Consider the following 56416-nt stretch of genomic DNA (forward strand, 5'->3'; position numbering starts at 1 on the left):
GACGAGCTTGTAGTTGAGTGCGGCGCCGACGAGCAGCGCCGCGGGGAACAGCCAGTGCGGGAGGACGATGACGAGCAGGACCGTCATGGGCGCGTACGCGAAGTACGACACGAGCTTCACGGCCGGGGTGACGACGGGGATCGCTTCGACGTAACAGTAGAGGCCGTACACGCCGAGGAGGAGGCCGACGTCGAGGTAGACGCCGACCCAGAGGGCGTTCTCGTTCGCGAGGAGTTCGTGCGAGAACAGTGCGAGCGCGCCGGCGAGCGTCGTGAGGCGGTTGACGTACGTGCGTTCGAGGAGGATGCCGACGACGAGGAGCGATAGCTGGAGGAGTGGCGCTCCGATCCACTGGGGCAGGTTCTCGGCGATGAGTGCGGGTTGCATCGCGTCGTCGCTCGTCTGGGGACGTCTCCTGTCGCACGCTAAAACGTTCGCTCGAACTCACGGTTCGATACGGCGGTCGACTCGCCGAGAGCGACGCACGGACGGTCGCACAAGAGTTAATTTTATACATATAGGATATCGAATACAACGTACTGATGCATACTCGATCCATCGGGGGGAGGGAGCGATGAAGTCGACGACGGTCACCGTCGAGAAGATGGACCTCCTGTTCCTGAAGTGGAACTCGCACATCAACGCGTCCGGCCTCTACCGCGAAGCGATCCGCGACGTCATGGAGGAGCACGACGTCGCGCCCCACGAACTCCGCGAGCTCGTCGAGCGGGCGGAGGACGCCGGCTACGACCTCGACGACCTCGTCGAGCGCACGGACCGCGTCGACGACCTCGAGCGACTCGTCGAGGAGTCCAAGGAACTCGCCCAGTAATCGGTTCGTATCGCCTCGCCTGGACGTATGCGGTGCCTACGGGTCGGGCGGCCGGGAGGTGTGATATTGCATAACAGCATGCTTTATATTGGTCGGGAAGCTATCGAACTTCAACATGAGACGGCGGCGTCTCCTGAGCGCGCTCTCGGCGGGGGTCGCGGCGTCGAGCGGTTGCCTCAGCACCGTCGAGGCGCCGGCCCTGGACCGCGAGGACTCCCGACCGCCGCTGGCGAGAGAGGACTTCGTGTCGTCCGAGGGGAACGCCCAGCGAGAGGCCGTGATTCCGAACGTCTCGTTGCTCCCCATGTCGACGGCGTCGAGCACCGACGGTGACGAGTCCAGGGTCGTTCCGGCCCCGCAGGACGACTCGGGGAACGAGAGCGCACCGGCGTCGAACGAGTCGAGGAAGTCGACGCCGGTGTCGTCGGAGACGTCCACTTCGAGGGCGACGGAGACGTCGACGTCCGTGGCCGTCTCCGGTCGCGACTTCGAGGAACAGGGGCTGTACGTGACGGACGACTTCTGGCAGTACCGTACGCACGTCCACCGGTACGCCGTGGACGAGGTGACGACGACGGTGTTCCCGACGGAACCGTCGACGGACACGCCGGTGAAGGTCGTGGTCGCCGCGTCGGTGTACCCGCGAGGCGGCCTCGTCGATAGCGTCGCGAGCGAGCCGTTCCGGCCGGATTCGAGCGCGCGTCGCGTGACCGTCCCGATGGACCTGTCGGCGGCGCCGGACGGCGTCCCGCTCCAGTACGTCGCCGCAGTGGTGCCCGAGAGCGTGGAGCCGACGGAGATCCATCCCGAGGACCTCCACGCGCTGATGGAGACGGACCCGTTCGTGGTGGCCGACGATCTCCTCGAACGCGTGGACCGACCGGAGCGACTGGCGGCGGATTCGGGGAGGGCGTTCGACCGGCAGCCCGTCGAGGGCGGGTACGTGCAGACGCTCCGCGGGCGGACCAAGGGCCGGTCGTGGGAGGTGAGCTTCCTCGCGTTCGACAGCGCGTACGTCGCGGCGAAACGTCGGTCGCGCGGGCGAGCGCGAGCGGAGTACGTCTCGTACGAGCTGCTGGAGGGGGCAGCGAACGAGATCGCGGAGTTCGTCTACGAGGCCGCGGAGAACAACGGGTTCACGAGCGAGTTCGAGCGCATCCAGTTCGCGTTGAGTTTCGTGCAGCGACTCCCGTACGTCTCGGACGACGTGTCGACGGGGTACGACGACTACACGAAGTTCATCATGGAGACGTTGACGTCGTTCAAGGGGGACTGCGAGGACACGAGCATCCTGTTCGCGTCCATCCTCGAGTCCGAGCCGTTCAACTACAACGCGGTCCTGCTCGAGCCACCGGGACACATGGCCGTCGGACTGTTGATGGAGAAGGACTTCGAGGGGTTCTCGTACATCTACGACGGCAGCCAGTACTTCTACGTGGAGACGACGACGGAGGGGTGGGGGATCGGGCAGATCCCCGACCAGTACCGGGAGACGAAGGCCCGCATCTACGACGTCTGAGTGCGAACGCGGTTCGCGTTCGGGGGCCTGGCCGCCGAATCGCGGGTCGACGTCGCGAACGGCGACCTCGTGTAGGGAAAGATACAACCCAAGGGGGTGTCTGTCTCGTTGGTATGGAGTCGGGTGAACGGGTGATGGTCGATGGGTGAGACGCGGAACATCGAGGTGGGTGAGACGGTCGACGGCGACCCGGTCGAGCTCCCGGTCGTCGAACTCCTCACGGGGCGGGGGTTCGTCACTGGGAAGTCCGGGAGCGGGAAGTCGAACACGGCGAGCGTCGTCTGCGAGGAACTGCTCGATGCGGGGTTCCCGATGCTCATCATCGACTGCGAGGGCGAGTACTATGGCCTCAAGGAGGAGTACGAGCTCCTGCACGTCGGTGCGGACGAGGAGTGCGACATCCAGGTGTCGCCCGAGCACGCCGAGAAGGTCGCGGAGCTTGCGCTGGAGGAGAACATCCCGGTCATCCTCGACGTCTCGGGGTACCTCGACGACGACGTGTCGGACGAACTCATCCTGAAGACGGCGCGGCACCTGTTCGCGAAGGAGAAGAAGCTGAAGAAGCCGTTCCTGCTCGTCTGCGAGGAGGTCCACGAGTACATCCCGGAGGGTGGTGGGATGGACGAGACGGGGAAGATGCTCATCAAGATCGGGAAGCGCGGCCGCAAGCACGGCCTGGGCATCGTCGGCATCAGTCAGCGACCCGCGGACGTGAAGAAGGACTTCATCACGCAGGCGAACTGGCTCGTCTGGCATCGCCTCACGTGGGAGAACGACACGAACGTCGTCGGGCGCATCATCGGGAGCGAGTACGCCGAGAAGGTGACGGACCTCGACGACGGGCAGGCGTTCATGCAGACGGACTGGGCGGAGGCGGACCTGCGGACGGTGCAGTTCCGCCGGAAGCGGACGTTCGACGCCGGCGCGACGCCGGGGCTGGACGACTTCGAGCGCCCGGAGTTGAAGTCGGTGAGCGACAACTTGGTCGGGGACCTCCAGTCGATCACGGAGGACAAGGAGGAGCACGAGAACCGGATCGCGGAGCTGGAGGCGGAGATCGAGAAGAAGGAAACGCGCATCGAGACCCTGGAGGACGAGCTGGAGGACGCGCGCGACATCTCGCAGGCAGCGAACAAGATGGCGGACGCGATCGCGGGGAACACGGGCATCTCTGCGCCGACCGCCGAGGACCAGCAGACGCTGGACGAGGTCGACGGCGACAAATCTGACCGCGAGAAGTCGAACGCGGAGATCGAGCACGAGCGCAACGAGTTCCGGAAGCGCGCGCGAGAGCTCGAGGAGCGACTGGACGACCTGGCGTCGACGAAGACCGACCTCGAGGACCGCGTGGAGTCGCTCGTGGTCGAGAAGGAGACGCTCGCCGAGGAGAGGGACGAGCTCCGCGGGGAGCGCGACGAGCTCGCGACGCGCGTGGACGAACTGGAGGCGGAGGTCGAGTCGATGCGGGCGGAACTGGGCGACGAGCGCGACAAGGCCGAGCAGCTGGAGGCGGAGACGGACGACGGCGAGGTCATCTCGGATCAGGCCGACCGCATCGCGTTCCTCGAGATGGCGCTCGAACAACTCCAGCGGCGACTTTCGGAGGACGACGACGCTGCAGGCAGCCTGGAGTCGGTGTCGACGATCGACCTGCTCCACGAGCCGCCGGTCGAGGAGAAGGTCGAGGCGGCGATCCGCGAGTCGAACTGTCGCCGCGAGCACGCGTGGGACGTCATCGCGGTGCTCGCCGACCGCGGGCCGATGCGGACGCGGGACCTGGAGCCGCTCGTGGACGCGACCGGCCACCACATCTCGAGTGCCATCATCGAACTGCGGAAGGTGAACGTCCTGGAGCGCGACCAGCAGGGCCGCCACGAGATTAATCGACGGTACGTGGAGGGCCTCATCGAGACGAAGGCCGAACGCGAGGGGCTGGCGCCGCTCAAGAACCGGTCGCGACGGTAGCGTCGACGGCGTCGCGGCTCGTGGGCGTGATCTCAGGCGCCGCCGCTGACGCTGTGGAGGCCGACGATGCCGCAGACGATGACGGCGATGAAGCCGACGCGGGCGAGCGACGCCGGTTCGTCGAAGAGGACGACGCCGAGGGTCGCGGTGCCGACGGCGCCGATGCCCGTCCAGACGGCGTAGGCGGTGCCGATGGGGAGGTCCTGGACGGCTCTGGCGAGGAGGATCATGCTGACGACGAGCGCGACGGCCGTGGCTGCGGTCGGTACTGGTTTCGTGAGGCCGTCGGAGTACTGGAGGCCGATGGCCCAGCCGATCTCGAACAAGCCGGCGACGACGAGGAGCGTCCAGGACACGCTCGAGGGGTGGGCGCGGTCCGAGTTACGTGCTACGATGCGCGCGCGGTCTCGTGGAGGGAGGCGTCCGCGCCCGTCAGGATTAATCCCCTCCGCGCTGTAGTGTCGTTCGCATGAGACGACGCGCGGTACTGGGGATCCTGGGGACGGTCGGGACCGGCGGGTGTCTGCGATTGGCCGGGGAGACGACGACCACGCGGCAGAGCGCGACTACGGCGGCGTCGGCGAGGTCGGCCGCACCGGCGACCGCGACCGAGCCGTCGACGACGACCGAGGAGTGGTCGGACGAGCCGTCGTATCCGTACGGGCTCGCCGACGACGGCGTCAGTCCGTTGCTCTACGATACGTGCGTGCAGTCCCTCTCCGGTCGGGCGTTCCGCGCACGGTACACGAAGGTGGACGCCGAGCGAGCGACCCGGAAGTGGGACCGAACGTTCGCGGTCGCCGACAGGCAGGCGGTCGCACAGTGGACGCGGAACCAGGGCGGACTCGTCGACATGTTCCGGACCGGGAACGAGGGCCTGTGGCGCGAGGACCTCGGCGACGCGTACACGTACGGACGGGACGCTGGCGGGTTCTCGATGCGCGAGATCGTCTGGGACAAGGAGTTGGAACCGCTGATTTCGGCGCCCGCGTGGGGGTCACCGGAGCGGACGAACGACGCACGGCCGGCTATCTGGACGGTCGAGGCGGACGGGCTGGAGACGCCGAACGTCGCTCCGGGGTACGTCGAGGGCGAGTTGCGGGCGGTCGACTCGGCGTCGCTTCGCGTGGACGAGACGGGCGTGATCCGGTCGTTCGAGGCGTCCTATACAGTGTACGACGCGAACGCGGACGACACCCGGTCGTACACGTTCCGATACCTGACGAGGGACCTGGGGTCAGTCGCGGTGAGCGAGCCGGAGTGGACGGCGACCGCACGCCAGCAGCGACCGACCGCGTCGGCGTCGCTCACGGACGACCGGCGGTTCGTTCGGCTGCGCGTCGAGTCCGGCGGCCTCATCGCGACGGACTCGCGGATCTCCGTGTTCGAGGAGGGGACGGATCGGAAGTTCGTCACGCACACGCAGTCGTCGTTAGAGGAGGGCGACGTTGCCTACCTCTATCGGACGTCGGACGAAGACCGGGTCGAGCAGGGGACGGTCGTCGTCGGCGAACGACCGTCCGACGTCACGCCGCTGGCGTTGGACGGCGAGTACTCGCTGTCGGCGTTCCGGAAGGACACGAACTACTTCCCACGCATCCAGGTGTCAGCACCGGAGTGAGCGCGCGAGGTGTGCGTCCGCGACGTCGAGCGCGCGGTCCTCAGTACTCGTACTCGACGACGGTCGTGCCGTTCGGGGTCTCGACGAACACGGTGTCGCCGTCGTTGTTCCAGATGGGACTGGACGCACCCCAGTACAGCGAGTCGTCGGTGTCCTCACCGCTTCCCGTGAAGAGCGTGAGTTCCTCGCCGGGGCGGAGTTCGACGCCGTCGGGGACGGTGTAGGCGTGGTTAGCCTCGTCCCGGACGACGTACCCGGAGAGGTCCACGGTTCGGTTCCCGCGGTTCTCGAGGACGACGTACTCGTCGTTCAGGTTGTCGCCGTCGGGGCCGTCCGCGTCGGCGTGGACGCTGGCGACGGCGAGCCCGAAGTCGCCGATGGCGCCGCCGTCGTCGGTCGCGGCACCCGCGCCGTCGGTGTACCCCCAGAGGCCGGCGTCCTGGGACATCGCGGTCGCTTCGAGGCTCGCGAACGCGTCGCGCTTCGAGAAGTCGCTGTCGTACATCCGAGCGTACCCCTGCGCGAGGAGTTCCTCGTTGACGTTCTCGCCGTCGGCGTACACGTAGACGAGGAGGCGGCCGTAGGATCCGCGGCGGTCGGCTTCTGGGTCGGTCGCGATCCGTATCTCGGCGTCTGCGACGCGCTGTATCATCCACTCGCTGGCCTGGTGGCCCCAGTCCCGGAGCCACGTGCGGCCGTCCTCGGTGTCGGGGATGCCGTCGAACTCGTCGGGCGTGACGCCCGTGTGGACTTCGGGCGTGTCGACGCCGAGCAGGCGGACGTTCTCGACGCGGCCGTCCGGGAAGCGGACCTTGAGCGTGTCGCCGTCCACGACTTCGACGACTTCGACGGTCCACTCGGTCGCAGTTCCGGCAGGGCCGTCGTCGGCGGGGTCGCTCCCGATTGTGGACGTACAGCCCGAGAGCACGACGAGGAGTGCGACGACGACCGCGACGGTTGGCCGACCGTTCATGCGTGTGTCCTGGGGTCGACGTCGAAAGAGTGTACCGGCCTGCTGGCGATGGCGAGTGGCGAGTGCGCGTTCGCGATCGGTTCCTGTTCGCGAACGAATCCTGCCCGCAGACGAATCCTGTTCGCGCACCAACTACTGCGGACATGCCGGGGTCCGTTGGCGGCCGTTCGATGCGCTAGCGGCGGGGTCGCGCGCTCAGAACTCCGGACGTGGCGGGGTTCGTTTCGGCGCTCCCAGCGGGGACGTTCCGGGGTCTGGTATCGAATAGAGATGGCGTTCTCGACCGTCTCGATGCGTTCAGCGGGCCGTTTCAGCGGACATCGTGGAGGTCGGCGTCGGTGTGCGTGGTCGAGCGCTAACTGGGACGGTCCGGACCTCACGGATGTGGGTGCCGGTACTGTGTCGCTCCGCTGGCCGATCGGACGCCACGGCGATGCTACTGCGGACGTGACGGTGTCTACCGCGACGCCCAGAGGGCAGCCCAGCGGCGGACTTCGTGGTTCTGTGGGTGCGTGCGGGTCGAACGGCGGACGTAGTGGGGTCGCCCCGTCGACCGGTCCGGGTGCGGTGCGACGGGACGCTGCCGGTTCGAGTCAGCTGGCTGTGACAAACGGCGGACGCACCGGGGTCGGTCGACGACTGGAATCGGTGGCCGGGAGCGCGGCGTCGGGCTAGCGGGGGAAGGTTCGTTACCCCGGGGGTCGACGGCTAGAGTGTGCCAACGTGTAGCGAACCGGACTGCGAGCGGACGGCGGCGTTCGAGCTGCACGTCCCGTGGGCCGAGAACAGGGTGGTGTGTGCGGCGCACGCTCGCGTGCTCGCGCGTCGGGACGGCGTCGTGGCGGACGCGCTCCCGGACGCGACCGACGAGTTACCGTGAACGACGAATTACCGAGACCGTGCGACGGCGCTCACTCGAGGTGCTTCGCCATCATCACCTCGTCGACGTACCGGTCCTCGATCTTGTAGTGGTCCTCGCGGACGGCCTCCGTCTCCCAGCCGTGGGCCTCGAGGAACTCGATGGCGTTCTCGTTCGTCGACGGTACCGAGTTGTAGAGGCGCTCGTACCCGGTGCTCGCCGCCCATTCGACCCCGCGCTCCAGGAGGTGCGAGCCGATCCCGTTCCCACGGTACGCTTCGAGCACGCCGACGGTGAGTTCGGCGGTGTGACTCAGCTTCTCGACCTCCGGGTGCGCGATGTGTACCCACCCGACGACCTCGCTGTCGACGCACGCGACGAAGAACAGTCGCGTCTCCAGTTCGTTGTGCCGGAGGAGGACGCCCTCCTCCTCGAGGATGTGCGCGACGGACTCGGCCTCGACGTAGTCCCCGCCTTCGACGGTGCGACGCATCGCGCCGACGAGTCCGGTGAGGTCCGCCTCGCGGGCCTGCCGGATCGTGAACGCTACCTCGTCCGTCTCGAACTCCTCCTCCGCGCCGGATTCGAACGCGATACGGAGGTGATCGCGATCGGACTCCTCCAGGACGCCGTTTCGCTTCAGGATCGCGACGTGGTGGCCGAACGCGCGCTCGTCGAGGCCCAGGGCCTTCCGGAGCTTCTCGTACCGGACCGTCCCGTGCGATTCGACGTAGTCGTAGATCGCTTCGCGGTCCGCGTGATCGAACTCGAGTTTGCCAGTTAGTTCCATGCCGGCTGTTACCACGGGGCGTTACTTGACTGTTGTCCCGTTCGCAGCGCTTCGAGAACGACCACGGGCGTCCACCCTAGCTCTCGGGCAGGATGTCGCCGATGGACGCGCCGACCGCCATCACGATCGCGGTGATGGTGACCTGACCGAGTGCGACCGTCGGCGTCGACCAGTCGACGCGCCCCCACATCGTCATCAGTAACAGCGCCATCACGATGGCGATGATCGGGATGCTGACGATGCGGAGCGGGACCGTGTCCGCGATGAGGTCCTCCTCGATCTTCTCGAACTCGGCCGCGTGGAGGATGCCGTACACCGTCGCGAACCCGAGCGCGACGGTCGGGACGTACAGGAGGGGGCTGGCCGCGATGTGACTCCCGATCTCGAGCGTCCCCTCCTCGACGACCATCGGCATGCCGAAGACGAAGCTCCCGACGACCGCCTCGCCGACGTCGCGCCCGTCGAAGCCACTTCGGAGTCGCACGAACGGTCGATTCCGGCTCCGCCGGAGCGCCTGCATCGTCTCGCGGACCTGCTGCTGTTCGGCCTCGGAGTCCACGAGGTCCTCCAGGGCCTCCAGTTCGTCGAACACGTCGTCGATGTCGCCGTCGGGGTCGCTGCCGTCCGCTCGCTCCTCGCTCATGGACACTCCACCGTCGGGGGGCGAGAAAAAACCACGGCCCGGCGCGAACCCACTGGCGAGAACGCCTCGCCGCGAACCCACCGGGGATAACTACTTGACGCGGGCGGGCGACGCGGCAACCATGCCCGCGGTTCCACCGACGACCGCAGCCCGGTGGTGCGCGTGGTAGACGTCGTCTTCTGGGCGCTGGTCGCGCTCGCGACCGTCACCAGCCTCGTCACCGCGTGGGCGCTCGGCGCGAACTCGAACTCGCCGCCGTTCGCGCCCGCCATCGGCGCGAACGCCATCGGCACGATGCGCGCCGCGTTCCTCATCGGCATCCTCGCCGCGCTCGGCGCGCTCACGCAGGGGGGCGCGATCTCCGAGACCGTCGGTGCGGGCCTCATCGACGGCGTCGCCATCACGAGCCTCGCCGCGACCGCCGGCCTCCTCACCGCCACCGGGTTCATGGCGTTCGGGATCTACACCGGCTACCCCGTTCCGGCGGCGTTCGCGACGACGGGCGCGATGGTCGGCGTCGGACTCAGTCTCGGCGGCGACCCCGCGCTCGGCACGTACCAGCGCATCGCGACGTTCTGGGTGCTCGTCCCGCCGGTCTCGGGCGGGCTCGCGTACCTGACCGCGACGCTCCTGCGTCGCGACGACGTCCCCGACACGGTCGGCATCCCGCTGCTCGCCGCGCTGGTCGGCGGCATCGTTGCGAACGTTCGTCTGAGCATCATCCCCGCGTCCGGCGACGCCGACCAGGGGAGTCTCGCCGCGTACGGCGCGAGCTTCGTCGAGTCGACGACCGTCGCGGGCGTGGACGTCATCGCGGTCGCGATCACGCTCGCGTTCGCCGCCGCGAGCTTCCAGTTCATCCGCCGCCGTACGCAGGCCTCCGTCGACGAGGGCGTGAAGACGTTCCTGCTCGTGCTCGGGAGCATCGTCGCGTTCTCCAGCGGCGGCAGTCAGGTCGGGCTCGCGACGGGCCCGCTCGAGAACCTCTACGGCGTCGAACTCGGCCTCCCGAGCATCGTCCTGCTCGCGCTCGGGTCCGTCGGCATCCTCGGCGGCGCGTGGATGGGCGCACCCCGCCTCCTGCAGGCGACGAGTCGCGAGTACGCACAACTCGGCATTCGGCGCTCCATCGCCGCACTGGTCCCGGGATTCGTCATCGCGCAGGCCGCGATCGTCCTCGGCATCCCGATCTCGTTCAACAACATCATCATCAGCGGCGTCATCGGCGGCGGCCTCGCCGGCGGCTCCGCCGGCGTCTCCCGCCAGAAGCTCCTCACGACCGTCGCGTTCTGGATCCTCACGCTCTTCTCGAGCATCGCCGTCGGGTTCGGCCTCTACCGACTGTTCGCGGCGGTACTGGGGGCTTGATCGACGAACGCGAACGAATCCCGGAGCTGGTCACTCGCGGACGACGGTGACGGTCGTCGGAGCTTCCGCCACGACGGTCGTCGCGACGGTTCCCAGCAGTCTGCTCGCGAGCCCCGTTCGCCCGCCGTGGCCGCCCATTACCACGTGGTCGACGTCGTGGTCGCTGACGTACGCGACGATGGTCTCTGCGGGCTCGCCGGACTCGACGGTGGTCTCGACGCTCCGGCCGACCGCTGCCGCGGTCTCGGTCGCCCGACTCACGAGGTCGTTCGCGCGTTCCTCGGCGGCCGCCTCCCGATCCTCGTCGACCACGTCTCCCAGAAGGCCGCCCTCGCTCATCGACGCGTCCAGCGGCGTGACGACGTTCAATACGGTGGTCCGACACTCGAACGTCTCCAGTGCGTGCTGAAGGGCCGCGTCCGCGAGCGGCGACCCGTCCAGCGGGACGAGGACGTGCGACGGAGCCATACCGGTCATTCGTGGCGGTGGGTACAAGTAATCCCCCGGAAGCCGCCATCGAACGGCGGGCCGTCGTGGGGGAAGATTGCAGGTCAGTCCCTGACTTCGTCGACTCCAGTGAGGACGGCCGCGGTGTCGACGGCGTCGTGCGTGTCGAGCAGGGTCTCCGCTGCGGTGCGGACGGTGACGTCGGGATTGCAGTCGACGCCGTAGCACGCCGCGAACAGTTCGAGGTACGCGTTCAGGCCGGTCTCGAGGGCGTCGAACGCCTCCGGCTCGAAGTACACCCACGAGTCCTCCGTTCGGGCGTCGATGTACGTGGCGGCGGCTTCGCCGACGCCGTCGCGGGCGAATTCGACCGCTCGGTCGCGGTCGAGCGACCCCGTTGGCGGGTCGAACGCGTCGCGAGCCTGGACGGCGCGATCGCGGAGTGCGAACGCGCGCGCCTCGTAGTCCGTCGGCTCGCTCGCGGTCGCGTCAGCGCGGTCGTCCGTCGAGGCGTCGACCATCCCGCCTCACCCCTGCTTGAACTCGACGCCCTTCTCGCCCGCGGGGTGGTCCCAGTCGGTGTCGGCGACGATCGCGCACGTCCCGCACTCGACGCACGGCTGGGTGTCGAGGCTCACGACGCGCTCCTCGCTGCCGTTCTGCTTCACGGTCTCGGAGCGATAGCAGCCGCCGCCGAAGTCCTGCGCGCTCACCGGGCACGCGGAGACCGCCGCGCCGCTGGCCTCGTAGGACTCGTCGAGCAACTCGATGTGCGGGTCGCCGACGTCGTACGTGAGGTCGCCGATGCGGTCGTCGAGCTCGGGCGGCTCGACCTCGGACTCGACGGTGACGCGGTCGCCCAGGACCTCGCCGATGACCGTCGGGAGCGTGACGTACGGCGTCTTCGTGTCCGGCATCAGCATCGACATGAACGGCGACGAGTACGCGGACTCGATGACGCCGAGGTCGTCGGCGACCTTCACGCCGAAGCGACCGACCGCGGACGTGAGGACGGCGTCAGTGAGGTTCGTCACGGCGTCGTGCTCGCCGAGCGCCGACGCGACCTCGTAGCGCTTCGGGCGGAGTTTGCCCATCACGCCCTCCTCGTTCAGTTTGCGCTCGTAGAGCGCGCCCGCGGTCGGCTCGGACTTCCGGCTCTTCCGGGCGCGGGATTCGACGAACGCCTCCGCGGCGAGCGCGCCAGCCGTCACCGCGTGATTCATCCCCTTGATGATCGGGCCCTGGGCCTGCATCTGGCCGGCGGCGTCCCCGACGAGCACGAGCCGGCCGCGATGCGGGCTCGTGTGCGCGACCTTCTTCGAGTCCGGGACGAGCTTCGCCGAGTACTCGAGTTCGTCGTACTCGCCGTCGAAGTACTCCGCGAGCATCGGGTGCGTCAGGAGCGCGTCCAACAGTTCGTGTGGTTCGGCTTGCTCCGCGACGAGGCTGTCGAGGTGGAAGACGGTCCCGACCGAGAGCGTGTCCTCGTTCGTGTAGAGGAACCCGCCGCCGCGCACGCCCTCGAACAGGTCGCCCGAGAACAGGTGGGCCGCGCCCTCGTCCTCGCCGATCCCGAACCGCTCCTCGACCGCGCCGTCGGGGAGGTCGACGACGGCCTTCACGCCCTGGAACCACTCCTCGGGTTCGTCCCAGTCCATGAGGCCCGCGTCGCGCGCCAGTTCGCTGTTCACGCCGTCCGCGGCGACGACGAGGTCCGCCTCGATCGGGTCGAGTTCCTCGCACGTCACGCCGACGATCTCGCCGTCCTCCTCGAGGAGGCCGTCGACGTGCACGCCCGTCACCACGCCACCGCCGGTCTCGCGCGTTCGCTCGTGGACGCGCTGCTCGAGCCACGAGTCCATCTTCCGGCGGAGGACCGCGTCCGACCACTCCGTGTCGTGGTCGTGGAGGTCCGTGATGTCGTAGGACTTCACGTGCCGTCCGGCGACGTTGTGGATGTGGTACTCCGTGATCGGGCGCTCCGCGGCCGCCTCCCGGAATCCCGGGAAGAGGTCGTCGATCGTGTACGGCGCGGACTCCTCTGCGTAGATGAGGCCCCCCGAGACGTTCTTCGACCCGGCTTCGACGCCCCGTTCGAGGACGAGCGTCTCGACGCCGTTGTCGGCCAGTACCGCCGCCGCCGCGGCGCCGCCGGGACCGCACCCGACGACGACCGCTTCGTAGTGTTCTCTGGTCATGATTTGGCTGTCCGCATCGTCAGTCGTCTCCGGCCGCCAGTTCGTCGAGTCGCAGTTCGCCCGACTCCACGGCCTCCGTGAGTCGAGGGAGCACCTCGAAGAGGTCGCCCTGGACGTAGTAGTCCGAGAAGTCCTTGATGTCCGCGTCCGGGGCCGTGTTGATCGAGATGATCGTGTCGGATTCGTCCATGCCGACCTTGTGCTGGATCGCGCCACTGATGCCGGCGGCGACGTACACGTCGGGTTCGACGACCTGCCCGGACTCGCCGATCTGTCGGTCCTCGCCGACGTACTGCTCGACGTGCCCGTCGAAGCTGTACGAGGACGTGATGACCCCGCGCGAGAGGCCGAGTTCGGCGTCCTCGAACGCGTCCCGGAGTTCGAGGCCGAGTTCGATCCCCTTCGTCGGGTCGTCGCCGATGCCGCGACCGAGCGCGACGACGACGTCGTACCCGGTGAGGTCGACGCCCTCGTCGAGCGTGTCGTGGTCCTCGACGTCGACGCGGAACCACTCGTCGGGCGCGTCGAGGTCGCTGTGGACGACCTCGCCCTCGCGCTCGGGGTCCGGGTCGGGGACGTCGAAGCTCCCGGGGATGACGCTCCCGCCCTGCGGGTGGAACTCACGGTGGGGTTTGTCGAGGCAGAGGATCGTCGAGTACTCGAACCCGGAGAAGTCCGGCCGCTTCATGTGGAGGACGCGCTCGAACTCGCGCTTGCCCTCCCCGCCGGTCTTCGCCGGGTTCGAGATGACGGTGTCCTCGATGTACAATCCCGAGCAGTCACTCGCGAGCCCCGAGTCGAGCTCGCCCTGGACTTGCGCGGAGAGGTCGCGGCCGTTGTTCGTCGCGGGGAACAGCACGTACCGCGGTTCGTCGTAGTCGTGCCAGTCGCGGCTCGGGCGGTCTTCGCGACCGAACTCGTGGTCGTCGCCGCGCGCGACGTCACAGAACACCTCGCTGTAGGGCTTGTGGAGGAACCGATCCATCCGGTCGTCCTCGTGGACGACGACGAGGTCCGCGCCGTGCGCGATGCAGTCCTCCGCGTGCCCCTCGACGTCGTCCCCGACGAGGACCGCGACGACGCGCTCGTCCTCGTCGTACTGGTCGTTGTAGTCGTCCATGAGTTGCCGGGCCTTCCCGAGCATCTCGAGGCTCACGTCGACGAGTTCGCCCTGCTGGGTCTCGCAGTACACCCACATGTCGCGGTAGTCGCCGTCCTCGAGGCCGTGCACGTACTGCTTGTCCTCGGTCGGGTGGTCGAGCTCCGGGTACTTCTCCTCCGGCGGAACGTACTCCGCCTCCCCGTCGCCCTCGCTGGACTGGAGGTCGTCCATGCGGGCCTGGATGCGGTCCTTCGCCGTCGATCGGTCCTGGCCCGCCTCCTCCCGCTCCATGAGGCCCTCCAGGACCTCGAAGTCGTCGACGTCCCGGACGAGGTTCGCCATCTCAGCGACCGTGTACTCGCCCGGGTCGAGTTCGTCGTAGTCGATCGCGTCCTCGTCCTCGTCGTGGAGCTTGTCGATCCGGCTCTGGACGAGGGTCTTCACGCCAGCGCGATTCTTCCCCTCCTTCTCGCGCTCGAGGACCTCCTCCAGGTCCTCGGGGTCGTCGACGTCCTTCACCTTCGGGCCGAGTTCGCTGATCTCGAAGTCGTTCGGGTCGAACACGGCCATCGCTAGTCACCCCCCGCGTACGGCGCGAGTTCGTCGACGACCTGCTCCATTCCTTGGGAGTCGGTAGGGTCGACGTCCGTCGCCTCGCGCTCGCTCGGCGCCTTCGGAATCGGGTCGACGCCGCCGACGATCGTCGGCGACCCGTCGAGGCCGATGAAGTCCGGGTCGAGGTTCAGGTCCTCGTGGTCCCAGACCGTCATCACGTCCTCGTGGTCCTCGGCGCGCTCCTGGGTCTCCTCGCGGAGGTCCTTGTGCAGGAGGCGGTGCTCGGCGCGACGGTACGTCGGCTCGAACTCGGGGTCGGTGACGACGAACGCCGGGAGGTCGGTCTCGACGGTCTCGATCTCCTCGACGTCGCCCTTCACGAGTCGTTTCGCGCGTACGGTGCCCGCGTCGGCGTCGACGTCGAGCGAGATGACGTGCGTGAGGATCGGCCAGTCCATGCACCACGCCGCCTGGGGGCCGGTGTGGCCGGTCTCCCCGTCCGCGGTCTTGAATCCCGCGAACACGAGGTCCGGCGTCTCCTCCAGGTTCTTCAGGCCGGTCGCGACGGTGATCGCGGTCGCCCACGTGTCCGCGGCCGCCATCTCGCGGTCCGAGAGCAGGTAGCAGTCGTCGCCGTAGACGTCCGCCATGCCCTCGCGGAGCACGTCCCCGTACCCCGGCGGCCCCATGCTCATGAGGCTCACGCGACCGCCGTTCCGGATCTTCGTCTGGAGCGCCGCACGCGCCGCGTGCTTGTCGTTCGGGTTCATCACCGTCGGCGTCTCCCCACGCTCGAGATGGCCGTCCTCGTCGAACGACACCACCCCTTCGCGGAAGTCGGGGACCCCTTTCGTCAGTACGACAGAATACATCTCATGAATCACCTTGAGTGGGTTCACCTAGCACGGCGTACGGAGGGATTATGACTGTGTCGGTGAATCCCATGGGACAACGCCGCGGCGGCACCGGTTTTTGCCGCTAGTCGTTCGCGAGAGAGTGATGCTTCACGTCAACGAGATGGGGCGGTCGTCGGTCCCGTGGCATCCGTCTTCGATTGTTAGAACAGTCGTTCGAGGACGAGCGTGCTCGTCGGAGAACGAACCGCGGTCGCTAGCTCCGGCCGGCGCGTCCGGGATCGACGTCGATGGCGTCGACGGGACAGACGTCGACGCAGAGCATGCAGTCGATGCACTGGCTCTCGTTCGCCGGGTCGGCCTTGATCTCGCTCTCGGGGTGGTCGGGCGTGTCCACCCACTCGAAGACGTCGACGGGGCAGTCCTCGACGCATGCGCCGTCGGCGATACAGATGTCGAAGTCGACCGCGACGTGGGTTCCGTGGATGCCGAGTTCCTCCGGTTCGTCCACCGGTCCCCAGACGTCGTGTCCGTCGTGCTGCTCGACGACGTCCCGGTTCTGCTCGAAGTTCGGGTCAATGGCCATTGATACCTAACACCACTCGACCCTACTACTTAAAACTTCGACCCCATCGACGGGGTGGACCGCAAGCCGGCGTCGCATCGTCGCCGTTCGGCCAGCTCTATGACGTCTCGATATCCGGACCCAGGTACCCTGAAGGTCCCGGTTCCCTCGAGGCCACAGCTGGTCGGCCCCCGCCGGCCAGCACGGCCCCGATCAGTCGAGTTACGGCGACCTCAGGCCACGCCAACGAGTGCGGTCCCGAGCAAGATGACGTGCGCACTCGCGTGCGCGAGCATCGCCGCCTCCAGGGAGTCCTCGATGAACAGCCACCCGAAGACGACGCCTGCGATCGCGTTCAGGGCGACGACGCGCGCGGCGACGGGGAGCGTGAGGTCCATGCTCGCCGCGGCCTGGGGGAGGTGCGCGGCGCCGAACGCGAGCGCGGCGAGCACGACCGCAGTCCACGCGACCGCGCGACGCCGATCTCCGGGGACGACGGCGGCCAGTACCCACGCGATCGCGGACACCAGCCCCCAGCGGAGCATCAGTTCCTCCGCCAGCCCCCCGAACAGGAACCGTGCGGGTGCGCTCGCCAGCACGAGCGCGACCGAACCGGGGCTGGCGCCGGTCGGTGCCGCCGATGGGACGACGGCCGTCAGGACGACGTCGAGTGCGACGATGCCGACGCCGGTCGCGAGGCCGACGACGACGGCCCGCGGTGCGGACTCGCGCACTCGCGACCACACCCGACGCCCGTCGGTCGCGTGGTCGTGGACGAACGACCTGAACCCGACGCGCGGCGCGGTCGCGGTCCCGACGACCGTCGCGACGACGGCGAGCACCGCCGGCGTCGCGATGGAGAGCGCGACCGCCACGGGGAGGCTCGCGTCCGCCGGGAGCCCGCTTCGCTCCGCGATCGTCGGGTCGATCGTCAACTGGAGCGCCGCCGTCGCGGCGACGCCGGCGAGTCCGGCGACGCCGAAGAGCAGCATCCACGCCGTCCGCCTGAGGAAGGACGTCGAAGTCGATGCAGTTCGGGCCGAAGCGTCGGTCTGGTGGGCCATACGAACGGCTTCGACGGGGCGGTACAAGAACCGGGTTCCGCGACTTCACCGCGAGAAGTCGTCGGTACGATTATTTCTACTGGGGGAACAGATACTGGCCGTGAGCGAGGACGGACCGACTCCGGGCGACGGGACCGCCGTCGGCTTTGCCGCCGTCGCGGACGCGCTCGCCGACGACGTCGCCAGCGGCATCCTCCGCGAGACGTACGAGGACGCCCGCAGCGCGCACGAGCTCGCGAACGCACTCGGGACGTCGCCGCCGACCGTGTACCGGCGCCTCGAGACGCTCCGCGAGTACGACCTCGTCGTCGCGTCGACGCGACCGGACCCCGACGGCCACCACACCGACGTCTACCGCGCGAACGTCGACCGCGTCGTCGTCCACCTCGACGTCGACGGCTTCACCGTCGAGGTCGAGCGCACCGAGACCATGGCCGACCGCTTCACGAACATCATCGAGGACATGTAACATGACCATCGCTACTCTCAGGCTCCATCCGAGCACGACTCCCACGCTCCACGCGACCGACGGTGCGCACGCACGCCAGATCAGCGACGGACTCGGTGCGATCGCACTCCAGCTCGAGGAGTTCTCCGAACTCCAGTACGCGCTCCTCGGCGTCGAGGCCGTGACCGTCGTCCTCGGGCTCGTCATCGCGTACGTCGCCGTCCAGGGCTACAGGCGCAACGAGAGCCGCCCGATGCTGTTCGTCGCCACCGGGTTCGTCCTCCTCGTCGGCGTCCCCGCCGTCCTCGGCATCGGTTACCTCGCGAGTCTGCTCCCGCAGACGGTCGTCTCGATCGGGGGGACCGTGAGCGAGGTGCTCGCGATGGCGAGCATCCTCTACGGGCTCCGCGCTCCCGCGCGCGAGTGAAGTCGCACGACGGCCGCCGTTCCCCGGCAGTCCCGATTCACTCCACGCTGGTCGCGACCTCGTCCACGTCGGGCTCGGTTCGGTCCTTCCAGACGACGGTGCGCTGGCTGCCCGTGACGTACCGGTATCCGGCGTACAGCAGATTCGGGACGCCCAGCGCCCACCAGATCGTGAAGATGGCGATGACGATGTGGACGCCCGGACTGCCGAACTCGCGCCGCACGAGCGTGACGCGATCCCGCGTCTCCGCCTCGATCTGCCAGCCGGACTCGACCATCGTCGTGACCTCGCGCCGGTAGGAGTCAGAACGCTCCATACCGAATCGTCCGTCGCCGTCCCGTAAGTGGTGGTGCCCAGTTCGTTGTCGGATTCGCTCCCGGTGTATACGAGTCGCTCGCTCGCCGAGAGACCGATCGTCGAATCCGGAACGGCCGGCCGTCGAGACAAGCCTTTACCCCGCAAGCCCCTATCGTCGATCATGAGCGAGACAGCGACGTTCGGTGGCGGGTGCTTCTGGTGCATCGAAGCGGCCATGAAGGAACTCGACGGCGTGCACGAGGTCACGTCCGGGTACGCAGGCGGCGACACCGAGAACCCGACGTACCGCGAGGTGTGCTCGGGGAGCACGGGCCACGCCGAGGTCGTCCGCGTCGAGTTCGACCCTGGAGTCATCGCGTTCGAGGACCTGCTGCGCGTGTTCTTCACCATCCACGATCCGACCCAACTCAACAAGCAGGGGCCGGACGTCGGCACGCAGTACCGCACGATCGTCCTCTACGAGTCCGACGAGCAACGCGACCTCACGGAGGCGTTCATCGAGGGCCTCGAGGACGAGGGCGTGTACGACGACGACATCGTGACCGAAGTCGAACCGCTCGAGACGTTCTACGAGGCCGAGGAAGAACACCAGGACTACTACGAGAAGAACCCGAACGACCGCTACTGCACGTTCCACGCAGACCCGAAGATCCAGAAGGTCCGCGAGCAGTTCGAGGACGAGGTCACCGCGGACTGACCGATCCGCTCGCCCTCGACTTCCCCTCCCGAACCCGAGACACCCACTAACGCACTTCTCACCCCTCGAGAAACGCTGTTCTCTTATATACCGTCTTCCAGCGTAGGTAGTATCGTTGAAGTAACATGGCATCTATTCAATCCCCCAAGCAGACCAAGAACCGGTTCGAGAGCACCCTCGGCGGCATCACCGTCGGCGGCCAGGCCCACTCCCTGAGCGCGTGGTTCGTTCTCGCACTCAGGCTCACGTTCGGATACGCGTTCCTCGCGGCCGGACTCGAGAAGGTCCTCGAAGCCGGCTGGAGCGCGCAGGGCTACCTCGCGAACGTCGCCGCCGTCAACGGCAACCCCCTCGCGGGGACGTTCGCGTGGATGGCCGAGACCGCCTGGTTCGTGTCGTTCGTCGACCTCGCCGTGCCTTGGGGCGAACTCCTCATCGGCATCGGGCTCGTCGTCGGCCTCCTCGTCCGCCTCGCGGCGTTCTGGGGCGCGTTCATGATGGCGATGTTCTACTTCGGGAACTGGAGCATCGAGCACGGCATCGTCAACAGCGACCTCGCGTACGTCGTCGTCTTCCTCGCGATCGCCGCGTTCGGCGCCGGCCGCATCCTCGGCCTCGACGCGTACGTCGAGTCCTACGAGTTCGCGGACGGCCGCACGCTCCTCGAGAAGTACCCGCGTCTCGACTACGTCCTCGGCTGAGACGGTCTCAGCGGGACGCTCCCTCTTACTTCGTTCCTTCGCGTTCTCACTGCATCACCTCTGGCTCCGTCGACGAATCGAACAGCGACTCGAACACCTTCTGCTCGCCCTTCCTGAGGTGCTGGTGGAACGTCGGCGCGGCGACGTCCAGCGACGCGGCGACGTCCTCGCCGGTGGCGTCGCGCGGCCACTCGAAGTACCCGGAGTGGTACGCGGCCGCCAGCGCCGTCCGCTGTCTGTCCGTCAGTTCCGACAGCAGCGGCCCTCCGAGCCGCTGGATGTCCTCGCGCGACCGCTCGATGTGGGTCTGCCGGAGCATCGTCGCCGTCGGGTACTCCGCCTCGACGGCGTCGATCACCTCGCGGACGTCGACCGACGGCGCGAGGTGGATCGTCATGTGGTAGTCACCGTCCTCGATGATCGCCGACTGTACGTACCCGCCGAGCGACGCCACGACGGACAGCACGGGCGGTTCCGTCAACGTCACCTCGAACCCGCGTGGGTCGCTATCTTCGTCGACAGAGAGGTCCCGCCAGTGCGGGAGGGCTTCGGTCAGTTCCGCGAGCGCACCGACCATGTCGGGCGTCACCGTCCCGAAGACGACGAACTCGTTATCGCCCGTCGGCACCGTGTGCTCGATCGCGATGCGACCGTCTCCATCCGCCGAGACGTCCATCGTCTCGAGGACGTCCCGCAACTGGAATTCGAGTTCGACGAGTTCGTCGCTCATCAGTGCACGCTTGCGTTCGGCGGCAGCGATGGCGTGCCCGACGATCTCCCCGAGACGGCCGAGTACCTCGCGTTCCCGCTCGCCGAACGCGAACGCGCGGTCGCTGTAGACGCCTATGACGCCGTAGGTCATGTCGTCGTGGAAGATGGGGATGGCCGCCGCGGATCGGAACCCGGCGTCTCTGCCCGCGTCCCGCCACGGCTCGTGGCGTGGGTCGTCGGTGATCTCCTGGGTCACCTGGACGTCGCCGGTCAGGAACGCACGGCCCATCGGTCCGTCGCTCCGTTCGTCGTCGGGGTCGACGCTCACCGTCAAGCCGTCCAGGTAGTCGCTGTCGGCCGACTGCGCGCGGACGTCGACGGTCTCGGACGCTGGGTTGGCGTCGCCGATCCACGCGAACGCGTACGAGTCCGTCGCGGCGAGGCGCTCGCAGACAGTGGTCTCGATCTCCTCGCGCGTCGACTGCTCGATGACGGCGCTCGTGACGTCCTCGACGACGCCGTGGAGCGTGTTCAGCGCCCCGAGTTCCTCGCGACGCCGGACGAGTTCGTCCTCGTGGGCCGCGCGGTCGATCGCGTTCGCGATGATGCTCGCGACCGACTGGAGGAACGTGACGTCGTGCCCGGCGAACTCGCGCTTCTCGGTGGCGTGCGCGCCGAGGACCCCCCAGGGATCGTTGCACGGCCCGATGACGGTGCTGATGCCGCTCTCGACGCCGTGATTCGTGAGTAGCTCCGGGCCGCTGATGGCGTCGTGCGCGTCCAGGTCCTCGACGACGACGGGTTGCTCGGTCGCGAGCGTGTGTGCGGCCTGGGACTCGTCCTCGACCGCGGACACCGACGCGTCGCCCACGAGTCCCTCGTCCCAGCCGACGCCCGAGCGGAGGGAGAGCGACCGCTGGTCCGGCGCGAGGTCCAGGACCTTGGAGTAGTCGACGCCGAGGACGTCCGCGACCAGCTCGGTTGCGTCCGCCAGCAGGTCGTCCACGTCGCCGTACTCGAGCGCCCGCTGGCCCAGTTCCGCGACCGCCGCCTGCTGGTGCATGCGCCATTCGAGCTCGCGCTCGCGCGCCTTCTGGCCGGTGACGTCCTGACTCATCGCCATGGCAGCGAAAGTCTCGCCGTCGTCGTCGCGCACCGGCACGAACTGGAACTGGTACGTTCGCCCGTCGACCGTCTCCTCGAAACTGGCGGGCTCCCCGTCCAGTGCGGCTTCGTAGCGCGGGACGACGACGTCCGCCACGGCCTCCGGGAGTGCCTCCTCGATGAATCCGCCTATCAGTTCACTCCGCGGGACGTCGTAGTCGCCCTCCAGCGTCCCGCCGAAGGAGGCGTACCGCAGGTCCTCGTCGACGAGCGCGACGGCGCCGTTCGGGAAGTTCTCGATGAACGTCTGGTACTGCCGCCTGGACTCCTCGAGTTCGCGCTCGCGTCGCTTCCGTTCGGTGACGTCACGGACGACGCCGATCCGCTCGTAGCCGTCGTCGGTGGGCAGCAGCGAGAACGTCGCCTCGCCCACCCACGTCTCCCCGTTCGGCGTCGTGAGCTCGCGCTCGAGCGTCGCCGTCGAGCGCTCGCCCGACCGGAGTTCGGACTCGAGCGCACTCGCGGCCTCGTAGGTCTCCTCGTCGACGACCGACGAGACGTGCGAGCCGACGATCGTTTCCTCCGAGTACCCCGTCATCGAGAGGTAGGCACCGTTCACGAGTGTGAACTCGCCGGCCTCGTCGACGGCGTAGATGCCGTCGTCGACTGTCTCGACGATCGACTTGTACCGTTCCAGATCTCGCTCGCGCTCCCTGCGCTCGGTGACGTCCCGGAAGTACACCGACAGTCCCGTCTCGGAGGGGTACGCGTTGACCTCGAACCACGCCTCGAGCGGTTCGAAGTACTCCTCGAACGTCATCGACTCCTGGGTCTCGAACGCCCGATGGTACTCCTCGTAGAACGTCGAATCGATCGCCCCGGGGAACGCCTCCCAGAGCGTCTCCCCGACGAGACGCTCTCCCTCCCGCCCCAGGACGACCTTCGCCTGGTCGTTGACGTCGACGAACTCCCAGTCGTCGTCGACAGCGAAGAACGCGTCGTCGACCCGCCGGAACACGTCGTCGAGCTCCTCCTTGAGTTCCTCGCGTCGCCGGCGCAGTCGACGTTCCTTCGCTCGACGCTCGCTAACGTCCCGTCCGATCCCCGTGAACCCGACGACCGATCCGTCCTCGTCCGTGAGTGGCGTCGCGGAGAACTCGTAGGGGATGGTCTCACCGTCCGCCGTCAGTAGCGGTGCCTCGAAGGTCACCGACTCGCCGTTCGCCACCAGTTCGATCGCGCTCGCGACCCGGTCGGCGTCCGCCTCGGGAACGAAGTCCGTCGGCGTCATCTCATCCATCTCCACGTCGGTGTAGCCAGTCACGTTCCGGAAGTGCTCGTTCCAGCGGAGAATTTCGCCGTCGTCGTCGAACGCGTAGATGACGTCGCGCTGGTTCTCCAGGAGACTCTCGACGAACGACTTCTCCTCCTCGAGTTCGCGCTCGTACTCGCGGCGGTCAGTCATGTCGCGCGTGACCTTCGCGAACCCCTGGAGGTCGCCGTCGTCGTCCCGGATCGCCGTGATCGTGACGTTCGCCCAGAACCGAGAGCCGTCCGCGCGCACCCGCCAGCCCACGTCCTCGACGGACCCCTCCGCCTCCGCGGCCGCCAGGTTCGCTTCGGGAACGCCGGCCGCCCGGTCGACGTCGGTGTAGAACCGCGAGAAGTGCTGGCCAACGATCTCCTCGGCGTCGAAGCCCTTGATGCGCTCTGCGCCCGGATTCCACGTTCGAACCGTCCCGTCGGTGTCGAGCGTGAAGATCGCGTACTCGTCGACCGCTTCCACGAGCGACTCGAACTCCCGGTGCGTCCGTTCCTCGCGCTTGCGTTCTGTGACGTCGTAGTAGAGTTCGACGCGGCCGCCAGCGTACTCGCCGGACTCGATCGGCGTGCTTCGGTGTTCGAGCCAGCGTTCATCGCGGCCCTCGCCGGCGGTGACGTGACACTCGAACCGTTCGGGGGACATGTTGTCCTCGTAGCTCTCCAGAACGGTGTCGGTGAACGTCTCCGTGTCCTCGACGACCGACCCGATTCGTTCCTCGACGAGCCGCCGCTTGTCCCTGCCGAGGACCTCCTCCGGATGCAGTCCGAAGTAGCGCTCGGTCGTCTCGTTCACCCAGGCGACGTCGAGCGCCTCGTCGAGCACGAAGATGCCGACCTCGACGTCGTTGAGGACGTCGTCGACGAGCGAGTTCGCGAGCCTCGCCCAGTCCGACGCTTCCGACTCCCCTCGCGTCGCCGGTCGCCACCAGACGCGCGCACTCGCACCGACCTTCTTCGTCTCGAGGCGCCCCTCCTCGACGAGCCGTTCCAGTCGCGCGTACACCGTCCGACGACCGAGGTCCATGCTTTCAGCGACCTCCGGCGTCGTCAACGGAACCCCAGATTCCTCGAACGTCCGGAGCGTCTCCAGGAGGTCGATGGACAAGGATTGCCGTCCCATTGACCGCCGTACTCGTCCTCGTCGTATTAAATTTCCGTCGATGGAACCAACCCACCATATTGCTGTTAGCAATCGCAACTAACTACCACTACTCGCGAGAGTCGAAACGGTCGGCGTTCGGTTCGAGTCCTCTGAAGACTATCGACTAGATTCGAACCTATACAGTTACAGTCGAGGCTTACAGTGGGAGCGAGCGTAGTAATCTCCACCTTCCGACACTATGCAAACGCCATCAGCCGAGCACCCCACGAAACCGGCAGCAGTCGTGGAGACAGAACGGGACGAGGACGACGACGTCGTCTCGACGCGACGCCAAACGATTCTCGGCCTCTTGACCGCGTACGACGGTCCCGTCCACCTGGACACGCTCGCGACGGACCTGGCGGCCAACGAAGAGTTCGTCGACGACGACACCACCGACGAACGCGTACACACCCTACGGATCACCCTCCACCACCGGCACCTTCCCAAGATGGACGACCGTGGCATCCTCGATTACCATCCCGACTCGCATCGCGTCGAACTAGACGCCAGGTGACCACCGGCTGCCGGAAAACGTCACGGACTCCAGAACTGCGTCAGGCCGGCGTCGGAGACCCGTCACTCAGTGTACAGCGAGTACGTGATGATGGCGAACCCGACCGCCGTCAGTCCCGACTCGATGACGAGCGCCGTGCCGCGACCGACGTTCGTCAGGAACTGATCGAACACGCCCGCGACGAGCGAGCCGAGCGTGATCACCCCGAACCCGACCGCGAGATACCAGAGCGGGCCCGCGCCGGTCCGCCGGTACGCGCGATACGAGAGATACGAGATGAGGCCGCCGAGCGCCAGCGTGATTGCTTTCAATGCCACGACGAGTGCCGGTGTGTGACTGCTCATGTTTCCTTGCGAACCTCGTTCCAGAGTCGTGCGAGTTGTTCGTCCGCCGACCCCGCGGGCCTCGAGATGGAGACCTCGAAGTCGCGGTCCTCGTTCAGCCCGATCTCGACGGCGTCGAACGCGAGCACGTACTTCGTGGTGTGATGGCCGTCGGACCTGATCTCGGTGCGTTCGTTCAGGATCGACGCCTCCGTCAGCAGGTCGAGCTTCCGGTACGTCGTCGAGAGCGGGATGTCGGTCGCGTCCGAGACCTCGTTCGCCGTCATCGCACCCTCCATCTCCTGGACGATCGTCCGACAGCTCGGATCGTCGAGTGCGTCCAGGACGGACTGGAGGTCCGGCTCTCCCTCGTCCGCGAACGGGTCCCGCACCATCTACGCGTGACTCCACGGCGACCCATCAAAAACCTGCCGGCACCGACGTAGCGGCCCCGTCTGCCGGTTTCGAGCGGCGAACCACTCCCGATAAGGACGGGGTCGAACATCTCCGGGTGCGTTCCAGAACTCTGAGAACGGTTATTCGCCGCCGAGAATCACCGACGCCCCGTTCAACTACCCCCCACTACGTGGAGGTGTACGATGACCGACCGCATCGGCGCTCCCGGAACTGGCGTATCGCGACGCGAATTCGTTGCAGCAACCGGCGGCATGGGGGCCGCCGCACTCGCGGGCTGTACGGCCGCGTTCGAGGCCGAAGACCCGACGACGACCACGGAGAACACCGGATCCCGGACTCCCGACCTCCCCGAGACCAGTCCGCCCCAGGTCGTCAACGTCGACGAACAGGGCGGCCAGGTGACGATGAAGACCCAGCCCGCGCGACACAGGCCGCACCCGCTCGAAACGATGGGTGGGCCCGTGGAACTCCCGCAGGTGTGGGCGTTCCAGGCCGACGACCGCGACCCCTCCGTCCCCGGTCCGATCCTGCGGACGACCGAGGGCGAGGACATGGAGGTGACGCTCGACAACACTGACGGCGGCCGCCCGCACACCATCCACTTCCACGGCGTCTCGAAGAAGTGGGAGGACGACGGCGTCCCGACGACCACGGGCATCCGCGTCGATCCCGGCGAGAAGCACACGTACCAGATCCCCGCGAACACGCCCGGCACGCACCTCTATCACTGCCACTACCAGACCCAGCGTCACATCGAGATGGGGATGTACGGAATCTTCCGCGTCGACCCGAAGGGCTACGAGCCCGCTGACACGGAAGCGTTCCTGACGTTCAAGGAGACCGACTCGCGGCTCTCACGGCAGATGGCCGGCGAGGACGTCCAGTACGACCCGCGGAACCGCCGCCCGGACGTCTTCACGGTCAACGGGAAGAGCGCGCCGCGGTCGTTCCACCCCGAGGACGGCAGCCCCGTGATCGTCGACCAGGGCGACACCGTCCGCCTCCACCTCGCCAACAACGGCTACATGAGTCACCCGATGCACGTCCACAACCACCGCTTCCGGCGCGTGGAGAAGGACGGCGGCGCGATCCCCGAGGCCGCCCAGCACGAGATGGACGTCGTGAACCTCGCACCCGCCGAACGGCACACGATCGAGTTCGAGGCCGACGCCGACCCCGGCATCTACCTCATGCACTGTCACAAGGTCAACCACGTGATGAACGGGAACTTCTACCCCGGCGGCATGCTCGCACCCATCGTCTACAAGGACGCGATGGACTCGGACATCTTCAGCCAGCTCATGGAGTACGCGGGCTACGAGGGCTGACCGCGACTACGGCCATACGATCAGGCACTATCGGATCGAGCGAACTCCGACCCAGGACACCGAATCTGGCGAAACCTCCCAGCAGACACGACTCGAGACCAGACACGACCCGAGACCAGACACGACCCGAGACCAGACACGATGACCCCAGACACCACCAACGACGAAGCGAAGTACGACAGACGCACCGTCCTGAGAGCGAGCCTCGCAGCGGCCACGACCGCTGCCGTTGGCGCGAGTCCCGCCGTCGCGAGCCAGAGCGCTGACGCGTCGCTGGAGTCCTGGCTGGATAACGTCGGGAACTTCGACGGCATCGTCGACGCGACCGGCGAGAGCGAGGTCACCGTCGACGTCGGCGCACAGGGCAACGACGGCGCGTACGCGTTCGGGCCGGCCGTCGTCCGCGTCGACCCCGGAACGACCGTCACCTGGGAGTGGACCGGCAAGGGCGGGTCGCACAACGTCGTCGAGAAGGACGGCGCGTTCGAGTCCGAGATGCTCGGCAACGAAGGCGACACGTTCGATCACACGTTCGAGAGCGAGGGCGTGGCTCCCTACTACTGTGGTCCGCACAAGGCGATGGGCATGAAGGGCGCCGTCGTCGTCGGCGACCTCGAGGTCGCAGTCCCCGAGGCCGGTGCCGGCGGCGGCAGCGGCGGCAGTGATGGAGACGGCGAGAGCGGAGATGGCGGTGCTGGCGGCGACGTCGATTACGGTGGCTGGTTCGACGACGTCGGGAACTTCGACGGCACCGTCGACGCGACCGGCGAGAGCGAGGTCACCGTCGAGGTCGGCTCGGAAGCCAACGGCGGCGCGTACGGCTTCGGGCCGGCCGCGATACGCGTCGACCCGGGGACGACCGTCGTCTTCGAGTGGACCGGGAAGGGCGGGTCGCACAACGTCGTCGCGGAGGACGGCTCCTACGAGTCCTCGATGCAGGGCAGCGAGGGCGAGACCTACGAGCGAACGTTCGACGCCGAGGGCGTCTCGAAGTACTACTGCGGCCCGCACAAGGCGATGGGCATGAAGGGCGCCGTCGTCGTCGGCGACCCCGGCGCTGGTGCAGGCGGTGCGGGTGGCGACGACGGTGGATCGACCACCGGCAACGAAGACCTCTGGCTGTTCGGTCTCGTCGGCGGCCTCGTCGCCGCACTGCTCTCCCCCTTCCTCTTCGGAGCCGTCCTTTTCGGGAAGGACGACGTGGCCAACACCGACGACGAGGCGGCGAAGGCACGGCGGCACTGACCGATTCTCTGCTTCGGCCTGGCGATCGGCTAACTGTTCTCCGTCTTCCCGAGTGGGTCGTCTGACGAGGGAGGGCGTTCTGCATCTGGGTCGACAGTAGCGGGCGTTCCAATACTCGGGATTACCCCACGAACTAAGCGGTTTCAATCCGTGGGGTAACTCGTGACGGACGACGACGACGCACGTTCCAGCGGATCGTCGGGGGGAGAACCCGAGGCACCGGATCTGCCGGCGTACGTGCTCGACCCCCTCGAACGACAGTCGCCGGAGCGACTGGAGGCACTGGCGAAGTACGCGCGGGACCTCGCCGCGTGGAAGCGCGAGATCCGTGGACGCGGCGACCGCGGCGGCTCCGACAACCGGAGCAGACCCGAACGGGGCGACCGCGGCACGGCCGGTAGACCTGGCGAATCCGGCGAACCCAGAGGGAGTGACGTGCCGGGTCGTGAGGACCCCGGCCCCGATCGTGCAGTCGACGGTACCGAGCTCGAAGCACTCGAGGCCCGCGGCGTCTCGACCGACCCGTCGAGTTACGACGACGTTCCCGACGACGGCGCGTACGTCACGGTCAAGGAACCCAAGCCCGGTTACCGGTACTACTACTGGCAGTGGCGCGACGGCGACTCCTGGAAGAACCGCTACATCGGCCCCGTCGACGGCCGCGACTGAACCAACGGCCGCTGGAGCGAATGCGTAGAACAGCGGACGTGGTGGGGGTGGCGTCCGGTCGAGGTGGCGTTAGGTCGGGGTGGCATCAGACCGAGGTGGGAGCGAAGAAGGGGGTGCCGCTAGAAAGGCGAAGTGCGGTGGTCCCTGTAGTTACCCCACGGACGGACAATTTGAACTGTGGGGTAACGGCGTGCGTCGGTTGAACTCCCCCACCGCGTCCGCTGTTCTTCTGGGTGGACTGGTCGGGAACAGCGGACGGAGTGGGGTGGTGTCGGTGGACGTCTGACGATTACAGCGGACATTGTGGTGTCGGAAGTCGACCAGCTCGGTCGTCGGCCAGATTCAATCCAGCAACGCGAGTCGCAGGACCAGACGCCATCACTGTACGCAGCCGAACCAAGGCCGCCACGAGTCCGGTTCAGACGCACTCGCTCGTCAGAACCTCGTGGCAACCATCGTGAACGACCGTTCGACCGTCGAGCGTTCTGGGGACGAGGCGAAGGCGATCGGACGCTCCGGTTGGGTGGGATGGGTTCGGAAACCACTCGGTCGATGCGGTCTCCACACCCACCCCACTTTGTCCGCAGTTCTCGCGTTCAGGGGTGGGAGGGGGTCGCAGCGAACCGCACGGGAGTCGGTCAACTGAACCGAGCCCGTATGACACGAAGAGAAATATGAGATAACATAAGAAAAATGTCACGGGTAGGATCTAGTTTCCTAGACCATTCTTTACTCACTACTGTCTGTTTGGAGAGGGTACGGACTAATTTGTGGACAGGGGTTATAAACTTTCCTCTAGTTCAGAGTTCCAGCAACAACCCCCACCCCACCCCTCACCGCCACAACAGCGGACAAGAAGGAGGGGGTGTGTTACCTGCCTTGACTTAAAGAAACGAGAACAGCGGAAACGGCGGACACTCCGGACGCGGTGGTTTTATGTCATTCCCTCCCATTCGTGTCGGTAACGATGGCGCTGTTCGAGCGAGATACGAACATCTACACCGACCGGGACGCCCTCCGCGAGGACTACCAGCCCGAGGAACTGGTTGGTCGCAGCGACGAACTCGACACGTACCAGGCTGCCCTCCAGCCCGTGATCAACGGCGAGCAGCCGGACAACATCTTCCTCTACGGGAAGACCGGCGTCGGGAAGACGGCGGCGACCCGGTACCTCCTCTCGCACCTCCGCGAGGACGCGGCGCAGTTCGACGACATCGAGCTCACCGTCGCGATGCTGAACTGCGACGGCCTCACGTCCTCGTACCAGGTCGCGACCAGACTCGTGAACGAGTTCCGCGACGAGACCAACCAGATCTCCACGACCGGGTATCCGCGAGCGTCCGTCTACGAGATGCTCTGGAACGAACTCGAGACCGCAGCGGGCACGATCCTCGTCGTCCTCGACGAGGTCGACCACCTCGAGGACGACTCCATCCTCTACCAGCTCCCGCGTGCTCGCGCGAACGGTAACCTGGAGACGGCGAAGATCGGGATCATCGGGATCTCGAACGACTTCTCGTTCCGCGACGACCTGTCGCCGAAGGTCCGGTCGTCGCTGTGCGAGCAAGAGATCCACTTTCCCGCGTACGACGCGAACGATCTCCGACAGATCCTCTCGCAGCGTGCGAACGTCGCGTTCCACGACGGCGTGCTCGCTGACGAGGTCATCCCGCTCTGTGCGGCGTACGGTGCGAAGGACGCGGGGGACGCTCGCCAGAGTCTCGACCTCCTGATGAGCGCGGGCGACATGGCTCGGGAAGGCGGTGCGGAGACCGTCACCGCGGATCACGTCGAGGCGGGTCGGGACGAGCTCGAGCGGGGCCGCATCCAGGAAGGCATCGGTGGGCTGACCGAGCACGGCCACCTCGTGCTGTACGCGCTCGTCACGCTCGACCTCGAGGGCGACACGCCGGTTCGGTCGCGGGACGTCCGGCCGCGGTACACGCGGTTCGCGGAACTGGCGAACCGCGACCCGCTCGTGCCGCGACGGATGCGCGATCACCTCAGTGAGCTCGCGATGCTCGGGATCATCAGCGTCACTGAACGAAACGAGGGCCGTCGTGGCGGCACGTACCGCGAGTACGCGCTCGACCTCGACCCCGCACTCGTCCTGTCCGCGCTCGAGGAAACCGTCGAGTCCGTCGGCATCCACGATTCCGTCATGGACTTCGTCGACATCGACCCCGGCGCGGTCTCGACCGACGACAACGCGACGCTCACCGAGTACTGACGACCACGAATCGACCCCGGTCCACTCCTCACGCGACCCCATCGTGTCCGCCGTTCGATGGGGAATCTGGCCGTGAATCGCCGCGTTCGCGCTACGATTCGCACAACGAACACCACCCCGTCCGCAGTTCGCGGGTAGCGGCGACTGGTCGTTGCGTTCGTGGTGGTCGTTGCGTTCGTGGTGGTCGTGGAGTCCGCGAGCGTTCAGCGGACAAGGTGGTGTGAAGGAATCAGGGTGGTGTGAGAGGACTCGAAGGGAGCGGGTGGGGGTAGCGATGGGGGGCGTAGTGGTCCGGCACAAATATGTTCGTTGAACCTGATACCTCGGATATGGTTCACTGTCCGGAGTGCGAATCGACGCTCTCGAGTATCGACGACGTGGCGTTCGTCGAGACGGAGTCTCGTCTCGGGTTCGTTCGGGCGTCGAAGCGCTTCTACGTGACCGAGTGCGCGCACTGTGGGTACACCATCGGCAGCGGCGTGGCGGGTGCGAAGGGCAACGGTGGCGCCGCGGGTGCGCACTGAACGGAAACGACGTAGCATCGTCTCGCAACGGAAACGACTTAGTATCACATCATAGAACTATCGCGCATGGTTCACTGTCCAGAATGCGATGCGACGCTCGCGGAGGAGACCGACGTCGAGTTCGCAGACTTTGGCGCGAAGTCCGGGTTCTTCAAGGCGTCCAAGCGGTTCTACCTCGTCGCCTGCGGCGACTGTGGCGCAGCAATCGGGAGCGGCGTCGCTGGCGCCCGATAGGGACGGACGTTGGCCAGTAGGACACTGCCTGTGCCCAGTAGGACACTGTCTGCGTCCAGGCGGAACTACATCGATGCTCGATAGCTCCATCGATGCTCGATAGCTCCATCGATGCTCGATAGCTCCATCGATGCTCGATAGCTCCATCGATGCTCGATAGCGGCCGCCACGCACGCGCGAGGGTTCTCGTCGGCAGTCGCGTCCGTTGCGAGTCGGGGATTGATTTCACGTAGAATTCCGTACGTTGAAGGCGGCCGGGGGTGGACTGTCTGGTATGCCAAGCGTCTCGCTGCAGGACATCGAGGCGGCGCGCGCACGCGTCCGCGACACCGACATCGTCGAGGAGACGCCGATCGAGTACTCGCGGTCGTTGAGCGAGCGCGCGAACGCGGACGTCCACCTGAAGATGGAGCACATGCAACGGACGGGATCGTTCAAGACCAGGGGCGCGCACAACAAGGTCGCTCAGCTCGCCGAGGACGACGAGTTCGACGCCCGGGTCGTGGCCGCGAGCGCGGGCAATCACGCGCAGGGGGTGGCGTTGGCGGCGACGACGAACGACATCGAGTCGACGATCGTGATGCCGGAGACGGCGCCGCAGGCGAAGATCGACGCGACGCGGGGGTACGGCGCGGACGTCGAGCTGGTCGGGAAGACGTTCCAGGAGGCCGTCGCGCACGCGAGGGACCTGGAGGACGAGCACGGCTGGGAGTTCGTGCACGCGTACGACGACCCGGCGATCGTCGCGGGGCAGGGGACGCTCGGGCTGGAGTTGTTCGAGCAGTTCCGGGACGTGGACACGGTCGTGGCGCCGATCGGTGGTGGCGGCCTCATCTCGGGGGTTGCGACGGCGATCAAGGAGCGCGATCCGAGCGTGCGCATCGTGGGCGTGCAGGCCGACGAGGCGGCGACGGTCCCGGATAGCCTCAAGAAGGGGGAGCCGGTGGGGAACGAGGACCCGCAGACGATTGCGGACGGGATCGCGACCGGCGGGATCTGCGAGTTGACGTACGAGCACATCGAGGCGTACGTCGACGAGGTGGTGACGGTGAGCGACGACCTGATCGCGCAAGCGATCCTCCTGTTGTTGGAGCGCGCGAAGCAACTCGTGGAGGGTGCGGGTGCGGCGAGTACGGCCGCGTTGCTCTCGGAGGACCTGGACGTGGCGGGGGAGACGGTGGTGCCGTTGCTCTGCGGTGGGAACATCGACGTGTCCGCGCTCCAGGGCGTGTTGACGCACGCGCAGGCGGCGCGGCACCAGCTCCTGCACCTCCGCGTGCGGATCCGGGATCGCCCGGGGAAGATGGCGGACGTGTCTCGCGTGCTCGCGGACCAGGGTGCGAACATCCGGTCGGTGCGCCACGAGCGCGCGGTCGACGACCTCGACGTCGGTGACGCCTACCTCCTGTTCCGTGTGGAGGCGGCTGGCCGCGAGCACGCCGACCAGTTGCTCGCCGGGATCCGCGACGCGGGCTACGACGTCGAGCGCCTCGCGCACCCGGAGTGAGTGCGGGACGCGTTCTCGGCCGGTCGTGGTGGCGGACGCGTTCTCGGAGGGTCGTGGTGGCGGACGCGTTCTCGAACCGCCGGAGCGAGCACGTACGTATAAACCATTTCCCGGTGAACTGTCTGTCATGCATCGCGTACTCCTTCCAGTCCACTTGAACGTCGAACGAGCACTCAGCCAGGCGAACTTCGTCGCGGGCCTCGCGGACGAGGGCGCGACCGTCGAGGCGGACGTCCTGTTCGTGTTCACGGGCGAAGAGCGGTCGCCGGACACGCCCGACGAGATGAAGCGCTTCGATTCGCCGACGCGGATCGACGCCGTGCGGCGCGTGATGGAGGTCCTCGACGACGCGGGCGTCGACTACCACGTTCGGGAGAACAGTGGCGAGGTCGCGCAGGACATCATCGACGACGCCGACGAGATCGACGCGGACCAGATCGTGATCGGCGGCCGGAAGCGCTCGCCGGCGGGGAAGCTCCTGTTCGGCAGTGTCTCGCAGGAGGTCCTCCTGAACACGGACCGGCCCGTGACGGTGACGACCGCCGAGAGCGAGTAAGGAGAAGCGTCACCGCTCGATCCGGGTCGTCGAGCCGGGAACTGCCGGTGGTGCGGCCGGCTAGCTCTCGGCGTGGCTCGCGGCGTCTAGCGACGCGAAGAACCCGTAGTGGGCGAGGATGCCGCTGGCGAGCGTGAGGTGGTACGCCCACTGCGGGCCGCCGGTGAGGTCGAACAGGAGCGTGACGGCGGCGACCCAGACGACGGCGAACGCGAGGTCGGCGAGGACGGTGTCGCGGTTCTCGACGACGTGCTCGCGGATGCGAGCGACGCGCGACGCGGTCACGCGTCGTCACCGCCGTTGACGGGAGTGTCGCAGTCGGTCGCGGTGCCGTCTCGGTCGGTCGCGGTGCCGCCGTCGGTCGCGGTGCCGCCGTCAGTCGCGGTGTCGCGGTCGGCGTGACCGGTGTCGACGACGAGCACGCTCTTGTGCGTCTCGCGGAGGACGCGTTCGGTGACGCTCCCGAGGACGACCCGGGAGAGTCCCGAGCGGCCGTGACTCCCCATCGCGATCAGGTCGACGTCGTGGTCGTCGGCGAAGTCCGCGATCGCGCTCGGTGGCCGGCCGCCGCGGTACTCCTCGGTGACGTCGAGGCCGCGTTCCGCGGCGCGTTCGGCGACGTACCCCGTCGCGTCCGTGGCTTTCGCCTCCAGCTCGTCCATCTCGCCGAATCGGCCGGCGCGGATGCGGTCGACCTGTTCGACGCCGAGGCCGATGCCGACCGCGTCCGTGTCGACGACGTAGAGCGCCGACACGCGCGCGTCGAACTTCGCGGCGACTTCGAGCGCTTCGTCGACCGCGTGTTCGGCCGTCTCGCTACCGTCCGTCGGAATGAGTACGTGTTCGTACATCTCTCAGGCCTCCGTGTTCGCGTCGTCGGGTGCGTCGTCGGTCGTCGACTCTTCGGGTCCACCGCCGTCGGTGGCGGCGTCGTCGGTACCACCGTCAGTTGCGACGTCGTTCGCGCCGCCGTCGGTGGCGCCGCCGTCGGTGGCGACGACGTCTTCTGCGGACTGCTGTTGGCCCATCGGTTCGGGGCTGTGGCATTGGCGGACGATGCGCTTTATCTCCTCGCTCGGTTCGTCGGTCGCGTACGAGACCGCGATGGTGACGGCGAACACGATGGGCGTGCCGGCGAGCGCCGCGCCTATCGCGGGGAAGACGTCGGCGTAGACGGGGACGATCGCGCCGGATTCGCCGGCGGCGTCGCCGAGGACGCCGACGTACGCGGGCAGGACTTCGTTGACGATGGCGGCCGTCCAGATGAGGAGGCCGGTGGTCATCCCGGCGAGTGCGCCCTGGCGGTTCGTGTTCTCCCACCAGAGGCCGAGGAAGAACATCGGGAAGAGGACGAGTCCGGCGAGACTGAAGGCGTACGAGACGAGTTCGCCGACGAGCGCGGGCGGGTCGAGCGCGAACAGGGTCACGAGTGCGCCGAGGCCGACGATGGTCGCGCGGCCGACGAGGAGCTGCTGGCGCTGGGTCGCGTCGGGGTTGACGATGTTCGTGTAGATGTCGTGTGCGGCCGCGGACGACGCGGCGATGAAGAGGCCGGCCGTGGTCGCGATGGCGGCGGCGATGCCGCCGGCGGCGACGAGGCCGACGAACCACGTCGGGAGGTTCGCGAGCTGGCTCGCGAGAACGACGATGACGTCGCCTTCCGCACCGCTCATGCCGTTTGCGCCGTAGACGTCGCCGACGTTGGTCGCGTAGAGGTCGGTGCCGAACGCGGCGAACGCGGGCGCGGACAGGTAGAGGAGACAGATGAAGAACAGGCCCCAGACGGTCGACCAGCGCGCGGTGCGCTCGCTCTCGACCGTGTAGAACCGCACGAGGACGTGCGGGAGCCCGCACGTGCCGACGATGAGGCTGAACGCGGTCGCGATCCAGAGGTAGTAGCTGCCGGAGGTGAACGGTTCGGTGAACTCGCGGCCGAGCTGGTCCAGCATCGCGCCGTACTCGACCTGCGGGAGCACGGTCGAGTATCCTTGCGTCCACCCGACGGCGTAGAGGCCGGCGAGGAACGCGACGATGAGGATGACGTACTGGACGGCCATGTTCTTCGTCGCGCCGAGCATCCCCGAGAGGGCGAGGTAGCCGACCGTGATCGCCATGAGGAGGACGACCATCGTGGCGTAGTCGCCACCGAAGACGTAGATGCCGACGAGGCCCATGCCGCGGGCTTGCCCGACGGCGTACACGAACCCGATGAGGATCGTGGTGAGGGCGGCGATGGCGCGCGCGGTGTCGGAGTCGAAGCGGTCGCCGACGAAGTCGGGCGCGGTGTACTTCCCGAACCGCCGCATCTGGGCGGCGAGGAAGATGAGGAGGACGAAGTAGCCGGTCGACCAGCCGACGACGAAAGCGAGTCCGTAGTATCCCGAGAGCGCGATGAGTGCGGCCATCCCGAGGTAGGATGCGGCGGACATCCAGTTCGCGCCGATCGCCATGCCGTTCTCGACGTTCCCGATGGAGCGGCCGGCGACCCAGAGGTCGTCGGTGTCGGCGACGCGGAACGCGTACCCGATGCCGAGGAACAGCAGGAGCATCCCCGTGACCATGATGGCGGGCACGAGCTTGAACGAGCCGTCGAGTGCGTCCGGGAGCAGCTGGAGCGGGGCGCCCGACGGGGCCGCGCCGATCGCGTCCTGGACTGCGGGGAGTGCGGTCGCGGTCATTGGTCTGCCCCGCCGTCGGTCGCGGCCGGCTCGGCCGGCGCGTCCTCTTCGTCGCCGTTCGTCGCGTCGGGGCCGTGATCGATGCCGTACTTCTCGTCGAGCTGATCGCGCTTGCGGGCGTACGCGAACGAGAGGACGAGTGCGCCGGTGGGCGCGCCGATGGCGGTGGCGGCGTAGTGGAGCGGGAAGCCCAGGATCGTGATGTCGGTCATGAGGCCGGGCGCGATTGCGGTGGCGGTGACTGGTCCGAAGACGACGAGCGCCCACGCGGCGAACATCGTCCAGACGACGCGGAGGTGGTCGCGCATGAACGGCGTCGCGGGCTTGAAGATGTTCACCTCGCGGTCGAGGTAGTCGACGTCCTCGTGGGACTCGGTGGCTGTACGATCCGAGGTTCGCGTGCGATTGTCTGTCATTGAGTGGGTGTGTGTCGAGTGCGGTCGTGCGGTTCGATGCGACGTCGCAGGATGCCGGTCGTCGGGGTCGATCGCGGTGAACCCGGTGGGCGGTCGTCGAGACCCGTCGGGAACAGTCGCTCAGGGCGTCACGGCGTCGTCACTCGCCCTCCACGGCGGCCTGGATGTCGTCGACGACGTCGGGGTTCCGGAGCGTTGACGTCGTCCCGAGGTCGTCGCCGTTCGCGATGTCCTCCAGGAGGCGGCGCATGATCTTCCCGGAGCGCGTCTTCGGGAGTTCGGGCGTGAAGACGACGGACTCGGGGCGGGCGATCGGGCCGATGGCGTCCTCGACGCCCTGGATGATTCGCTCGCGGAGTTCCTCCCCGCCGTCGGCGTGGTCCTCGGTGATGACGAACGCGTGCACGGCCTCGCCCTTCACTGGGTGGTTCCCGCCGACGACGGCGGCTTCGGCGACGCCTTCGACGCCGACGATCGCGCTCTCGATCTCCATGGTGCCGAGCCGGTGCCCGGAGACGTTGATCACGTCGTCGACGCGGCCCAGCACCGTGATGTAGCCGTCGTCGTCGATCTTCGCGCCGTCTTCGGGGAAGTACGTCCAGTCGTCGGGGTCGTCGCTGTCGGTGTCGGAGTACTCCGCCCAGTACTCCTGGACGTAGCGTTCGTCGTTCTGGTAGAGCGTGCGGAGCATCCCCGGCCACGGCCTGTCGACGGTGAGATAGCCGGCGTCGCCGGCGTCGACCGGCTGGCCCGAGCCGTCGACGACGTTCACGTCCAGCCCCGGCAGCGGCGGACCAGCGGCGCCGGGCTTCATCTCGCCGACGCCCGGGAGGGTCGTGATCATCATCCCGCCGGTCTCGGTCTGCCACCACGTGTCCACGACCGGGCAATCCTCGCCGCCGACGTGCTCGTAGTACCACTTCCAGGCCTTCGGGTTGATCGGCTCGCCGACGGTGCCGAGCAGCCGGAGACTGGAGAGGTCGTGCTCGGCGGGATACTGCTCGCCCCACTTCATGAACGCGCGGATCGCCGTCGGCGCGGTGTACAGCTGCGTGGTCTCGTACTCGTCGACGATCTCCCACATGCGGTCCTTGTCGGGGTAGTCCGGCGTGCCCTCGTACATCACCGTCGTCGTCCCGAGACTCAGCGGGCCGTACACGATGTAGGAGTGCCCGGTGATCCAGCCGATGTCGGCCGAACACCAGTACGTGTCCTCGGGCTTCACGTCCAGGACCGCCTGACTCGTCCAGGTGACCCAGGAGAGGTAGCCGCCCGTGGTGTGCTTCACGCCCTTCGGTTCGCCCGTGGTGCCCGAGGTGTACATCAGGAAGAGCATGTCCTCGGCGTCCCGGGAGACGGGATCGACGTCGGCGCCGGTGTGTTCGTCGACGAGCGCGTCGTAGTCGACGTCGTCGTCGCGCATCGGGTGGTCGTAGTCGTCGCCGAGGCGGTCGACGACGACGCTCGTGACGTCGTGGTCGACGCTCGCGAGGCCGTCGTCGGCCTTCGCCTTGTGCTCGAGGGCGTCGCCGCGACGGTAGTAGCCGTCGCACGTGACGAGGTACTCGGAGTCCGCTGCGTTCATCCGCGTCGCGAGCGCGTCCGCGGAGAACCCCGCGAAGACGACCGAGTGCGGGGCACCGATCCTCGCGCACGCCAGCATGGCGATGGGGAGTTCGGGTACCATCGGCATGTACATCGTGACGACGTCGTCCTCGCCCACGCCGAGGTCGCGGAGGGCGGCCGCGGCCTCGTTCACCTCGCGGTGGAGCTCGCGGTACGTGTACGATCGGTTCGCCTCGTCGGTCGGCTCGCCGATCCACTCGATCGCGGTCTCGTCGCCGCGCTCGTCGAGGTGGCGGTCGACGGCGTTGTAGCTCGCGTTGAGCTCGCCGCCCGTGAACCACTCGTAGAACGGCGGGTTCGAGTCGTCGAGAACGGTGTCGTAGTCGCTGTCCCAGTCCAGGAGGTCGGCGGCCTGCTCCCAGCACTCGGGCCAGTTCTCCGCGAACTCGTCGTAGATGCCGGGGTCGGTGACGTTCGCCTGCTCGACGAACGACGCCGGTGGTTCGAGCTCGTCGCCTTGCGCGGTGCGCGCTTCCATGCTGTGGTCGGTCTCGCCCGACATACCACGGAGCGCGACACCCGACACAAAAAAGGGGGTGACTAACCGCCCGAACGACCGTGAGAGACAGCTATCCGGCCGTCTCAGGCTCCTTAACGTACACTAAGTCGTAATCTGGCGGTTCGCCGTTCCTGCGAGGCTCGGGCCGCTACGACCGGGCTAGGACGGGGTTCGCCTAAACAGTTAGTCACCGCGGCTGGAGGGCTCGCCCGGACCACCTCGACCCGCCGCTCGCGCGACGCCGGTCAGGACTCGAAGAACGCGTCCAGCAGCTTCCGTTGGGCGACCCGGAGGTGGTTGTGGAGGGTGGGGGCGGCGACGTCGAGCGAGTCGGCGAGTTCCTCGCCGGTCGACTCGCGCGGCCACTGGAAGTAGCCGCCGTGGTACGCGGACTGGAGGACGGCGAGCTGGCGGTCGGTGAGTGCTTCGCGGAGGCGACCCTGGAAGCTGGCGTCGCGTTCGACGGTGCGTTCGACGGTCTCCTGTCCGGCGAGGGCTGCGGCCGGCCAGTCGTCGCGGACGGCGTCGCGGAGGGCGCGGACGTCCGCGTCCGCGGGTACGACGGCGGTGACGCTGACCGATTCGGCGTCGGCGCGGATCGCGCGGATGCGCGCGTCGAGGTCGACGAGCGTCCGGGCGGGCGATTCGGTGACGACGAGTTCGAACACGGGGCCGTCGTCGCCGTCGTCGACGTAGCGCACGCGTTCGACGCGGTCGTCGTCGCCGACGGCGTCCACGACGGCCTGGGGCGTGGCGTCGGCGACTTCGGCGTAGAGGACGAGCCCGGGGTCGCCGGGGACGACGCCGGAGACCGAGACGGTGGCGTCGAGGTCGGTCGCGAGCCCGACGAGGACGGCGTCGGGGTCGTGGACGTCGAACCGGAGTTCGGTGACGACGTCGGCGACGAGGCGGCGACGGCGTCGGACGGCCCGCGTCGCACGTTCGACGAGGACGGAGAGCCCGTCGTGGAGGTCGGCGACCGCGTCCTCACTGTCGGGCGTGGTCTCGACGCCGAGGCCGAGTGCGTACTCGACGCCGTCGAACGCCCCGACCGGGAGCGAGACGACGCCGCCACCGGCGGCGAAGGCGGCCACGCGCTGGTCGTCGACGCCGGCACGCCGGGTTCCGTCGAAGTCGCTCGTCTCGAGTTCCGCTTCGACGACTGCGGCGTCGATGCCGGCGTGTGCGACCACGGTCGCGTCGGCGGTCTCGTCACCGGATTCGGTCGCGTCGGTGGTCTCGGAACCGGGTCCGGTCGCGTCGCCGGTTCGCTCGGCGATCCACGCGTACCGGTAGCCGTCGACGGTCGCGGCGCGCTCGACGACGGCGTCGAAGAGCGAGGCAGCGGTCTCGTGGCCGCCGAGGCCGTCGGCGACGGTCGCGAGGAGCGCGGCCGCGTTCCGGACGGGTTCGGGCGTCTCGCCGTCGCCCGCAGCGGGCCCGTCACCGAGTGCGGCGGCGACCTCGACCGTACTCGGGTCGCCGAGGTACGGCGCGAGGCCGGCGACGCTGTCGAACCCGGCGGCGGCCGCGACGATCCGCGGGTCGACGCCGGCGCGCAGGTGCGAGACGACGAAGTGCTCGCGGAGCGCGCGCGAGGAGACGTCGCGGAAGCGGTCGTCGCCGGTCTCGGTCGCCGTCCGGTCGGCGACATCGCGGACGAGCATCTGGACGCGTCGCGCGGAGACCGGAACGACGCGCTCGTCGTCGGCGACGCCCTCCGAGGCGGCGTACTTCCGGAGGTCGTGCTCGAGGTCCGCCGGGAGGACGGTCGCCCGATCGGCGACGGCGACGACGTGCGTGCCGTCGACGGTCGAGACGTCGCCGGGCTCCACTGCGGCGACCTCGGCCGGCCGGAGCCCGACCTCCGCGCACAGTCGCACGACGAGGTCCTCCCGGTGGGTGCGGGTCGCGCGCCGCATCCGCTCGTAGTCCTCGGGCGAGAGCGGGCTCACAGTCGTTTCGCGTTTGAGAGTCGCACGAAATAGTTGTTCGGGTTTGACGACTCGGTTTCGAACGTATCTCGTTTCCAGTCACGTAAAACCGTACAATACGTTTCGCGTCTCTACTGAGACCGAAATACGTGTCGGGAGAACAGAACTTATAGGCCGGTGGTGGCGACCGTCAGTCCTGGTGGCGCGCCTCCAGTTCGCCGACGACCTCGGGGTTCCGGAGGGCGCTCGTGTCGCCGTAGCCCTCGCCGTTCGCGATGTCCTCCAGGAGGCGGCGCATGATCTTCCCGGAGCGGGTCTTCGGGAGGTCCGGCGTGAACACGACCTGGTCGAGGCGGACGCCGGCGCCGATGGCGGCGGCGACCGCGTCCCCGAGCGCTTCCCGGAGCGTCGACACGTCCGTCCGCTCGTCCGCGGTCGTGACGTACGCGACGAGCGCGTTCCCCGAGTCGGGGTCGTCGCGCGCGATCACCGCCGCCTCCGCGACGCCCGCGACCTCGACGAGCGCGTGCTCGATCTCGCCCGTACTGAACCGGCGGCCGTCGACGTTCACCACGTCGTCCGCGCGCCCGAGCACGGTGACGTAGCCGTCCGCGTCGACGAACGCCTCGTCGCCGACGCGGTACCACCAGTCGCCGTCGCGCCCCACGCCGCTCTCCGCGGCGACGCGGGCGCCCCAGTCCGTCGCGGTCGCCAGCTCGCGCGCCATCGCCGGCCACGGTCTGTCGATCGTCAACCACCCGCGCTGCCCGGGGTCGGTCGGTTCGCCGCTCGCGTCGCGCACGGACGCACCGACGCCGGCGAGCGCCCCGCCGACCGCACCCGGTCGCGCCTCGTCGACGCCCGGGAGCGTCGACAGGAGGACGGCGCCGGTCTCTGTCTGCCACCACGTGTCAACCACGGGACAGTCGCCGCCGCCGACGTGCTCGTAGTACCACTCCCAGGTCTCCGCGTCGAACGGCTCGCCGACGCTCCCCAGGACGCGGAGGCTCGAGAGGTCGTGTCCGGCCGGATGCTCGGCGCCCCACTTCGCGAACGACCGCACCACTGTCGGTGCCGTGTACAGCACCTCGACGCCGAGGTCCTCGACGAGCGCCCACGGCCGGTCCGGGTCGACCGCGTCCGGACTCCACTCCGTCAGGACCGTCGTCGCGCCGAGCGCGAGCGGCCCGTACACGCCGTAGGAGTGCCCCGTGATCCACCCCGGGTCCGCGGTGCTCCACACCACCGCGTCCGCAGTCACGTCGAGGACGCGACGCGTCGACCAGGCGACCTGCGCGAGGTAGCCGCCCGTCGTGTGGGTGACGCTCTTCGGTTCGCCGGTCGTCCCGGACGTGTAGATGCGGAACAATGGGTCCGTCGCGGCGCGCGGGACCGGGGCGACGCGCTCGCCGTCGTACGCGTCGACGAGCGCGTCGTACGCGTGCCGGTCGTCGCGCGAGACGTCCGGGTTCGTGCCGAGGCGGTCGACGACGACCGTCGCGTCCAATTCGTAGGGGAGCGACATCGTCGCGTTGTCCGCGCGCCGGCGCTGGTCGACGGCCTCCCCGCGGCGATAGTAGCCGTCGCTCGTCACGAGGTACCGCGAGCCCGCGCGCTCCATCCGGGTCGCGAGCGCGTCCGCTGAGAACCCCGCGAACACGACGTTGTGGACGGCGCCGAGGCGAGCGCACGCCAGCATCACGACCGCGACCGCGGGCACCGCCGGCAGGTACGTCGTCACGACGTCGTCTGCATCGACGCCGAGGTCCCGCAGCCCGGCGGCGACCGCGTTCACCTCTCGGTGGAGGTCGCGGTACGTGTACGTCCGGGATTCGCCGATGTGCCCGTTCCACTCGAGCGCGACGGCGTCGGCGCGCTCGGGGAGGTGTCGGTCGACGCAGTTCGCGCAGGCGTTCAGTTCGCCGCCGGCGAACCACTCGAACGGCGGGCCGCCGTCGTCGCCGGTCGAGAGCACGGCGTCGTAGTCGCGCTCCCATTCGAGCGCGTCCCCCGCCCTCGCCCACGCCGCCGGCCAGTTCACCGCGAACTCGTCGCGGTCGTCGTCCGTCGGCGTGGCCCGTCCCTCGAACGCGGACGGGACCGGTACGCAATCGGCTTCGTGCGACGACCCAGGATCGCGGCGGTCGTCCGGCGAGCCGTCTGGGTCCGTCATCGTCTCGACTTTTGCGCTCGCTCGCTTAAGCGTTGGCCCCGCGTCTGGCGATACGATCGCGCTCGCGGTGCGTCGTGCCGTCGTTCGGGACCGCGAGGAGAGAAGAAAACTGGCTGGCGCCGCCGCGTAGCCTTGCGGGGCAGGCAGGCTATGTCGGCGACGCGTCGGTGTGTCCGTGACAGGCGTGGTACTCCGGTCGTTCCCCCGACGCCGATGGGCAGTCGACGTCGGCGGCGTATCCGTGCCGAAGCACCACCTACCAGTCAGTAGGATAAACACTTCAAGGAACCGTTAACTCAAACGGTCGTTTGACTCCGGTTCCGACGACCGCCAGCGGCAGGACCAGGGTCGTCAGCTCTCGTCGGAGCGGTCCCTTGAGAGGTATCGCTCGCCCGCGTCGGGGAGTACCACGACGACGGTCTCCTCGGGGTCGTCGCGGGCGTACCGGGCTGCGGTACCATTCCGTTCGCCGGTCAGGTCATCGCGTCGCTGCCGACGTGCGGGTTGTTCCTGACGTAGTCGACGAGACGGGGCGCGTACTCGCGGAAGTCCGGGCACTCGATACCCGCTTCGTCGAGGACGCGCGTCGCGTTCGTGGTGTCGTACCGCGTCGGGTGAGTGAAGTAGTCGACGACGGCGGGGTCGATACCTGTCCATTCGCGGAACGCGTCGACCTCGCGGAGCAGCCACTGGAACGCGGACTTGGAGAACGGGACGTCGATCGTCCACGTGTTCGTCGCGGCGGCGAACGCGGCCTGCATCTCCGCGACGCTCGGCGGGTTCGGGTCGGCGAGCTGGTAGACGCCGCCGACGGTGTCCTCGCGGGCGCCGATGGCGTCGATGGCGTCGACGACGAAGTCCCGCGGGACGACGTTCACCTCGACGGCACCGGGGTCGCCGAACTCGGGGAGGACGGCGACCGCGGGCTGGTCCAGCAGGTACTCGATCACGTTGTAGGGCCCGTCGTACTTCTGGGTCTCGCCGGTCTCGCTGTCGCCGACGGCGATGCTCGGCCGGTAGACGGTCGCGGGGAGGCCGTCGTCCATGGCGTCCTGCACGGCGACTTCGGCGAGGAACTTCGTGGACTCGTAGTGGTTGTTGAACGACTGCCCCTCGACGAGCATGTCCTCGCGGAACGCGCCGGGGTAGCGGCCGCTGACGTAGCACGTGGAGACGTAGTGGAGGCGCTCGAGGCCCTCGCAGGCCGCACAGAAGTCGAGGACGTGCTCGGTGCCGTCGACGTTGACGGCCATCGCGAGGTCGCGGTCGACGCCGAGGTCGTAGACGGCCGCGAGGTGGTAGACCTCGCGCGTGCGCTCGAGGAGGTCGTCGCGAGTGAAGCCGTCGCGGGCGGGGTCGCCGTCCGCGATCGGACCGTCGTCGTCCGCGATCGGACCGTCCTCGGAGAGTCCGAGGTCCGGGTCGGTGATGTCGCCCTCGACGAGTGCGATGGCGTCGGCGGCGTCGTGGTCGGCTTCGAGTTCGTCGCGGCGGTCCTCGGCGAGGTCGCGGTACTTCGATTGGACGAGACAGGTGACGTGCTCGCCGCGTCCGAGAAGGCGGTCGACGAGCGCGCTCCCGAGGAATCCCGGGAAGCCGGTGAGGAGAACGGTACCGTCGGTCATGGCTGGGTCGTCGACTGGTGGCCTGAAGGGTCTATCGCCGTCGCGAGGGTTCGTTCCCGACAGAATTAAGTAGGAGTGTAAAGGACGCTTTACTGTAAAGCGAGCTTTACGACAAGCGCGCTTGACACCACCCATGCTCGGAACCGACACCACCGAACACGACTCGCTCGCCGCTCGACGCCGGAGTCGCCGCACCATCTGGGCGCTCGTCGCGCTCGGGTGCGTCGCGTACGTCGCCGGCCTCGCCCTCGACCGTCCGCTCGTCGGCGTCGCGCTCTACTGGCTGTGCTGCGTGGCGTTCCTCGGCTACGCGGCCGTGACGGATACCGACCCGTACGACGAACGAGACCGCGAGGTCCAGGCGAAGGCCGCCGGAAGCACGCTCACCGTCGCCGCGTTCGTCCTCATCGCCGGCGCGCCGGGAATGGCCGCGCTCGAAGCCGCGAACGCCCACGCCGCCCCGGCGTGGTTCTGGGGCGCGATGTTCGCCCTCGCCGGCGTCTTCGGCGTCTTCGCGCTCGGAACGACGTACCACGAGCGACGAACCTGACCCAGAAACCGAACTCGACCACCAACCCAACTCGACTCTCAGCCCACCTTCATGCTCGGACTCACCGCCACCGTCGACGACGAACCGCTCGCCAGACGACGCCGCGACCGCCGCCTGTTCGGCGGTCTCGTCGCCGCAGCTATGCTCTCGTTCATCACGCTCGACTACCTCGGCCGGCCCATCGTCGCGGTCGCCGCGTATTGGACGTTCGTCGTCGGCGCCGCCACCGTCGTCTACCGGAGCGACGCCATCATGGACGAACGCGACCTCGCACTCGAACGCATCACGAGCCTTCGCGCCATCCAGGTCGTCGGTGCCGCGCTCGTCGTCCTCGGGCCCGGCATCGGTGCGCTCTCGGAGGCGGGCATCTACGACGCGCCGCCGGTCGTCGACGGCGTCCTCTTCGGGTGGGTCGCCGTGTTCGTCGTCTGGGGGGTCGCGTACGGCGCGACGCGACTCCAGCGATGAAGAACCACGTCCGCGAATACCGGACCGACGCCGACATGAGCCAGGCCGACCTCGCCGCGGCCGTCGACGTCAGCCGCCAGACGATCAACTCGATCGAGCGCGAGCGGTACGACCCGTCGCTCGAACTCGCGTTGAAGCTCGCCGACCACTTCGACTGCCTCGTCGAGGACCTGTTCGAACTCGACGACACCGACTGACCACTCACCGAGACCGACTGACCACTCACCGAGACCGACTGACCACTCACCGAGACTCGTTCGCCAATCCATGTCCGACGCACACACCACCGCGTCCGGAGTCGCATCGCTCGCCAGCTCGCTCGTCGCAGTCGCCGCCGGAGCCAGCGTGCTCTGGGTCGTCGTCGAGTTCGCGATCCGACGCGGCCTCACCGCGCCCATCGGCGACGCCCTCGGAACGACGGCAGCGGGGTCCGCCGTCACGCTCGCACTCACCGGCGTCGTCCTCGCACCGACCATCGCGTACCTCGGGACGCGCGTCGACGTCCACCCCGCCGACTGGGGGCTCTCGCTCTCCGTGCGAGGCGTCCTGGAGGGCGTCGGGGCGGTCGTCGCGTACTACGCGTTCGTCGTCACCGCGTCGGTCGTCGCCGTCGCCGCGTTCGGGGTCGACCCGGCCGCCGGCACGAGCGGGTTCGGCTTCGACGGGCCGACGTGGGCGCTCGCGGCCCTCCTCGTCGCGAACGGCGTCCTCGCGCCCATCGCGGAGGAGGTCGCGTGGCGCGGCGTCGTCCAGACCGCACTCACCGAAGCCGTCGGCGTCGCCGCCGCCATCGCCGTCACCGCCGTCGTGTTCGCCGCGAAGCACGTCGTCGTCGACTTCGCCGCACCACCGCTGCGCGTCGCCAGCCTCGTCTTCCTCGCGGTCGCGTTCGGCGTCCTCCGACACCGCAACGGCACCGGGAGCGCGATCGTCGCGCACGTCCTCGCGAACACCACCGCGACCGTCGGGCTCCTCCTGGCCTGACGCGAGGCTCAGCCCGACTCCTCGTTCTCCCCGCACCCCTCGTTCTCCCCGCACCCCTCTTTCTCCTCGTTGCCGCGCGCCCGGTCGTCGCGGTCGCGTCCACGCGTGAGCCCTGCCGTGCTGTGGGCGAGTAGCCCCAGGGGGTGCCCAAACCGTTACGGAACGGGGGGTCGTTGCGTTCGCGTATGGCGACGCGGACGCGATTGACGAGCGTGGAGTCGGTGCACGAGGAGGGGTCGTTCCTGTTCGCGGTGCGCGACGAGTACGGCGAGGACGGCGAGGTGGTCGTGGTGCCGTGCGAGGACGAGGTCGCCGCGTTCCGGAACTACTGCATGCACGAGACCGACCAGCGACTGGCGCGCGAGGGCATCGGCGCGGTCGTGCGGGACGGCGAGATGATCTGTCCCCGGCACGGGTCGACGTTCGACACGTGTTCGGGGGACTGCGACAACGGGAAGGCGGCCGGGATGACGCTCGCGGACGTGGACGTGACCGTCGAGGACGGCCAGGTGTACCTCGTGGACGACGACCTGACGTACCTCTACGAGGGCGCCGTGCAGGACGAGGACGACGACGATGGGATGCCGTCGTCGACGTCCCACATCAACCTCTGAGGGGAGTGGTTCCCGGGCGTCGCTGGACGTCCCTTCCTCGGCCGAGGCGCAAGTCGGTGTTACTGGCCAGTGTGACCAGTCAGTGTAACTCAAATCGTGCGGTCGCTCCGGATCAGTCCGCGCGGTCGGTCCCGGACTCCATCCCGGACTGCATGAACTGTGCGAGGATGCGGCCGATGCGGGAGTCTCCGGTCCACATCGCTTCCTCGTCGACGGGTTCGTCGTCTGTCTCGACGGCGAGGAGGACGGTGCTGTCGTCGACCATGAGCGCGCGACCCGCGAAGACGGCGGGGTTGTCCTCGGACATCACGACGACGCGGACCAGGTCGTCGGCGAACGCGTCGCGGACGCCGGGGTCGGCGGTGAGGACGGTGACGGCGCAGTCGGCAGCGGCCTCGCGGAGGGCGTCGGCGACGTCCGCGGAGAGGGAGGTCTGGACTGGGGCGACGAGGACGACGGCGAGTTCGGCTTCGCGGACGAGTGCCGCGATGCGGTCGTCGATGGGTTGCCGGCCGCGGAGCGTCGAGACGTCCTGGCCGGACCCGTGGTCGGTCTCGGTCGCGCGGATCCCTTCGAGGTTCTCGAACGCCCTGTCGTGCTCGCGCTCGATGCGTTCGGCGAGGATTCCGCGGGCGGTGTCGAGGGCGACTGGCCGGTACCGCTTGGGCGAGGACTCGACGACCTCGACGAGGCCGCGGTCGGCGAGTTCGTCGGCGGTCCCGTACACCTGCGAGCGCGGGACCTCGGACTGGTCGCTGACGGCCTGGGCGGTGCCGCCGCCGAGTTCGTGGAGGGCGACGAACACGCGCGCCTCGTAGTTCGGGAGGCCGAGCCGTTCGAGTGCCGTGACGGCGTCCTGTGCGCTCATGGTTCGTCCTGAATGGCGAGTTCGGCCGAGGTGGCAGCCTCGCCTGTCGTTCGCGTTGCTTCGGCGCGCGGTGGTATCAGTCCCGCGGTCCAACGACGACGTTTGTTGTAGGATTCTACAACACTTATTTCGATCGGGCCGTTACGTCGAGGCATGACGCTCCCGGAGCGGTACGCCGACCTCGTGACGACCTACAGCAAGACGGTGGTCGCGGTGATGCTCGTCGCGACGCTCGTCGTCGGCGCGGGCGCAGCGAACGTCGACGGCGGGCTCTCGATCACGAGCTTCGAGAGCGACTCCACGGAGGCCGAGAAGCTCGACTACGCCGAGGCGAACTTCGCGACCGACGGCGAGAACGCGACCGTCGTCCAGGTCGTCGTCCGCGGCGACGACGTCCTCTCGAAGGCGTCGCTGCTGTCGACGCTGCGCTTCCAGCGGTCGCTCCGCGAGGACCCCGACGTGAACCCGACGCTCCGGGAACGCCAGCCGGTCGTCGGCCTGTCGAACGTCGTCGCAACGGCGGCCATACGCGCCGAAGCCGCACGGAACGGGAGCGCCGCCACCGGCGGCGAGGGTGATGCGGGCGCCGGTGCGGGCGGCGATGGTGGAGACGGCGGTACCGAGGGGGCGCCGCCTCGGCAGCCGTCGCTCGACGAGCAGATCGCGCAGCTCGAGGCGATGTCCGAGGCGGAGGTGGAGGCGGTCGTCGAGCGCGTCCTCGACCCGTCCCGGGAGGCCAGGGGGCCGGTCGATCCGTACGCGTTCCTGTCGACGGACTACGAGCCCGGGTCGACGACGGCGTCGGGTCGGATCACGTTCGTGTTCCAGGACACGGGCGGGGCGGCGACCGACGACCTCCCGCCGGCCGTGACGGAGGCGCAACTCGAGATCCGCGACCGGGCGGCCGAGGAGATCCGGCCCGAGGCGTTCGCGTTCGGCGTCGGCATCGTCGACGAGGAGGCCGGGGCCGCGACCGGCGAGAGCTTCGCGATCATCTCGCCCGTCGCGCTCCTCCTCATCGTCGCACTCCTCGGGCTCGCGTACCGGGACGTCCTCGACGTCGTCCTCGGGCTCGCCGGCGTCGTGCTCGTCCTCGCCTGGATGGGCGGCGCGATGGGGTGGCTCGGCATCGGCGTCACCCAGCTCATCATCGCCGTCCCCTTCCTCCTCGTCGGGTTGAGCATCGACTACGCGCTCCACGTCGTGATGCGGTACCGCGAAGCGCAGGTCGACGACCCCGCCATCTCGCCGACGGTCGCGATGCGGCGCGGACTCGCTGGGGTCGTGGTCGCCATCGGCGCGGCGACGTTCTCGACCGCGGTCGGGTTCGGGTCGAACGTCGTCAGCCCGATCGTTTCCATCCAGCAGTTCGGGACGGTCGCCGCGGTCGGCATCGTCTCCGCGTTCCTCGTCTTCGGCGTGCTCCTCCCGCCGCTGAAGCTCGAGCTGGAGGAGGTCGCCGAACGCGTTGGGCTCTCGCGCGAGAAGCGACCGTTCGGTCGCGGCGGCGTCGCCGGCCGCGCGCTCGGCGTCGGCGCGACGGTCGCGCGCCGGGCGCCCGTCGTCGTCGTCGCGGTCGCGGTCGTCCTGAGCGCGGGCGGTGCGGTCGCCGCCACCGACATCGATACCTCGATCGACCAAGTGGACTTCCTCCCGCGGGACACGCCGGAGTGGATGTCGTCGCTGCCGGAACCGTTCCGGCCGAGCGACTACTCGCTGCGCTCGAACGCGATGTACATCAACGACGAGTTCGTGCAGTCCCGCGACCAGTCCCGGGCGATACTCCTCGTCGAAGGGTCGGTCACGGACTCGGACACTCTCGAGCGACTGGTCGCGGCCGAACGCGACCTCTCGAACACGTCCTCGGCGGTGACGCTCGCCGACGGCGGCCTCCGCGTGGACGGTCCCCTCCAGGTCGTCGAGCGGACCGCTGCCGAGAACGAGACCGTCGCGGCGGTCGTCGACCGGAACGACGTTAACGGCGACGGCGTCCCCGACCGGAACCTGTCCGCGGTGTACGACGCGGTCTACCGCGCGAACCCCGACGCGGCGAAGGCAACGATCTACCGCGAGGACGGCGAGTACCGCGCGCTCCGCGTGAGCGTCGCGCTCGCCGGTGGCGCGGACACCGGCACGGTCACCGCGGAGATGCGGACGGTCGCCGCGACTCTGGAGCGCGGCAGCGACCTGACCGCGACGGCAACGGGCGCGCCCATCGTGCAGGAACTCGTCCAGCGCGGGCTCCTGGTGACGCTCGTGCAGGGATTCGCGATCACGTTCGGCGTCATCGTCGCGTTCCTCACTGCGATCTTCTGGCGGCGGTACGGCACGCTCAGCCTCGGCGCGGTCGTGATGACGCCGGTCGTGCTCGCGCTCTCGTGGCTGTTCGCGACGATGTACCTCGCGGGCATCTCGTTCAACACGGAGACCGCGATCATCGCGTCCATCGCGATCGGCGTCGGCGTGGACTACGCCATTCACATCGGCGAACGGTACGTCGAGGAACTCCGGAGCACCGGCGAGGCCGTGCCCGCGCTCGAACGCACGCTCGCGGGGACTGGCGGCGCGCTCCTCGCGAGCGCCACGTCGACCGCCGGCGGGTTCGGCGTCCTGCTGCTTGCGCTCGTCCCCAGCCTCCAGCGGTTCGGGTTCGTGACTGCGACCGCGATCGCGTACGCGTTCGTCGCGAGCGTGCTCGTCCTCCCGAGCCTCCTCGTGCTCTGGACGCGGCACGCGGACGTCGACCTCGAGCGAACGGTAGCGGCCGCTCCAGACGACGACTGACCGCGAACGGTCGAACGCTCGAAGACAGACGGACGGATGGACGTGCCGACGACCGATCTGCTGGACGCACCCGCCGCAGTCGGTGGATCAGGTCGCTTCGACGTGGACGCTACCGCCGGCTTCGACGTGCACGTCGTATCCGTGGTACGTGAAGGAGAGTTCGAGGGAGTCGGTCGCGTCGCTCCGTTCGTTCGACTCGACGAGTGCGTTCAGGAGGTCGCCGTCGAGGACGTCGTACAGTGGGGGGTCGAGGTCGACCGGCTCCACCCCTTCCTCGTCGGCGACGGCCTGGACGATACGTTGGGTCGTGTCGCCCAAACCCTTGGAATCCACGCTCATCACGTCCTATTTGCCGAGGTTCGAGCATAAACATTCGGCCTACTACGCATCTATCCCGCCGGGAAATAACGTCTGACGCAGGTCGGACGTCCAAGCGTGGTGTGTAATCATTGGTCGTGTTACTCGTCGTTGCGGGAGGCCTTTCGATCGGCGAACTCTCTGAACTGGCGTCGACTACTCTACTCTCAACTGAGCGGTCACGGCGATCTCGTGCACGGAGAACGCCCCAACGCGTCGTTCACGTCGTCTCGGTCCGCTGGGCGAAGTTCCCGGCGGTGTCCGTCGCGGTCACCGTCAACTCGTAGGTCTCGTTCGTTACGTCGTAACTCGCGTCGTCGGGCTGTACGACGACGGCGGGATCGTTCCCGGATCCTTTCCGCGTGAACTGCGTGCCACCGATTTCGTCGTACGTCTTCGTCCCGACAGTCGTCCCCGAGCTTTGCTCGATTATCTCCAGTTCGACGGTGTCGAGGTCGTAGTTCGTGCTCGACGCTTCCAGGGTCTTGATCGTCCACTCGTCGGCCGACTGGTTCACTCCGAACTGGTTGAGTTTGTCGATAGAGACCTCGCCACTCGTGTTCCCGGCCTGTACTGTCGTTTGCCGGCCGATGTCAAAGGAGAGCTTCGAGCCGTTCCGACCGATGCTGAACGGCACCGTCGTCCCGTCGGGCTCGCTAGAGTCGATGTCTACGGACTTCGACACGCCTGGGTCTATCGTGAGCGACACCGGCGAATTGGGACCGTTCGGACCGTACAGTGTCCCCTGATTGGGGTCGTCGAGCGAGACGTTCATGGTGAGCGTTCGACTGGCGTTGTTCGTGATCTCCACGAGCAGTTCCTGGTTGTTCTTCTTCACCGAGTCCGCAACGAGCAACCCGAGGAGTGCACCGTCAGTGTCGCCGGCGACGTTCATCGAGGACTGACGATTCATGACCGCTGACGTGTACGCGGACGGCTGGATGACGTTCAGTCCCAGACCGATGCCGGCGACGCTCGTGGCGGCGGCTGCCAGCAGGCGCCGGCGGCCGGTTCGATCGGTCTTCCGTGGGCGTCGTCGTGGCATCTGTGAGTTACCTCGTCGTCATTCGCCCGGACGGTCGGTCGAGTCGCTCGCAGTGAACGTCTCGGAGTTCGGGAACTCCGTCTCCTCCAGGTCCTCCTTCCGGAGGCCGAACAGCTCCGTGCTCCCGGCGTCCTCGCCGACGTCGGGCGTGAACTTGTACATCACGTCGTCGTCGACGACGATGTACTCCTCTACGGGGCGGTGGAAGAGCACGCGCTGGTTCGTGTCGATCGCGAGGTTCACGAGGTCGTTGAGGTTCGTCACCTCGACGGTGTTCACGTCGCCCTGGGGCGTGTACGACTCGACCTCGGTCACCCAGTCCCGGAACCGCTGCCACTGGATCTCGCGAGCGACCGCGTTCGCGTCGATGTTCCGGTTCCCGACCGTGGTCGCGACGCCGAACGCGAGCGAGGACAGGAGTGCGACGAGCGCGAGCCAGTTCAAGAACTGGGACATCCCACCGCTGGCGTCGGCGGGTGCGCCGGGTCGATGGGTCGCGCGCTCGCTCCCGGTGGGGAGCGCGTACAGGTTCCCGATTGGCTCGACGGCGCCACCGGTCTCGATGGTGCGCGTGACCGTTCCACCGGTCGCCGGCTCGTAGGAGTACGTCGCCGCCGTCGCGATTGACACCGACACGGACACGCCGTTACCGAACTCCGCCTCGAGGTCGTCCCGGGTCGCGAACACGTCCTCGATGGGGAGGTCGGCGCTCACGTTCGCCTGCGACCCCGGCTTGTCCGCGACGGCGATGACGACGTCCTTCGTGTAGAACGCGTCACCGCTGTCCGTGGATCGCGTGGCGGTGTACGTGACGGTCACGTTGAGCGATTCGAGCCGGCCGTGGTCGATGCTCGCAGCCGCCGTCACGGTCGGGTCGCTCGCGTTCGATCGCGGGTACAGCGAGGTGTCCCGGAGCGTCTCGCCGGCGTCGTAGGCGTCGGTGTCGTTCCGGACGGTGACGGTCGCGTGCTGTTCGACGCTCGCCGCGTGGAACGACAACGCCTCCTCGTCGTCGTCGGCGAGCGGGCTGAGCGCGCTCGCGTCCGTGACGAATCCCGTCGCGAGCATCGTCGTGCTCAGAAGCGCGACGACGATGCACGCGACCACGATCGCTCGCGTGTTGGTCGCGACCGCGTGCTTGAATCGCAACCACGAGTACGACTCCATCACTGGCGGCCACCTCCGACGGTCGCGCTCGAGTCTCGTGTACGCGGAGCTGTCTCGTGGGCGACCGGCGTGACAGTGGGGCGTCGTCTCTGTGTCATCTTACTTGAAGTCTGGCGTGTCGGGTTCCGTCCGTCGCCGACGTCGCTGGATGGCGTTCCGGCTCGCGCGCAGCGGCAGTCGCGGGTCGATGAACAGCAGCGCGCCGACGAGGACGGTCCCGCCGATGGGGAGCGCGGCCGCGAACCCGGCGACGACGGGGTGGACGTCGACGAGCGCCGCGAGCACCGGCTTCGGGAGGGTCGCCGGGAACGAGTACACCGTGATGGTGCCGCGATGCACGCGTGGGCCGTCCGCGGGCTCGTTCACGACGGTCACCGTCCGCGTGCCGTCGCCGGTGGCCTCGACGGAGCGGATGCTGAGGTCGCCGTCTGCCTCCGCGACCGTCTGCAGTCCCCAGATGGCTGGCGACGACACCTCGATGGTTCGTTCGCCGACGTCGCCGGGCTGGACGATGGCGGGATTCTCGTCGGTCGCGGTCGTCGTCGTCAGGATCTCCGCGGTCGCGCTCGCCGGCGCCGCGACCGAGACGGCGGGGATCACGACGAGGAGCGCGACGGCGAGCACGACGACGTGCACGCGGAGTGGGACGGAGGCGACGGTCTCGCGGACCGCCTGTCCGCCAGTTGTGGTGTACAGGAGCGACGCCCCGAGGAGCGCCCAGACGCCGAACGCGAACGCGGGGTTCGTCAGGACGAGGCCGGCGTACGGTATCACGAGCGGCTGCCCGAGTATCGTCGGGACCGTCCCGTACACCTGCTCCGGCGACACCGGCGGGTCGCCCGCTGCCTGGTCGGTCGCCGCGTTCGCGTCCCCTTGCGTCAGGAACGCGTCGCCGTCGGCCGTCCGGTCGACGAGCCGATGCAGTACCGCTTGATCGCGCGTCGGCGTCTCGAACAGCGCGACGTCGCCGACGGTCGGCTCGGTGTCGAGTACGACCACGAGCGAGTGCGTCTGCGCCGTCGGCACCATACTTCCGGAGTCGGGGGTCGCAATGACGACGGGCGCGATACCCGGCGCTATCGCACCGAGCGTCAACACCACCCCGAACGCCATCACGGCGAGTACCGCACCCCGGTTCATGAGGTGCCCGTTTAGGGGGAGGAGGCGATGAACTCCATCGTCGCCTCGAGTGTATCAGTCGAAGTCAGGTCGGTAGTGTCCAGTTCCACTGCAGCGTTGATTATCGCTCCAGAGGACCATACTGACGAATCGAAACTCTGAGTGCCGCCATCGACGGTATGCGTCGACCCATTCGGGTCCTCGAGATATAGTTTCAACGCTCCATTTGTCGACGTCGTGGTCGCGGAGACGTCCAGTTTGTAGCCGGTGTCGTCGTTGTTGACGATATTGAATGCGGGGGTGTTGCTCGGGGTCCCCGTGTCGCCGTATTCGAACGTAGCGTCTCTGTTTAACGCATTGCTGCTGGGCGTCTCGATTGCGAGTTTACCATTCGTAGTCGTGACACCGTCAACTCCCTGTGGGTTCAGTCCGACAATCCCGCTTGTGTCTCCGTCGACGTCCACAGTGATGTCTCGGCTGACCGTTGCATTCGTATAGGCGATCGAACCCACTGTGGTCGCGCCGACGATGCCGACGCCGCTGAGCATGAATTCTCTCCTGTGCATTGTCGAACCATATTATCTCTCTTACTGACTTAATGATGTTGGCCGAACGGCGTATTTCTACTCGAATACATGCAAATTACAAGCCGTTTGGCATGGAATGGCATGGTCTAAAGTGCCCTGAGTGCGGGTCTGGGGCGTTGCTGATGGAAATAACCGTACCGGTTGCTAAATTGAACCGTCTGGCGCGCGCACTGGAACGCATCGTTCGGATACGACCACTCGAAAACCCGCTGTCGTCCTTCCGCGAGGTGGAGCGCACCCGGAGCCGTTCGCAAACGCGATTCGTTCTCCAGCACCTCGGAAACAACGGTGCCGACGGTTGCCGAATCCAGTTCGTGGGCAGTCACGTGGAACCGCTGGCGACGAGGACGAAAACGCCGTCGCAGGCGACCCGTGATAGTCGGCGGGAGTCTCGCACGCCGAGTCAGGCGTGGGCGTCCCCCTCAGTACGCCCGCAACCCGGCTTCGAGCCGGTCCAGCCCCTCGTCGAGGCGCTCCATCGAGTTCGCGAACGAGAGCCTGAGCCGGCCCTCCCCAGCCGCCCCGAACCCGCTCCCGGGGGCGAGCACGACGCCGTGTTCGCGCAGGAGGTACTTGGCGAGCGCGAGCGCGTCGTCGACGCCGGGGTCCAGGAAGACGTAGAACGCAGCCTCGGGTCGCGGACACGACACGCCCTCGATCTCCTGGATGCGGTCGTAGACGAGGTCCCGGCGCGCCTCGAACGCCGCGTACATCTCCTCGAACGGCTCCTGAGGGCCGGTCAGGGCCGCGACCGCGGCTGCCTGTGCGACGCTCGACGGGCACGCGGTCGTGGACTCGCGGACGGTGACGATGCGCTCCAGGAGGTCGGCGTCGCCGGCGAGCCACCCGAGTCGCCAGCCGGTCATCGCGTACGCCTTCGAGCACGAGCCGACGGTGAGGACGTGCTCTGGCTGGTCGGCGTACTCGGCGATCGCGCGAGCCTGGTCGTCGTAGGCCAGCGAGAGGTACACCTCGTCCGCGATCACGAACGCGTCGTGGTCGGCGGCCGCGTCGACGACGCGCTGGCAGTCCTCGGGGTCGAACGTCCGCCCAGTCGGGTTGTTCGGCGTCGTGAGCACGACGGCGGCGGTGTCGTCGCTCATCGCGTCCACGACGAGGTCGGGGTCGAGGTCGTACCCGGTCTCGG

55 protein-coding genes and 2 pseudogenes (2 of these 57 running past the window's edge) are annotated in these 56416 nt (G+C 68.0%); 25 read left to right on the top strand and 32 right to left on the bottom strand.

Features of this window, described 5'->3' with window-relative positions; all coding sequences use genetic code 11:
• Positions 1-387, bottom strand: the 5' portion of a protein-coding gene (locus tag G9C85_RS16740) for a hypothetical protein (protein ID WP_166042097.1). The gene continues 156 nt to the left of window position 1, outside the view; the window shows 387 of its 543 coding nt (coding positions 1-387); its start codon is at positions 385-387; its stop codon lies off the left edge, out of view.
• Between the two features lie 187 nt (positions 388-574).
• On the opposite strand from G9C85_RS16740, the gene G9C85_RS16745 reads away from it, so the two are divergent.
• The 3 genes from G9C85_RS16745 to G9C85_RS16755 all read left to right on the top strand — a co-directional run bounded on the left by G9C85_RS16745 (position 575) and on the right by G9C85_RS16755 (position 4316).
• Entirely contained in the window at positions 575-832 is a 258-nt protein-coding gene (locus G9C85_RS16745; protein WP_166042099.1) for a hypothetical protein, read from the top strand.
• A gap of 115 nt (positions 833-947) precedes the next feature.
• On the top strand, positions 948-2351 hold the full coding sequence (locus G9C85_RS16750; protein ID WP_166042100.1) for a hypothetical protein: 1404 nt from the start codon (positions 948-950) through the stop codon (positions 2349-2351).
• Between the two features lie 141 nt (positions 2352-2492).
• The gene (locus G9C85_RS16755; protein WP_166042102.1) at positions 2493-4316 is read left to right on the top strand and encodes a helicase HerA domain-containing protein; all 1824 of its coding nucleotides are present in this window, start codon (positions 2493-2495) and stop codon (positions 4314-4316) included.
• Positions 4317-4348: 32 nt separating this feature from the next.
• Here the strand turns inward: G9C85_RS16755 and G9C85_RS16760 are convergent, their stop codons facing one another.
• Entirely contained in the window at positions 4349-4672 is a 324-nt protein-coding gene (locus tag G9C85_RS16760; protein ID WP_166042104.1) for a multidrug efflux SMR transporter, read from the bottom strand.
• 113 nt (positions 4673-4785) lie between these two features.
• Here G9C85_RS16760 and G9C85_RS16765 point away from each other — a divergent pair, with 113 nt between their 5' ends.
• Positions 4786-5937, top strand: coding sequence for a hypothetical protein (locus tag G9C85_RS16765; protein ID WP_166042106.1), 1152 nt, complete (start codon positions 4786-4788; stop codon positions 5935-5937).
• A 40-nt stretch (positions 5938-5977) separates the two neighbouring features.
• Here G9C85_RS16765 and G9C85_RS16770 read toward each other — a convergent pair whose 3' ends face one another.
• A complete protein-coding gene (locus tag G9C85_RS16770) occupies positions 5978-6910 on the bottom strand; it encodes a lamin tail domain-containing protein (protein WP_166042108.1) in 933 nt (310 codons plus the stop codon).
• A gap of 715 nt (positions 6911-7625) precedes the next feature.
• Here G9C85_RS16770 and G9C85_RS16775 point away from each other — a divergent pair.
• On the top strand, positions 7626-7790 hold the full coding sequence (locus tag G9C85_RS16775) for a hypothetical protein (RefSeq protein ID WP_166042110.1): 165 nt from the start codon (positions 7626-7628) through the stop codon (positions 7788-7790).
• Between the two features lie 31 nt (positions 7791-7821).
• Here G9C85_RS16775 and G9C85_RS16780 read toward each other — a convergent pair whose 3' ends face one another.
• Entirely contained in the window at positions 7822-8559 is a 738-nt protein-coding gene (locus G9C85_RS16780) for a GNAT family N-acetyltransferase (RefSeq protein ID WP_166042112.1), read from the bottom strand.
• A gap of 76 nt (positions 8560-8635) precedes the next feature.
• Positions 8636-9202, bottom strand: coding sequence for a DUF2391 family protein (locus G9C85_RS16785; protein WP_166042114.1), 567 nt, complete (start codon positions 9200-9202; stop codon positions 8636-8638).
• A gap of 162 nt (positions 9203-9364) precedes the next feature.
• Here G9C85_RS16785 and G9C85_RS16790 point away from each other — a divergent pair, with 162 nt between their 5' ends.
• The gene (locus tag G9C85_RS16790) at positions 9365-10570 is read left to right on the top strand and encodes an inorganic phosphate transporter (RefSeq protein ID WP_166042116.1); all 1206 of its coding nucleotides are present in this window, start codon (positions 9365-9367) and stop codon (positions 10568-10570) included.
• 30 nt (positions 10571-10600) lie between these two features.
• Here the strand turns inward: G9C85_RS16790 and G9C85_RS16795 are convergent, their stop codons facing one another.
• The 7 genes from G9C85_RS16795 to G9C85_RS16825 all read right to left on the bottom strand — a co-directional run bounded on the left by G9C85_RS16795 (position 10601) and on the right by G9C85_RS16825 (position 17355).
• On the bottom strand, positions 10601-11038 hold the full coding sequence (locus G9C85_RS16795) for a universal stress protein (RefSeq protein ID WP_166042118.1): 438 nt from the start codon (positions 11036-11038) through the stop codon (positions 10601-10603).
• An 83-nt stretch (positions 11039-11121) separates the two neighbouring features.
• Complete coding sequence (locus G9C85_RS16800; RefSeq protein WP_166042120.1) at positions 11122-11538, bottom strand: hypothetical protein; 417 nt, start codon at positions 11536-11538, stop codon at positions 11122-11124.
• A gap of 6 nt (positions 11539-11544) precedes the next feature.
• On the bottom strand, positions 11545-13218 hold the full coding sequence (locus G9C85_RS16805) for an FAD-dependent monooxygenase (protein WP_166042199.1): 1674 nt from the start codon (positions 13216-13218) through the stop codon (positions 11545-11547).
• Positions 13219-13234: 16 nt separating this feature from the next.
• Positions 13235-14887: an electron transfer flavoprotein subunit alpha/FixB family protein gene (locus G9C85_RS16810; protein WP_166042122.1), complete on the bottom strand. Its 1653-nt coding sequence runs from the start codon at positions 14885-14887 to the stop codon at positions 13235-13237.
• A gap of 2 nt (positions 14888-14889) precedes the next feature.
• Positions 14890-15744: an electron transfer flavoprotein subunit beta/FixA family protein gene (locus G9C85_RS16815; RefSeq protein ID WP_166042124.1), complete on the bottom strand. Its 855-nt coding sequence runs from the start codon at positions 15742-15744 to the stop codon at positions 14890-14892.
• A gap of 238 nt (positions 15745-15982) precedes the next feature.
• Positions 15983-16312: a ferredoxin family protein gene (locus G9C85_RS16820; protein ID WP_166042126.1), complete on the bottom strand. Its 330-nt coding sequence runs from the start codon at positions 16310-16312 to the stop codon at positions 15983-15985.
• A gap of 212 nt (positions 16313-16524) precedes the next feature.
• On the bottom strand, positions 16525-17355 hold the full coding sequence (locus tag G9C85_RS16825; protein WP_240148936.1) for a CPBP family intramembrane glutamic endopeptidase: 831 nt from the start codon (positions 17353-17355) through the stop codon (positions 16525-16527).
• A gap of 100 nt (positions 17356-17455) precedes the next feature.
• On the opposite strand from G9C85_RS16825, the gene G9C85_RS19030 reads away from it, so the two are divergent.
• Positions 17456-17824, top strand: a complete 369-nt coding sequence (locus tag G9C85_RS19030) for an ArsR/SmtB family transcription factor (RefSeq protein ID WP_369680838.1) — start codon at positions 17456-17458, stop codon at positions 17822-17824.
• A 1-nt stretch (position 17825) separates the two neighbouring features.
• On the top strand, positions 17826-18230 hold the full coding sequence (locus tag G9C85_RS16835; RefSeq protein WP_166042132.1) for a hypothetical protein: 405 nt from the start codon (positions 17826-17828) through the stop codon (positions 18228-18230).
• A gap of 37 nt (positions 18231-18267) precedes the next feature.
• Here the strand turns inward: G9C85_RS16835 and G9C85_RS16840 are convergent, their stop codons facing one another.
• Positions 18268-18546, bottom strand: a complete 279-nt coding sequence (locus tag G9C85_RS16840) for a hypothetical protein (protein ID WP_166042134.1) — start codon at positions 18544-18546, stop codon at positions 18268-18270.
• A 162-nt stretch (positions 18547-18708) separates the two neighbouring features.
• On the opposite strand from G9C85_RS16840, the gene msrA reads away from it, so the two are divergent.
• Positions 18709-19245, top strand: coding sequence for a peptide-methionine (S)-S-oxide reductase MsrA (msrA, locus tag G9C85_RS16845; RefSeq protein WP_166042136.1), 537 nt, complete (start codon positions 18709-18711; stop codon positions 19243-19245).
• 125 nt (positions 19246-19370) lie between these two features.
• Positions 19371-19946, top strand: a complete 576-nt coding sequence (locus tag G9C85_RS16850) for a DoxX family protein (protein ID WP_166042138.1) — start codon at positions 19371-19373, stop codon at positions 19944-19946.
• 46 nt (positions 19947-19992) lie between these two features.
• Here G9C85_RS16850 and G9C85_RS16855 read toward each other — a convergent pair whose 3' ends face one another.
• Positions 19993-24204 (bottom strand): PAS domain S-box protein, encoded by a 4212-nt coding sequence (locus G9C85_RS16855; RefSeq protein WP_166042140.1) that lies wholly within the window; start codon positions 24202-24204, stop codon positions 19993-19995.
• A gap of 265 nt (positions 24205-24469) precedes the next feature.
• Between G9C85_RS16855 and G9C85_RS16860 the strand changes: the two genes are divergently transcribed.
• Positions 24470-24742, top strand: a complete 273-nt coding sequence (locus G9C85_RS16860; RefSeq protein ID WP_166042142.1) for a hypothetical protein — start codon at positions 24470-24472, stop codon at positions 24740-24742.
• A 62-nt stretch (positions 24743-24804) separates the two neighbouring features.
• Here the strand turns inward: G9C85_RS16860 and G9C85_RS16865 are convergent, their stop codons facing one another.
• Positions 24805-25086, bottom strand: a complete 282-nt coding sequence (locus G9C85_RS16865) for a hypothetical protein (protein WP_166042143.1) — start codon at positions 25084-25086, stop codon at positions 24805-24807.
• On the bottom strand, positions 25083-25460 hold the full coding sequence (locus tag G9C85_RS16870; RefSeq protein ID WP_166042145.1) for a transcriptional regulator: 378 nt from the start codon (positions 25458-25460) through the stop codon (positions 25083-25085). Before G9C85_RS16870 ends, G9C85_RS16865 begins: the two co-directional genes overlap by 4 nt.
• Before the next feature lie 204 nt (positions 25461-25664).
• Between G9C85_RS16870 and G9C85_RS16875 the strand changes: the two genes are divergently transcribed.
• From G9C85_RS16875 to G9C85_RS16910, 8 genes are all read left to right on the top strand, one after another.
• Positions 25665-26810, top strand: coding sequence for a multicopper oxidase domain-containing protein (locus tag G9C85_RS16875; protein ID WP_166042146.1), 1146 nt, complete (start codon positions 25665-25667; stop codon positions 26808-26810).
• A 141-nt stretch (positions 26811-26951) separates the two neighbouring features.
• Entirely contained in the window at positions 26952-28055 is a 1104-nt protein-coding gene (locus G9C85_RS16880; RefSeq protein ID WP_166042147.1) for a halocyanin domain-containing protein, read from the top strand.
• 162 nt (positions 28056-28217) lie between these two features.
• A complete protein-coding gene (locus G9C85_RS16885; RefSeq protein ID WP_166041669.1) occupies positions 28218-28724 on the top strand; it encodes a hypothetical protein in 507 nt (168 codons plus the stop codon).
• A 967-nt stretch (positions 28725-29691) separates the two neighbouring features.
• Complete coding sequence (locus G9C85_RS16890) at positions 29692-30954, top strand: orc1/cdc6 family replication initiation protein (RefSeq protein WP_166042148.1); 1263 nt, start codon at positions 29692-29694, stop codon at positions 30952-30954.
• A gap of 329 nt (positions 30955-31283) precedes the next feature.
• Complete coding sequence (locus G9C85_RS16895; RefSeq protein ID WP_166042149.1) at positions 31284-31478, top strand: hypothetical protein; 195 nt, start codon at positions 31284-31286, stop codon at positions 31476-31478.
• Positions 31479-31544: 66 nt separating this feature from the next.
• Positions 31545-31712 carry a hypothetical protein gene (locus G9C85_RS16900; protein WP_166042150.1) on the top strand — a complete coding sequence of 56 codons (168 nt, stop codon included), beginning with the start codon at positions 31545-31547 and terminating at the stop codon, positions 31710-31712.
• A 274-nt stretch (positions 31713-31986) separates the two neighbouring features.
• Positions 31987-33219 (top strand): threonine ammonia-lyase, encoded by a 1233-nt coding sequence (ilvA, locus tag G9C85_RS16905; RefSeq protein ID WP_166042151.1) that lies wholly within the window; start codon positions 31987-31989, stop codon positions 33217-33219.
• Between the two features lie 127 nt (positions 33220-33346).
• Entirely contained in the window at positions 33347-33775 is a 429-nt protein-coding gene (locus G9C85_RS16910) for a universal stress protein (protein WP_166042152.1), read from the top strand.
• Between the two features lie 60 nt (positions 33776-33835).
• Here the strand turns inward: G9C85_RS16910 and G9C85_RS16915 are convergent, their stop codons facing one another.
• The 9 genes and pseudogenes from G9C85_RS16915 to G9C85_RS16950 all read right to left on the bottom strand — a co-directional run bounded on the left by G9C85_RS16915 (position 33836) and on the right by G9C85_RS16950 (position 44726).
• Positions 33836-34060 carry a hypothetical protein gene (locus tag G9C85_RS16915; protein ID WP_205254399.1) on the bottom strand — a complete coding sequence of 75 codons (225 nt, stop codon included), beginning with the start codon at positions 34058-34060 and terminating at the stop codon, positions 33836-33838.
• 107 nt (positions 34061-34167) lie between these two features.
• Positions 34168-34626 (bottom strand): annotated as a pseudogene (locus G9C85_RS16920) (universal stress protein); the annotation flags it as partial.
• A gap of 3 nt (positions 34627-34629) precedes the next feature.
• Positions 34630-36336: a VC_2705 family sodium/solute symporter gene (locus G9C85_RS16925; protein ID WP_394352743.1), complete on the bottom strand. Its 1707-nt coding sequence runs from the start codon at positions 36334-36336 to the stop codon at positions 34630-34632.
• Positions 36337-36449: 113 nt separating this feature from the next.
• Positions 36450-36869 (bottom strand): DUF4212 domain-containing protein, encoded by a 420-nt coding sequence (locus G9C85_RS16930; RefSeq protein WP_166042155.1) that lies wholly within the window; start codon positions 36867-36869, stop codon positions 36450-36452.
• A 139-nt stretch (positions 36870-37008) separates the two neighbouring features.
• A complete protein-coding gene (gene acs, locus G9C85_RS16935) occupies positions 37009-38997 on the bottom strand; it encodes an acetate--CoA ligase (RefSeq protein WP_193570794.1) in 1989 nt (662 codons plus the stop codon).
• A 242-nt stretch (positions 38998-39239) separates the two neighbouring features.
• A complete protein-coding gene (locus tag G9C85_RS16940; protein WP_166042156.1) occupies positions 39240-40949 on the bottom strand; it encodes a bacterio-opsin activator domain-containing protein in 1710 nt (569 codons plus the stop codon).
• Between the two features lie 169 nt (positions 40950-41118).
• On the bottom strand, positions 41119-43101 hold the full coding sequence (locus G9C85_RS16945) for an acetate--CoA ligase (protein WP_166042157.1): 1983 nt from the start codon (positions 43099-43101) through the stop codon (positions 41119-41121).
• Between the two features lie 351 nt (positions 43102-43452).
• Positions 43453-43554, bottom strand: a pseudogene (locus G9C85_RS19315) (cysteine synthase A); the annotation flags it as partial.
• A gap of 20 nt (positions 43555-43574) precedes the next feature.
• Positions 43575-44726 carry an SDR family oxidoreductase gene (locus G9C85_RS16950; protein WP_166042158.1) on the bottom strand — a complete coding sequence of 384 codons (1152 nt, stop codon included), beginning with the start codon at positions 44724-44726 and terminating at the stop codon, positions 43575-43577.
• A 133-nt stretch (positions 44727-44859) separates the two neighbouring features.
• Here G9C85_RS16950 and G9C85_RS16955 point away from each other — a divergent pair, with 133 nt between their 5' ends.
• The 5 genes from G9C85_RS16955 to G9C85_RS16975 all read left to right on the top strand — a co-directional run bounded on the left by G9C85_RS16955 (position 44860) and on the right by G9C85_RS16975 (position 47342).
• Entirely contained in the window at positions 44860-45276 is a 417-nt protein-coding gene (locus G9C85_RS16955) for a hypothetical protein (RefSeq protein WP_166042159.1), read from the top strand.
• A 51-nt stretch (positions 45277-45327) separates the two neighbouring features.
• Complete coding sequence (locus G9C85_RS16960) at positions 45328-45744, top strand: hypothetical protein (RefSeq protein ID WP_166042160.1); 417 nt, start codon at positions 45328-45330, stop codon at positions 45742-45744.
• Positions 45741-45941 carry a helix-turn-helix transcriptional regulator gene (locus G9C85_RS16965; protein WP_166042161.1) on the top strand — a complete coding sequence of 67 codons (201 nt, stop codon included), beginning with the start codon at positions 45741-45743 and terminating at the stop codon, positions 45939-45941. The genes G9C85_RS16960 and G9C85_RS16965 overlap by 4 nt, the downstream gene beginning before the upstream one ends.
• Before the next feature lie 70 nt (positions 45942-46011).
• Positions 46012-46728, top strand: a complete 717-nt coding sequence (locus G9C85_RS16970) for a CPBP family intramembrane glutamic endopeptidase (protein ID WP_166042162.1) — start codon at positions 46012-46014, stop codon at positions 46726-46728.
• A 185-nt stretch (positions 46729-46913) separates the two neighbouring features.
• Positions 46914-47342: a Rieske 2Fe-2S domain-containing protein gene (locus G9C85_RS16975; RefSeq protein WP_166042163.1), complete on the top strand. Its 429-nt coding sequence runs from the start codon at positions 46914-46916 to the stop codon at positions 47340-47342.
• Positions 47343-47454: 112 nt separating this feature from the next.
• Here G9C85_RS16975 and G9C85_RS16980 read toward each other — a convergent pair whose 3' ends face one another.
• Positions 47455-48210 (bottom strand): TrmB family transcriptional regulator, encoded by a 756-nt coding sequence (locus G9C85_RS16980; protein WP_166042165.1) that lies wholly within the window; start codon positions 48208-48210, stop codon positions 47455-47457.
• 153 nt (positions 48211-48363) lie between these two features.
• Here G9C85_RS16980 and G9C85_RS16985 point away from each other — a divergent pair, with 153 nt between their 5' ends.
• Positions 48364-50994 (top strand): RND family transporter, encoded by a 2631-nt coding sequence (locus G9C85_RS16985; RefSeq protein ID WP_166042167.1) that lies wholly within the window; start codon positions 48364-48366, stop codon positions 50992-50994.
• Positions 50995-51081: 87 nt separating this feature from the next.
• On the opposite strand, the gene G9C85_RS16990 is transcribed toward G9C85_RS16985, so the two are convergent.
• The 6 genes from G9C85_RS16990 to G9C85_RS17015 all read right to left on the bottom strand — a co-directional run.
• Complete coding sequence (locus G9C85_RS16990) at positions 51082-51333, bottom strand: HalOD1 output domain-containing protein (protein ID WP_166042169.1); 252 nt, start codon at positions 51331-51333, stop codon at positions 51082-51084.
• Between the two features lie 238 nt (positions 51334-51571).
• Complete coding sequence (locus tag G9C85_RS16995; protein WP_166042171.1) at positions 51572-52396, bottom strand: hypothetical protein; 825 nt, start codon at positions 52394-52396, stop codon at positions 51572-51574.
• Positions 52397-52414: 18 nt separating this feature from the next.
• The gene (locus G9C85_RS17000; RefSeq protein WP_240148955.1) at positions 52415-53563 is read right to left on the bottom strand and encodes a DUF5305 family protein; all 1149 of its coding nucleotides are present in this window, start codon (positions 53561-53563) and stop codon (positions 52415-52417) included.
• 99 nt (positions 53564-53662) lie between these two features.
• On the bottom strand, positions 53663-54703 hold the full coding sequence (locus tag G9C85_RS17005) for a hypothetical protein (RefSeq protein WP_166042175.1): 1041 nt from the start codon (positions 54701-54703) through the stop codon (positions 53663-53665).
• Between the two features lie 11 nt (positions 54704-54714).
• The gene (locus tag G9C85_RS17010; RefSeq protein ID WP_166042177.1) at positions 54715-55230 is read right to left on the bottom strand and encodes a hypothetical protein; all 516 of its coding nucleotides are present in this window, start codon (positions 55228-55230) and stop codon (positions 54715-54717) included.
• Between the two features lie 461 nt (positions 55231-55691).
• Positions 55692-56416: the 3' portion of a pyridoxal phosphate-dependent aminotransferase gene (locus tag G9C85_RS17015; protein WP_166042178.1), read on the bottom strand. 427 nt of this gene lie beyond the right edge of the window; only the last 725 of its 1152 coding nucleotides appear in the window; its start codon lies off the right edge, out of view; it ends in the stop codon at positions 55692-55694.

This window comes from Halorubellus sp. JP-L1, from assembly GCF_011440375.1.
Taxonomy (GTDB): Archaea; Halobacteriota; Halobacteria; order Halobacteriales; family Natrialbaceae; genus Halorubellus.

What these genes read in the sequence shown, in the direction of transcription:
- G9C85_RS16745 (WP_166042099.1), top strand. Translation starts at nt 575, where the DNA reads ATGAAGTCGACGACGGTCACCGTCGAGAAGATGGACCTCCTGTTCCTG.
- G9C85_RS16750 (WP_166042100.1), top strand. Translation starts at nt 948, where the DNA reads ATGAGACGGCGGCGTCTCCTGAGCGCGCTCTCGGCGGGGGTCGCGGCG.
- G9C85_RS16755 (WP_166042102.1), top strand. Translation starts at nt 2,493, where the DNA reads ATGGGTGAGACGCGGAACATCGAGGTGGGTGAGACGGTCGACGGCGAC.
- G9C85_RS16765 (WP_166042106.1), top strand. Translation starts at nt 4,786, where the DNA reads ATGAGACGACGCGCGGTACTGGGGATCCTGGGGACGGTCGGGACCGGC.
- G9C85_RS16770 (WP_166042108.1), bottom strand. Translation starts at nt 6,910, where the DNA reads ATGAACGGTCGGCCAACCGTCGCGGTCGTCGTCGCACTCCTCGTCGTG.
- G9C85_RS16780 (WP_166042112.1), bottom strand. Translation starts at nt 8,559, where the DNA reads ATGGAACTAACTGGCAAACTCGAGTTCGATCACGCGGACCGCGAAGCG.
- G9C85_RS16785 (WP_166042114.1), bottom strand. Translation starts at nt 9,202, where the DNA reads ATGAGCGAGGAGCGAGCGGACGGCAGCGACCCCGACGGCGACATCGAC.
- G9C85_RS16795 (WP_166042118.1), bottom strand. Translation starts at nt 11,038, where the DNA reads ATGGCTCCGTCGCACGTCCTCGTCCCGCTGGACGGGTCGCCGCTCGCG.
- G9C85_RS16800 (WP_166042120.1), bottom strand. Translation starts at nt 11,538, where the DNA reads ATGGTCGACGCCTCGACGGACGACCGCGCTGACGCGACCGCGAGCGAG.
- G9C85_RS16810 (WP_166042122.1), bottom strand. Translation starts at nt 14,887, where the DNA reads ATGGCCGTGTTCGACCCGAACGACTTCGAGATCAGCGAACTCGGCCCG.
- G9C85_RS16815 (WP_166042124.1), bottom strand. Translation starts at nt 15,744, where the DNA reads ATGTATTCTGTCGTACTGACGAAAGGGGTCCCCGACTTCCGCGAAGGG.
- G9C85_RS16820 (WP_166042126.1), bottom strand. Translation starts at nt 16,312, where the DNA reads ATGGCCATTGACCCGAACTTCGAGCAGAACCGGGACGTCGTCGAGCAG.
- G9C85_RS16825 (WP_240148936.1), bottom strand. Translation starts at nt 17,355, where the DNA reads ATGGCCCACCAGACCGACGCTTCGGCCCGAACTGCATCGACTTCGACG.
- G9C85_RS16835 (WP_166042132.1), top strand. Translation starts at nt 17,826, where the DNA reads ATGACCATCGCTACTCTCAGGCTCCATCCGAGCACGACTCCCACGCTC.
- G9C85_RS16840 (WP_166042134.1), bottom strand. Translation starts at nt 18,546, where the DNA reads ATGGAGCGTTCTGACTCCTACCGGCGCGAGGTCACGACGATGGTCGAG.
- msrA (WP_166042136.1), top strand. Translation starts at nt 18,709, where the DNA reads ATGAGCGAGACAGCGACGTTCGGTGGCGGGTGCTTCTGGTGCATCGAA.
- G9C85_RS16850 (WP_166042138.1), top strand. Translation starts at nt 19,371, where the DNA reads ATGGCATCTATTCAATCCCCCAAGCAGACCAAGAACCGGTTCGAGAGC.
- G9C85_RS16855 (WP_166042140.1), bottom strand. Translation starts at nt 24,204, where the DNA reads ATGGGACGGCAATCCTTGTCCATCGACCTCCTGGAGACGCTCCGGACG.
- G9C85_RS16865 (WP_166042143.1), bottom strand. Translation starts at nt 25,086, where the DNA reads ATGAGCAGTCACACACCGGCACTCGTCGTGGCATTGAAAGCAATCACG.
- G9C85_RS16870 (WP_166042145.1), bottom strand. Translation starts at nt 25,460, where the DNA reads ATGGTGCGGGACCCGTTCGCGGACGAGGGAGAGCCGGACCTCCAGTCC.
- G9C85_RS16875 (WP_166042146.1), top strand. Translation starts at nt 25,665, where the DNA reads ATGACCGACCGCATCGGCGCTCCCGGAACTGGCGTATCGCGACGCGAA.
- G9C85_RS16880 (WP_166042147.1), top strand. Translation starts at nt 26,952, where the DNA reads ATGACCCCAGACACCACCAACGACGAAGCGAAGTACGACAGACGCACC.
- G9C85_RS16890 (WP_166042148.1), top strand. Translation starts at nt 29,692, where the DNA reads ATGGCGCTGTTCGAGCGAGATACGAACATCTACACCGACCGGGACGCC.
- G9C85_RS16895 (WP_166042149.1), top strand. Translation starts at nt 31,284, where the DNA reads ATGGTTCACTGTCCGGAGTGCGAATCGACGCTCTCGAGTATCGACGAC.
- G9C85_RS16900 (WP_166042150.1), top strand. Translation starts at nt 31,545, where the DNA reads ATGGTTCACTGTCCAGAATGCGATGCGACGCTCGCGGAGGAGACCGAC.
- ilvA (WP_166042151.1), top strand. Translation starts at nt 31,987, where the DNA reads ATGCCAAGCGTCTCGCTGCAGGACATCGAGGCGGCGCGCGCACGCGTC.
- G9C85_RS16910 (WP_166042152.1), top strand. Translation starts at nt 33,347, where the DNA reads ATGCATCGCGTACTCCTTCCAGTCCACTTGAACGTCGAACGAGCACTC.
- G9C85_RS16925 (WP_394352743.1), bottom strand. Translation starts at nt 36,336, where the DNA reads ATGGTCACGGGGATGCTCCTGCTGTTCCTCGGCATCGGGTACGCGTTC.
- G9C85_RS16930 (WP_166042155.1), bottom strand. Translation starts at nt 36,869, where the DNA reads ATGACAGACAATCGCACGCGAACCTCGGATCGTACAGCCACCGAGTCC.
- acs (WP_193570794.1), bottom strand. Translation starts at nt 38,997, where the DNA reads ATGTCGGGCGAGACCGACCACAGCATGGAAGCGCGCACCGCGCAAGGC.
- G9C85_RS16945 (WP_166042157.1), bottom strand. Translation starts at nt 43,101, where the DNA reads ATGACGGACCCAGACGGCTCGCCGGACGACCGCCGCGATCCTGGGTCG.
- G9C85_RS16950 (WP_166042158.1), bottom strand. Translation starts at nt 44,726, where the DNA reads ATGACCGACGGTACCGTTCTCCTCACCGGCTTCCCGGGATTCCTCGGG.
- G9C85_RS16955 (WP_166042159.1), top strand. Translation starts at nt 44,860, where the DNA reads ATGCTCGGAACCGACACCACCGAACACGACTCGCTCGCCGCTCGACGC.
- G9C85_RS16960 (WP_166042160.1), top strand. Translation starts at nt 45,328, where the DNA reads ATGCTCGGACTCACCGCCACCGTCGACGACGAACCGCTCGCCAGACGA.
- G9C85_RS16965 (WP_166042161.1), top strand. Translation starts at nt 45,741, where the DNA reads ATGAAGAACCACGTCCGCGAATACCGGACCGACGCCGACATGAGCCAG.
- G9C85_RS16970 (WP_166042162.1), top strand. Translation starts at nt 46,012, where the DNA reads ATGTCCGACGCACACACCACCGCGTCCGGAGTCGCATCGCTCGCCAGC.
- G9C85_RS16975 (WP_166042163.1), top strand. Translation starts at nt 46,914, where the DNA reads ATGGCGACGCGGACGCGATTGACGAGCGTGGAGTCGGTGCACGAGGAG.
- G9C85_RS16980 (WP_166042165.1), bottom strand. Translation starts at nt 48,210, where the DNA reads ATGAGCGCACAGGACGCCGTCACGGCACTCGAACGGCTCGGCCTCCCG.
- G9C85_RS16985 (WP_166042167.1), top strand. Translation starts at nt 48,364, where the DNA reads ATGACGCTCCCGGAGCGGTACGCCGACCTCGTGACGACCTACAGCAAG.
- G9C85_RS16990 (WP_166042169.1), bottom strand. Translation starts at nt 51,333, where the DNA reads ATGAGCGTGGATTCCAAGGGTTTGGGCGACACGACCCAACGTATCGTC.
- G9C85_RS16995 (WP_166042171.1), bottom strand. Translation starts at nt 52,396, where the DNA reads ATGCCACGACGACGCCCACGGAAGACCGATCGAACCGGCCGCCGGCGC.
- G9C85_RS17000 (WP_240148955.1), bottom strand. Translation starts at nt 53,563, where the DNA reads ATGGAGTCGTACTCGTGGTTGCGATTCAAGCACGCGGTCGCGACCAAC.
- G9C85_RS17005 (WP_166042175.1), bottom strand. Translation starts at nt 54,703, where the DNA reads ATGAACCGGGGTGCGGTACTCGCCGTGATGGCGTTCGGGGTGGTGTTG.
- G9C85_RS17010 (WP_166042177.1), bottom strand. Translation starts at nt 55,230, where the DNA reads ATGCTCAGCGGCGTCGGCATCGTCGGCGCGACCACAGTGGGTTCGATC.